The organism is Verrucosispora sp. FIM060022 (genome assembly GCF_003977705.1).
Classification (GTDB): Bacteria; Actinomycetota; Actinomycetes; order Mycobacteriales; family Micromonosporaceae; genus Micromonospora; species Micromonospora gifhornensis.
The window spans coordinates 1,206,269-1,262,750 of sequence record NZ_RQIV01000001.1; the positions used below are offsets into that span (position 1 = coordinate 1,206,269).

At 70.6% G+C, this 56,482-nt stretch carries 54 protein-coding genes (2 of these 54 cut by a window edge); 24 read left to right on the forward strand and 30 right to left on the reverse strand.

The annotated features are described in order from the left end of the window. Window positions 1-1,913, forward strand: the 3' portion of a protein-coding gene (locus EG812_RS05285) for a condensation domain-containing protein (protein WP_126710885.1). Its footprint begins 1,567 nt before the window's first position; only the last 1,913 of its 3,480 coding nucleotides appear in the window; the start codon falls outside the window, past its left edge; it ends in the stop codon at window positions 1,911-1,913. 58 nt (window positions 1,914-1,971) lie between these two features. Here EG812_RS05285 and pyrF read toward each other — a convergent pair whose 3' ends face one another. The 3 genes from pyrF to EG812_RS05300 are packed head-to-tail and all read right to left on the reverse strand — an operon-like array spanning window position 1,972 to window position 3,760. Then, window positions 1,972-2,829, reverse strand: a complete 858-nt coding sequence (pyrF, locus tag EG812_RS05290) for an orotidine-5'-phosphate decarboxylase (protein ID WP_126710886.1) — start codon at window positions 2,827-2,829, stop codon at window positions 1,972-1,974. Further along, entirely contained in the window at window positions 2,829-3,548 is a 720-nt protein-coding gene (locus EG812_RS05295) for an HAD family hydrolase (protein ID WP_126710887.1), read from the reverse strand. The genes pyrF and EG812_RS05295 overlap by 1 nt, the downstream gene beginning before the upstream one ends. Continuing rightward, window positions 3,545-3,760, reverse strand: a complete 216-nt coding sequence (locus EG812_RS05300) for an MbtH family protein (RefSeq protein ID WP_013734178.1) — start codon at window positions 3,758-3,760, stop codon at window positions 3,545-3,547. Before EG812_RS05300 ends, EG812_RS05295 begins: the two co-directional genes overlap by 4 nt. Before the next feature lie 174 nt (window positions 3,761-3,934). Between EG812_RS05300 and EG812_RS05305 the strand changes: the two genes are divergently transcribed. Then, window positions 3,935-6,226 (forward strand): AMP-binding protein, encoded by a 2,292-nt coding sequence (locus EG812_RS05305; RefSeq protein ID WP_126710888.1) that lies wholly within the window; start codon window positions 3,935-3,937, stop codon window positions 6,224-6,226. 3 nt (window positions 6,227-6,229) lie between these two features. Further along, a complete protein-coding gene (locus tag EG812_RS05310; protein ID WP_126710889.1) occupies window positions 6,230-7,255 on the forward strand; it encodes a 3-deoxy-7-phosphoheptulonate synthase in 1,026 nt (341 codons plus the stop codon). 42 nt (window positions 7,256-7,297) lie between these two features. On the opposite strand, the gene EG812_RS05315 is transcribed toward EG812_RS05310, so the two are convergent. From EG812_RS05315 to EG812_RS05335, 5 genes are all read right to left on the reverse strand, one after another. Next, window positions 7,298-9,085, reverse strand: coding sequence for a condensation domain-containing protein (locus EG812_RS05315; RefSeq protein WP_126710890.1), 1,788 nt, complete (start codon window positions 9,083-9,085; stop codon window positions 7,298-7,300). 8 nt (window positions 9,086-9,093) lie between these two features. Then, a complete protein-coding gene (locus EG812_RS05320; protein ID WP_013734174.1) occupies window positions 9,094-10,419 on the reverse strand; it encodes a helix-turn-helix domain-containing protein in 1,326 nt (441 codons plus the stop codon). Between the two features lie 241 nt (window positions 10,420-10,660). Further along, entirely contained in the window at window positions 10,661-11,827 is a 1,167-nt protein-coding gene (locus EG812_RS05325; protein WP_126710891.1) for a winged helix DNA-binding domain-containing protein, read from the reverse strand. Window positions 11,828-11,931: 104 nt separating this feature from the next. Continuing rightward, complete coding sequence (locus EG812_RS05330; RefSeq protein ID WP_126710892.1) at window positions 11,932-12,951, reverse strand: winged helix-turn-helix domain-containing protein; 1,020 nt, start codon at window positions 12,949-12,951, stop codon at window positions 11,932-11,934. Beyond that, entirely contained in the window at window positions 12,948-13,565 is a 618-nt protein-coding gene (locus EG812_RS05335; protein ID WP_158632486.1) for a TOMM precursor leader peptide-binding protein, read from the reverse strand. The genes EG812_RS05330 and EG812_RS05335 overlap by 4 nt, the downstream gene beginning before the upstream one ends. A 123-nt stretch (window positions 13,566-13,688) precedes the next feature. Here EG812_RS05335 and EG812_RS05340 point away from each other — a divergent pair, with 123 nt between their 5' ends. After that, window positions 13,689-16,514, forward strand: coding sequence for an AfsR/SARP family transcriptional regulator (locus EG812_RS05340; RefSeq protein ID WP_199743805.1), 2,826 nt, complete (start codon window positions 13,689-13,691; stop codon window positions 16,512-16,514). 1 nt (window position 16,515) lies between these two features. On the opposite strand, the gene EG812_RS05345 is transcribed toward EG812_RS05340, so the two are convergent. Then, window positions 16,516-17,472, reverse strand: coding sequence for a LysR family transcriptional regulator (locus EG812_RS05345; protein WP_126710894.1), 957 nt, complete (start codon window positions 17,470-17,472; stop codon window positions 16,516-16,518). Between the two features lie 70 nt (window positions 17,473-17,542). On the opposite strand from EG812_RS05345, the gene EG812_RS05350 reads away from it, so the two are divergent. Then, window positions 17,543-18,553: a YeiH family protein gene (locus EG812_RS05350; protein WP_126710895.1), complete on the forward strand. Its 1,011-nt coding sequence runs from the start codon at window positions 17,543-17,545 to the stop codon at window positions 18,551-18,553. Window positions 18,554-18,726: 173 nt separating this feature from the next. On the opposite strand, the gene EG812_RS05355 is transcribed toward EG812_RS05350, so the two are convergent. After that, window positions 18,727-19,359 (reverse strand): DUF998 domain-containing protein, encoded by a 633-nt coding sequence (locus EG812_RS05355; protein ID WP_126710896.1) that lies wholly within the window; start codon window positions 19,357-19,359, stop codon window positions 18,727-18,729. Between the two features lie 265 nt (window positions 19,360-19,624). On the opposite strand from EG812_RS05355, the gene EG812_RS05360 reads away from it, so the two are divergent. Next, on the forward strand, window positions 19,625-20,593 hold the full coding sequence (locus EG812_RS05360) for a hypothetical protein (protein ID WP_126710897.1): 969 nt from the start codon (window positions 19,625-19,627) through the stop codon (window positions 20,591-20,593). Window positions 20,594-20,680: 87 nt separating this feature from the next. On the opposite strand, the gene EG812_RS05365 is transcribed toward EG812_RS05360, so the two are convergent. Further along, on the reverse strand, window positions 20,681-21,232 hold the full coding sequence (locus EG812_RS05365) for a winged helix-turn-helix transcriptional regulator (RefSeq protein ID WP_013734165.1): 552 nt from the start codon (window positions 21,230-21,232) through the stop codon (window positions 20,681-20,683). Window positions 21,233-21,360: 128 nt separating this feature from the next. Between EG812_RS05365 and EG812_RS05370 the strand changes: the two genes are divergently transcribed. Next, on the forward strand, window positions 21,361-22,065 hold the full coding sequence (locus tag EG812_RS05370) for an SDR family oxidoreductase (protein WP_126710898.1): 705 nt from the start codon (window positions 21,361-21,363) through the stop codon (window positions 22,063-22,065). A 5-nt stretch (window positions 22,066-22,070) separates the two neighbouring features. Here the strand turns inward: EG812_RS05370 and EG812_RS05375 are convergent, their stop codons facing one another. The 3 genes from EG812_RS05375 to EG812_RS29500 form a co-directional block, all read right to left on the reverse strand. After that, window positions 22,071-22,490: a DUF4259 domain-containing protein gene (locus EG812_RS05375; RefSeq protein ID WP_126710899.1), complete on the reverse strand. Its 420-nt coding sequence runs from the start codon at window positions 22,488-22,490 to the stop codon at window positions 22,071-22,073. Between the two features lie 114 nt (window positions 22,491-22,604). After that, a complete protein-coding gene (locus EG812_RS05380) occupies window positions 22,605-24,557 on the reverse strand; it encodes an ABC transporter ATP-binding protein (RefSeq protein ID WP_126710900.1) in 1,953 nt (650 codons plus the stop codon). Window positions 24,558-24,820: 263 nt separating this feature from the next. Then, window positions 24,821-25,162 carry a barstar family protein gene (locus EG812_RS29500; protein ID WP_233579381.1) on the reverse strand — a complete coding sequence of 114 codons (342 nt, stop codon included), beginning with the start codon at window positions 25,160-25,162 and terminating at the stop codon, window positions 24,821-24,823. Here EG812_RS29500 and EG812_RS29505 point away from each other — a divergent pair. Then, window positions 25,148-25,336, forward strand: coding sequence for a DUF4241 domain-containing protein (locus EG812_RS29505; protein WP_233579382.1), 189 nt, complete (start codon window positions 25,148-25,150; stop codon window positions 25,334-25,336). The two genes, EG812_RS29500 and EG812_RS29505, sit on opposite strands and share 15 nt — an antisense overlap. Window positions 25,337-25,472: 136 nt before the next feature. Here the strand turns inward: EG812_RS29505 and EG812_RS05390 are convergent, their stop codons facing one another. Further along, window positions 25,473-26,246, reverse strand: a complete 774-nt coding sequence (locus tag EG812_RS05390) for an SDR family NAD(P)-dependent oxidoreductase (protein ID WP_199743806.1) — start codon at window positions 26,244-26,246, stop codon at window positions 25,473-25,475. Window positions 26,247-26,404: 158 nt separating this feature from the next. Between EG812_RS05390 and EG812_RS05395 the strand changes: the two genes are divergently transcribed. From EG812_RS05395 to EG812_RS05415, 5 genes are all read left to right on the forward strand, one after another. Next, a complete protein-coding gene (locus EG812_RS05395; RefSeq protein ID WP_043721100.1) occupies window positions 26,405-27,307 on the forward strand; it encodes an AraC family transcriptional regulator in 903 nt (300 codons plus the stop codon). Window positions 27,308-27,429: 122 nt separating this feature from the next. After that, window positions 27,430-29,007 (forward strand): phenylacetate--CoA ligase family protein, encoded by a 1,578-nt coding sequence (locus EG812_RS05400; RefSeq protein WP_126710903.1) that lies wholly within the window; start codon window positions 27,430-27,432, stop codon window positions 29,005-29,007. A 2-nt stretch (window positions 29,008-29,009) separates the two neighbouring features. Beyond that, entirely contained in the window at window positions 29,010-29,450 is a 441-nt protein-coding gene (locus EG812_RS05405; RefSeq protein ID WP_126710904.1) for a DUF4188 domain-containing protein, read from the forward strand. Further along, complete coding sequence (locus EG812_RS05410; RefSeq protein ID WP_126710905.1) at window positions 29,447-30,526, forward strand: GNAT family N-acetyltransferase; 1,080 nt, start codon at window positions 29,447-29,449, stop codon at window positions 30,524-30,526. The genes EG812_RS05405 and EG812_RS05410 overlap by 4 nt, the downstream gene beginning before the upstream one ends. Beyond that, window positions 30,527-31,501, forward strand: a complete 975-nt coding sequence (locus EG812_RS05415; protein WP_126710906.1) for a nitroreductase family protein — start codon at window positions 30,527-30,529, stop codon at window positions 31,499-31,501. 34 nt (window positions 31,502-31,535) lie between these two features. Here EG812_RS05415 and ybiA read toward each other — a convergent pair whose 3' ends face one another. Further along, window positions 31,536-32,108: a riboflavin biosynthesis intermediates N-glycosidase gene (gene ybiA / locus EG812_RS05420; protein WP_126710907.1), complete on the reverse strand. Its 573-nt coding sequence runs from the start codon at window positions 32,106-32,108 to the stop codon at window positions 31,536-31,538. Window positions 32,109-32,149: 41 nt separating this feature from the next. After that, entirely contained in the window at window positions 32,150-32,557 is a 408-nt protein-coding gene (locus EG812_RS05425; protein ID WP_193386259.1) for a MerR family transcriptional regulator, read from the reverse strand. A gap of 25 nt (window positions 32,558-32,582) precedes the next feature. On the opposite strand from EG812_RS05425, the gene EG812_RS05430 reads away from it, so the two are divergent. After that, the gene (locus EG812_RS05430) at window positions 32,583-33,386 is read left to right on the forward strand and encodes an aminotransferase class IV family protein (protein ID WP_126710908.1); all 804 of its coding nucleotides are present in this window, start codon (window positions 32,583-32,585) and stop codon (window positions 33,384-33,386) included. Between the two features lie 153 nt (window positions 33,387-33,539). Here the strand turns inward: EG812_RS05430 and EG812_RS05435 are convergent, their stop codons facing one another. After that, window positions 33,540-33,968, reverse strand: coding sequence for a hypothetical protein (locus tag EG812_RS05435; RefSeq protein ID WP_126710909.1), 429 nt, complete (start codon window positions 33,966-33,968; stop codon window positions 33,540-33,542). 352 nt (window positions 33,969-34,320) lie between these two features. Between EG812_RS05435 and EG812_RS05440 the strand changes: the two genes are divergently transcribed. The 4 genes from EG812_RS05440 to EG812_RS05455 all read left to right on the forward strand — a co-directional run bounded on the left by EG812_RS05440 (window position 34,321) and on the right by EG812_RS05455 (window position 37,010). After that, window positions 34,321-34,665, forward strand: a complete 345-nt coding sequence (locus EG812_RS05440; protein WP_233579383.1) for a hypothetical protein — start codon at window positions 34,321-34,323, stop codon at window positions 34,663-34,665. Between the two features lie 91 nt (window positions 34,666-34,756). Further along, on the forward strand, window positions 34,757-35,152 hold the full coding sequence (locus EG812_RS05445) for a GntR family transcriptional regulator (RefSeq protein ID WP_013734147.1): 396 nt from the start codon (window positions 34,757-34,759) through the stop codon (window positions 35,150-35,152). Next, on the forward strand, window positions 35,149-36,048 hold the full coding sequence (locus EG812_RS05450) for an ABC transporter ATP-binding protein (protein ID WP_126710910.1): 900 nt from the start codon (window positions 35,149-35,151) through the stop codon (window positions 36,046-36,048). The genes EG812_RS05445 and EG812_RS05450 overlap by 4 nt, the downstream gene beginning before the upstream one ends. After that, the gene (locus EG812_RS05455; RefSeq protein WP_126710911.1) at window positions 36,045-37,010 is read left to right on the forward strand and encodes an ABC-2 membrane transporter-related protein; all 966 of its coding nucleotides are present in this window, start codon (window positions 36,045-36,047) and stop codon (window positions 37,008-37,010) included. The genes EG812_RS05450 and EG812_RS05455 overlap by 4 nt, the downstream gene beginning before the upstream one ends. 21 nt (window positions 37,011-37,031) lie before the next feature. On the opposite strand, the gene EG812_RS05460 is transcribed toward EG812_RS05455, so the two are convergent. Further along, window positions 37,032-37,916, reverse strand: a complete 885-nt coding sequence (locus EG812_RS05460; RefSeq protein ID WP_126710912.1) for an alpha/beta hydrolase family protein — start codon at window positions 37,914-37,916, stop codon at window positions 37,032-37,034. Between the two features lie 69 nt (window positions 37,917-37,985). Here EG812_RS05460 and EG812_RS05465 point away from each other — a divergent pair, with 69 nt between their 5' ends. Continuing rightward, the gene (locus EG812_RS05465) at window positions 37,986-38,558 is read left to right on the forward strand and encodes a metallophosphoesterase (RefSeq protein ID WP_126710913.1); all 573 of its coding nucleotides are present in this window, start codon (window positions 37,986-37,988) and stop codon (window positions 38,556-38,558) included. 325 nt (window positions 38,559-38,883) lie between these two features. Then, window positions 38,884-39,303, forward strand: a complete 420-nt coding sequence (locus tag EG812_RS05470) for a helix-turn-helix domain-containing protein (RefSeq protein WP_126710914.1) — start codon at window positions 38,884-38,886, stop codon at window positions 39,301-39,303. 9 nt (window positions 39,304-39,312) lie between these two features. Here the strand turns inward: EG812_RS05470 and EG812_RS05475 are convergent, their stop codons facing one another. Further along, the gene (locus EG812_RS05475; RefSeq protein ID WP_126711121.1) at window positions 39,313-39,879 is read right to left on the reverse strand and encodes a phosphatase PAP2 family protein; all 567 of its coding nucleotides are present in this window, start codon (window positions 39,877-39,879) and stop codon (window positions 39,313-39,315) included. A gap of 263 nt (window positions 39,880-40,142) precedes the next feature. On the opposite strand from EG812_RS05475, the gene EG812_RS05480 reads away from it, so the two are divergent. Next, a complete protein-coding gene (locus tag EG812_RS05480) occupies window positions 40,143-40,658 on the forward strand; it encodes a hypothetical protein (RefSeq protein ID WP_013734140.1) in 516 nt (171 codons plus the stop codon). A gap of 15 nt (window positions 40,659-40,673) precedes the next feature. After that, on the forward strand, window positions 40,674-41,912 hold the full coding sequence (locus tag EG812_RS05485; protein ID WP_126710915.1) for an MAB_1171c family putative transporter: 1,239 nt from the start codon (window positions 40,674-40,676) through the stop codon (window positions 41,910-41,912). 216 nt (window positions 41,913-42,128) lie between these two features. On the opposite strand, the gene EG812_RS05490 is transcribed toward EG812_RS05485, so the two are convergent. Next, entirely contained in the window at window positions 42,129-42,935 is an 807-nt protein-coding gene (locus tag EG812_RS05490) for a MerR family transcriptional regulator (RefSeq protein WP_126710916.1), read from the reverse strand. A gap of 42 nt (window positions 42,936-42,977) precedes the next feature. Between EG812_RS05490 and EG812_RS05495 the strand changes: the two genes are divergently transcribed. After that, the gene (locus EG812_RS05495; RefSeq protein WP_013734137.1) at window positions 42,978-43,643 is read left to right on the forward strand and encodes a hypothetical protein; all 666 of its coding nucleotides are present in this window, start codon (window positions 42,978-42,980) and stop codon (window positions 43,641-43,643) included. A gap of 74 nt (window positions 43,644-43,717) precedes the next feature. Here the strand turns inward: EG812_RS05495 and EG812_RS05500 are convergent, their stop codons facing one another. Continuing rightward, the gene (locus EG812_RS05500; RefSeq protein WP_233579384.1) at window positions 43,718-46,342 is read right to left on the reverse strand and encodes a S8 family serine peptidase; all 2,625 of its coding nucleotides are present in this window, start codon (window positions 46,340-46,342) and stop codon (window positions 43,718-43,720) included. A gap of 287 nt (window positions 46,343-46,629) precedes the next feature. After that, window positions 46,630-47,646, reverse strand: coding sequence for a helix-turn-helix transcriptional regulator (locus EG812_RS05505; protein ID WP_126710918.1), 1,017 nt, complete (start codon window positions 47,644-47,646; stop codon window positions 46,630-46,632). Between the two features lie 108 nt (window positions 47,647-47,754). Here EG812_RS05505 and EG812_RS05510 point away from each other — a divergent pair, with 108 nt between their 5' ends. Beyond that, window positions 47,755-48,222, forward strand: a complete 468-nt coding sequence (locus EG812_RS05510; protein WP_013734134.1) for a VOC family protein — start codon at window positions 47,755-47,757, stop codon at window positions 48,220-48,222. 39 nt (window positions 48,223-48,261) lie between these two features. Here EG812_RS05510 and EG812_RS05515 read toward each other — a convergent pair whose 3' ends face one another. The 7 genes from EG812_RS05515 to EG812_RS29235 all read right to left on the reverse strand — a co-directional run. Further along, window positions 48,262-48,951 (reverse strand): response regulator, encoded by a 690-nt coding sequence (locus EG812_RS05515; RefSeq protein WP_126710919.1) that lies wholly within the window; start codon window positions 48,949-48,951, stop codon window positions 48,262-48,264. Next, window positions 48,948-51,500 carry a sensor histidine kinase gene (locus EG812_RS05520; protein ID WP_126710920.1) on the reverse strand — a complete coding sequence of 851 codons (2,553 nt, stop codon included), beginning with the start codon at window positions 51,498-51,500 and terminating at the stop codon, window positions 48,948-48,950. Before EG812_RS05520 ends, EG812_RS05515 begins: the two co-directional genes overlap by 4 nt. Before the next feature lie 78 nt (window positions 51,501-51,578). Next, complete coding sequence (locus EG812_RS05525; RefSeq protein WP_126710921.1) at window positions 51,579-52,460, reverse strand: potassium-transporting ATPase subunit C; 882 nt, start codon at window positions 52,458-52,460, stop codon at window positions 51,579-51,581. After that, complete coding sequence (gene kdpB / locus EG812_RS05530; RefSeq protein ID WP_126711122.1) at window positions 52,460-54,631, reverse strand: potassium-transporting ATPase subunit KdpB; 2,172 nt, start codon at window positions 54,629-54,631, stop codon at window positions 52,460-52,462. The genes EG812_RS05525 and kdpB overlap by 1 nt, the downstream gene beginning before the upstream one ends. A 20-nt stretch (window positions 54,632-54,651) precedes the next feature. Further along, window positions 54,652-56,307: a potassium-transporting ATPase subunit KdpA gene (gene kdpA, locus EG812_RS05535; RefSeq protein WP_126710922.1), complete on the reverse strand. Its 1,656-nt coding sequence runs from the start codon at window positions 56,305-56,307 to the stop codon at window positions 54,652-54,654. Next, window positions 56,307-56,396 carry a K(+)-transporting ATPase subunit F gene (kdpF, locus tag EG812_RS05540; protein ID WP_050814620.1) on the reverse strand — a complete coding sequence of 30 codons (90 nt, stop codon included), beginning with the start codon at window positions 56,394-56,396 and terminating at the stop codon, window positions 56,307-56,309. Before kdpF ends, kdpA begins: the two co-directional genes overlap by 1 nt. Further along, window positions 56,393-56,482 carry the 3' portion of a hypothetical protein gene (locus tag EG812_RS29235; protein WP_199743807.1) on the reverse strand. It continues 48 nt past the right edge of the window, so 90 of the gene's 138 nt are visible here — the last part of the coding sequence; its start codon lies off the right edge, out of view — the gene reads right to left on this strand; its stop codon occupies window positions 56,393-56,395. Before EG812_RS29235 ends, kdpF begins: the two co-directional genes overlap by 4 nt.

Genomic DNA, 56,482 nt, shown 5'->3' on the forward strand with positions numbered 1-56,482 from the left:
GCGAGATCGTGCGCCTCGGCCCCCGGGACCAGCATCCGGTGATCAACGGGTTGACCGTGCCGTTGGACGAGGTGGCCGCCACGCTCTCGGTGCATCCCGGCGTCCGTGCCGCCGAGGTCGGCTACGACGGCACTCCGCCGGTGCTGCGTGCCCGGGTGACGTGCGCCGGCGACCCGGTCCCGACCGCTCGGCAGCTGGCCGAGTTCCTCGCCACCCGGCTGCCCCGGTACGCGATTCCCGACGTGATCGACGTGGACCGCCCGGCGGCCGAGAGCACCGGCGACAGCGCGATCCTCGGCCAGGTACGCCAGAGCTGGCGGCAGGTGATGGGCCGCGACGACCTCGACGACGACGATGACTTCTTCGCCCTCGGCGGACACTCGATCCTGGCGGCGGAACTGGTGTCGCGGCTGCGTACCGAGCTCGGCCGACAGGTGCCGATCCGGTGGATCTTCGAGGCCCCGACGGTGCGCTCCCTGGCCCGCCGGATCGAACGGGAGGACACGGCCGGCCCTGCGCGGGCGCACGTCGCCGCCCCGACCGGCACCCCGACCCTCGGATCGGGCAGCCGGGCAGCGCCCGGGCCGGGGGCCGAGCCGGCCGGTGCCGCGCCGCTGACGGCGGCGCAGACCCAGATCTGGGTGCTGGACCGACTCGCTCCCGGTCGGGCCACCTATCACAGCCCGCTGCGGGTCGACATCGACGGCACACTCGACGTGGCCGCGCTACGGCAGGCGTTCGCGCAGGTGGTCGAGCGGCACGAGATGCTGCGCAGCGTGATCCGGTTCGTCGTCGACCGGCCGGTGCAGGTGCCGCAGCCGCAGGGTCCGCAACTGGCGGTCACCGACCTGAGCGCGCTGCCACCGCAGGCGCAGGCGGCCGAGGTCGACCGGCTCGCGCAGGCGCAGGCGCTGCGACCGTTCGACCTCGCCCGGGAGCCCGGCATCCGGGCAACCCTGGTCGTGGGTGCCGACGCGCGGCACGTGCTGCTGCTCACCGTGCATCACATCGCCATGGACGGGGTGGGCTTCCAGGTGTTCTGTCGGGACCTGAGCGCCTGCTACAACGCCCTCGTCGGCGGAGAGAACCCGCCGGCGACGGCAGGCGGGCTGACCTGGCAGCAGTACGCCCGCTGGGAGGACGAGTGGCTGGGCGGCCCCGAGCCGGCCAGGCTGTGGGCGTACTGGGAGCAGACCCTGGCGGGGTTGCCCGTGCTGGCGTTGCCGACGCCGCTGCCCCGGCCGCCCCTGCCCACCTTCGACGGTGACCAGCTCACGATCCTGCTCGACCCGGAGCAGACCGCAGAGGTGCTGCGGTTGGCCACCACCCGGCGGGTCAGCCCGTTCATCCTGGTCACCGCCGCGCAGGCGGCCTTGCTGCACCACCTTTCCGGCAGCGACGACGTGCCGATCGGCACGGTGGGGGAGAACCGCCGCCTGCCGGGCGCCCAGGAACTGCTCGGCTGCACCATCGCGACGCTGGTGCTGCGGGTGGACTGCGCCGGTGATCCGTCCTTCGCGCAGCTGCTGACCCGGGTACGGGACACGGTGCTGGGCGCGTACGACCATCAGGGCCTGCCGTTTCCTCAGCTGGTGCGGGCCGCCGCGATGCCGCGGCACCTGGACCGGCTGCCCCTGTTCCAGGTGGCGGTGGAGTGGCAGGAGCCCGACCGTAGTGGGTGGAACCTGGCGGGCTGCACGGTCGACTGGCACTTCACCCGGCTCGACACGGCCCGCAACGACCTGTACTTCACCGCCGCCCTCCGGGCCGACCGGTTGGAACTCAGTGTCGAGTTCAACACCAACCTGTGGGACGCGCCGACCGCGCGCGGACTGCTGACCCGCTGGCGCGACCTCCTGGTGGCGGCGACGCGTCGACCCGACCAGCGGTTGTCCGAGCTGGCCGGGTCGTGAGCAGGCAGCCGGGATGTCGGTGCCCTCGATACGGCGGGGCATCGACATCCCGACCTGTCTAGCGGTGTCGCGCGATCTCCTCGTGCCACCACCGGATCCCGGCGCGCAGCGCCGTCGGCGCGGGACCGTGCCGCAGCACCCCGGTCGTCACCGTGAGCATCGCCCGGTCGGTCGCGTCCCGGACCGGGGCGAGGACCTCCTCGGTACGGCGGTCGGCCCGACCCAGCCCGGGGATCTCCAGGACACTGTGCGGCAGGCGGTCGACCAGCTGCGCCGACTCGGGTGGCCGGGCACCCACCACCGCCGCCGCTGGTCCGGGCTGGGCGGTGCCGCAATGCTCGGTGTGCCATCCGGTGAGCGCGTCCGCGATCGCCTCGGCCGTGCTGGTGCCGCCGGCGGTACGGCTGCCCTGGACCTCTCCGGCGCCGTGGTTCGACGTACGGACCAACGTGAAGACCGCGGTGCCGCTGTCCTGCGCGATCCGCAACAAGGGGTGCAGTGTCGCCGTACCCATGAATGCGCAGGTGGTGACCGCGTCCCCGCCGAGTTGGCTGTCCGGCCCGAGGTAGAGATCCGCGTAGGCGGCCATCGTGTCGTCGGCGTCGCCGACCTTGGCGTCGAGGAGCACCAGCGCGTCCCGCTCGTGCGCGCCGTCGACGAAACGGCGCAACGCCGCCAGCCCGGCGGTGCCGTGACGCAGATAGAACGGAACCTGGACCTTGTAGCCGGCCACCCCGTCGCCGGCCGCCTCCAGGATGATGTCGCCGTAGCGGTCCAGCGACTCGCTGGTGTCGTCCAACTCCCACCGACGCAGCCAGGACGCCGACGGGGCTACCCCGAGGCAGAGGCTGCCCCGTTGGGCGCTCAGCCTCGACCATGTCCCGGCAAAGCTGGTCCCTTCTCGGGTCAGCGGCATCAGGATCCCTTCCGCACCGTCCGGGCAGGCAGCAGCCGGACGAGCTGATCGAGTGTGGTGATGGTGGGTACGTCGGCCTGCCCGTCACCGGTACGGTCCAGCCATACCCCGGTCAGCCCGGCTGCGATGGCGGCGCGGGCGTCGGAGTCGAGTCGGTCTCCCACGTAGACCGTCTCGGCGGGTGCGAGTCCGAGCCGGTCGCAGACGGCGTGGAAGATTCGTGGGTCCGGTTTGGCCACCCCGTCGACGTCGTCACAGCAGACCAGCGCCTCCAGCCGGTCCCGGATGCCCAGTGCGGTCAGCTTGCGGTGCTGGTACGCCCGGTCGCTGTTGCTCATCGCGGCGAGGCGTACCTGCGCGTGCCGCAGGGTGTCGAGCGCGGGCAGCACGTCGGGGAAGAGCGTGAACGCCTTGTCGCAGTGTTCCAGGTACCGGGCCACCCAGGCGTCGGTCTCGCTCTCCTCGGGGCCCAGCGGGAACCCGGCCGTCGCACAGAACTCCCGTGCCCGGCGTCGACGTTGTTCGGTGAAGGTGCACTCACCGCGCAGATACGCGGTGAAGTGGATCTGCTCCAGGTGCCGCCAGAGGGCGAGGTACTGCTCGGCATCGGTGGGGCTCACCGCCCTCGTCGTGGCCAGGTGGGCCAGCAGACCGCGGCCGGTCGCCCCGGAGAAGTCGACAAGGGTGTCGTCGATGTCGAAGACGACGGCGCGGATCACCGCGTCGACGACCGGGCCGCGAACTCGCGCAGGCTGCGCGGTCGCATGTCGGTCCAGACCTGTTCGATGTAGGCGAGGCACTCCTCGCGGCTGCCCCGCTTGCCGGCCTCGCGCCAGCCGTTGGGCAGGTTACGTCCGGTCAACCAGAGAGAGAACTGCTCCTCGTCGTTGGAGACCACCACGTATTCGGCGTCGTCGTCCGCCACGCTCATAAGTCCTCCTCGGTCGTGCGCTTCCGGAAGCATAACTGGAGACAACTACAGTCTCAAATCTACCGACAAGGCGCTGACTCTAGTTATGCTTGGCGATCCGAGGGTTGTCGTGACGTGCGCGAGGAGGCAGCTGTGACGGCATCTGCGCCGCAGTCCAGATTGACGATATCCGCAATGGACCGGGTATCGACAGAGCTCACCGCGCCGACGACAGCGCGAGACGCCGTCGCGCCGCACTGGTCGACCTACGCCGCCGCCCTGCTCGTGCTGCTGCGTCACTGCGGCCCACACGCACCACGCCGGGTCGCCCTGCGTGTCGAAGGGGCATCGGCGACGGTGTCCGTACCGTCCGATCCGACGACGATGGCGCGACTCGTCGACACCATCGCCGGTACCCCCCTGAGCAGCGGCGAGGTCTCGGCGCCGGCGGCGTTCCACTGGCGCCATCCGCACCCCGACACCGACGCCCAACTCGTCCTCACCGGCGACGAGACGGGGATCTCGTGGCGACTCGCCCAGGGCTGGTCCGCCCCGATGCTCGCCACCGAACTGGACCGCAACCTCGCCGCCCTGCTGGCCCAGGTGGCCGACGACCCGCACCGGCCGATCGGGACGCTCGCCGTACCGGACCGGACGGCCCAGGACTGGTTGGCGCGCCACGGACGGCCCGCCGACACCGCGCTCGTCGGCGGACTCGTACCCGACCTGGTGGCCCACCAGGCGCAGCAGCACCCCAGGCGTCTCGCCTTCGGATCCGGTCCCGCGAGCCTCACCTACGGCGAGCTCGACTCCCGGGCCAATCAGTTGGCCCGGGTGCTGCGGGAACTCGGCGCCCAACGGGACGGTTGCGTGGGGCTGATGATGGATCGTGGCAGCGAGATGCTCGTCTCCTTCCTCGCCATCCTCAGAAGTGGTGCGGCGGCGATCCTGCTGGACCCGGCCCATCCGGCGCAGCGGATCGCCGAGGTGCTCGACGTGGCCCGCCCACGCGCGGTGCTCACCCTGGCGCGCCTCGGTGCCGTCCTGCCGCCCGGCGCGGGCACCGTGGTGGCCGTCGACACCGAGTGGCCGCGCATCCACCGGCTCCCCACCGACGACCCGGGCATCGCCGTACATCCCGAGGACGTCGCCTACGTGGTGCACACGTCCGGCTCGACAGGCACGCCCAAACGGGTCGCGGTCCTGCACCGGTCGGTGGCCCACTCGGTCGCCACCCATCAGGAGGGTCACCGCATCACCGCGCAGGACCGGGCCGCCTGGCTGGCACCACCCGGTTCCTCGGTGTCGGTCGGCGAACTGTGGCCCTACCTCTGCGCCGGGGCCAGTGTGCACACCGCACCACCGGAGATCGTCGGCGCCGCGCCCCTGCTGCGCGACTGGCTGGTGGCCGAGAAGATCACCAAGGCGTACGTCAGCATGCCCCTCGCCGAGCAGCTCTACCAACTGCCCTGGCCCGCGCAGACGGCCCTGCAACTGTTGACCGTCGGCAGCGACAAGGTGCGGCGGTGGGCGGCACCGGATCTGCCCTTCGAGGTCGCCGTCGCCTGTGGCTCGTCCGAGGCCAACGGCATCAGCAGTTGTCTGGTGCCGTGGGAGGACCGCCTCACCAGTGCGACCGCCACCAGCAGCGACCGGGCCGCGCCACCGCCGATCGGCAGGCCGTGGCCGGGCGTACGGGTCGAACTCCTCGACACCGCGATGCGCCGCCTGTTGCCCGGCGCGGTCGGCGAGATGTACCTCGGCGGGCCCGAACTCGCCCGGGGATACCTCGGCGACCCGGCGCAGACCGCGGACCGGTTCCGACCGGACCCGTACGGGCCACCCGGTGCCCGCCTCTACCGCACCGGCGACCTCGCCTGCTTCGACGAACGGGGACGGTTGCACCACCGGGGTCGCGTCGACCGGGAAGTCAAGATTCGGGGCTTTCGGGTCGACCCCGCGGAGGTGGAGCGGGCGCTGCTCGCCCAGCCCGGTGTGCAGGACGCGGTCGTGGTGGCCCTCGCCGACGAGGACGGCGAGAGCCAGCTCTGCGCCTATCTGGTGGCCCCGGAGGCCGAACCGCACCGGGTCCGGGCCGCGCTCGTCGACCTGCTGCCCGGGCATGCCGTGCCGGCCTCGTTCACCCTGTTGGACCGGCTGCCGGTGACCGCCAACGGCAAGGTGGACCGCAATGCGCTGCCCGCACCCGACTGGACCACCCTCCGCAAGCCCTACCGGGCACCCCGCGACGAGGTGGAGCGTGACCTGGCGCAGCTCTGGGCGGATCTGCTGCCGGTGGCGCAGATCGGCCTGGACGATCACTTCTTCCACCTGGGCGGCGACTCGATGTCGGCCAACCGGCTCGCCGCACGCCTGAGTCGCCGGCTGCGGGTACGGATCACCGTGCGCGCGGTGCTGGAGCACCCCACCCTGGTCGAGCTCGCGGAGTTCGTCAGGTCCCAGGTGCGTATCGCCACGCGGAGCTGACCCGTGCTCGTCGAGCTCGCCCCGCACAGCAGCGACGCCGAGCTGGCCTCGTTGGCCACCCGGATCGCACGACACGAGGACGTCACCGCCTGGCCGCTGCGCCTGGCCGGCAGGTGCTTCCTCGTCGTCGCGGGAGACGAACGGTTGGTGCACCGGGTGTCCTCCGCCGCGATCCGCGCCTGGCACAGCACCGCCGAGCGGGGCTACTGGCTGGTGGATCGGGCGAACGCGGTGCTGCCGCGACGGGTGCCGCTCGGGAGCGGCCACGTCGGCGGCGGTGACCTGTGGTGCGGGGCCGGACCGTGCGCGCTGGAGTCGGTGTCGGACACGGTGCAGACCGCCGCGATGGTGCGCCGCGCCGGGGCCGACGCGGTGCGGGCCAGCCTGTTCAAGGTCAGGAGCGGTCCCTACCATTTCCCCGGCAAGGGACGCGGTGGCCTGTCGGCGTTGGCCGAGGTCCGCGCGGGGGGCGGGCTGCCGGTCATCACCGAGGTGGCCGACCCGCGGGACGTCGGAGCGGTCGCGCAGGTCGCCGACTGCCTACAGGTCGATCCGCGCAACATGACCAACCGGGCGCTGCTGGCCGAGCTCGGCGGCAGTGGTCGGCCGGTGCTGCTGATGCGGGGCGTACGCGCCACCGTCGCGGAGTGGCTCAAGGCCGCGGAGTACGTCGTCAGCCACGGCAACCCGCACGTCATCATGTGCGCCCGGGGCGTCGTGTCGTTCGACCGGTCGCTGGCGTACCAACTGGACTACGGCGCTGTCGCGGCGGTACGGCGACACACCGACCTGCCCGTCATCTTCGACCCGAGCCACAGCACCGGCAGCGCCGCGGCGGTCGCACCGGCTGCGTTGGCGGCCGCCGTCTTCGGCGTGGACGGGCTGCTCATCGAGACGCATCCCGCGCCGGAGCGGATGTACCGGCCCGGCGACGCGGCACAGATGTATCCGGTGGATCGACTCGCCGCGCTGCTGGCCGCCTGCCGGCAGGTCCGGGACCTCGCCGCGGGCCTCGACGCCTTCGCGTGAGGCCCGCGGCCTGAGCGTGCTGCCCGCAGCCGGCGGTGCCGATCAGGGCTGCCCGTCGAGCAGCTGCTCCCGTTCGTCCGGCGACAACTGTGCCGCCCGCTCCAGCAGCAGGCGCTCGACGTACTCGGCCTGGGCGGCCACCGTCTGATACTCGAACAGCTCGGCGACCCCGACGTGGGCGCGGAACGTGTCACTCAACCGGAACGAGAGCTGTGCGACGGTGAGCGAGTGCCCGCCCAGGTCGAACAGGGCGTCGTGGGCGCCGGGGGAGACGCCGAGCAGCGACTGCCAGGCGGCGGCGATGGTCTCCTGGAGATAGCCCTGCGGCTCGACCCGGTCCGCGGTGCCGGCCCACGCGAGGACCTCGACGGTGGCCTGGTCGTCCTGGCTCGGGTCCGGTGGCACGTCGCCGAGTCCCGGGATGTCGCATACCCGGCGGTCGGGGTCGCTGGTGACCGCGTCGACGAGCGCCCAGAACTGGCGCGCCCACTCGGTGATCCGGGTCGCGTCGATGATCGCGTCGTCGAAGTCCCACCGGGCGGTCAGTTCCACGTCGCGGACCACCTTCACCATCAGGTCGTACTGTGCCCGGCCGCCGGTCAGCACGATCTCCTCGCAGCTCGCCCCGAGGTAACTGCCGCTCATGCCGGGCTGTCCCTCGACGGAGAAGACAGTCTGCACCAGTGGGGTGGAGCCCATCTCCCGTGGCGGGCGCAGCTGCGTGACCAGCTGTTCGAACGGCAGGTCCTGGTGCGCGTACGCGGACATCGCCGAGGCGTGTTCGGTGGCGATGAGGTCACGCAGCGACGCGTCGGGGTCAGCCGTGCCGCGCAGCACCACCATGTTCAGGAAGTAGCCGACCATGTTCTCGGTCTCCGCCAGTGGCCGGGCGCTGACCGGCGTACCGACCAACGTGTCGCGCTGCGCGGTGAGGCGCCACAGGAGCAGCCGGAACGCGGTCAGCAGCACGACGAAGGGGGTCGTGGCGTGCTGGCGGGCCGCGGTAGCCACCCGGTCGGCCAGCCCGGTGGGGGCGGTGAAGTCCAGGTAGGCGCCGCCGCGTCGGGCCGAGCGGGGATTGTCCAGCGGCAGGAGCAGCCGACCGGACGTCTGGGCCAGCCGATCCGTCCAGTACCGGGTCAGCGCGGTCAGCCGCTCACCGGCCAGGAAGCCGCGCTGCCACTGGGCGAAGTCGCCGTACTGGACCCGCAGCGGTGCGAGCGCGGCGGGCCGGCCTTCGCGTCGGGCCTGGTAGAGCGTCTCCAGATCGACCAGGAGTACGCCCTGAGAGACCCCGTCGGTCACCATGTGGTGGGAGGCGAGCACCAGGACGTGGTCGTCGGGTGCGAGGCGGTACAGCCGCAGCCGCGCCAGCGAACCCTGTTCCAGATCGAACGGCACCGCGAGGTCGCTTGTGGCGGCCGCGGTCGCTGCGGCGATTCCCTGCCCGGTCAGGTCGGTGACGCTCACGTCCACCGGGGCGGATCCGGATACGAGCATCGGGATCTCGCCCTGACGGATCAGTCGGCTGCGGAGCGGCTCGTGCCGTGCGACGAGGTCTTCGAACGCGGTGTGCAGCGCGGCGAGATCGAGGGGGCCGTGGAGGCGGAACGCGACGTGGTCGACGAGACTTCCCGGTTCCCCGGTCATCAGGTCGGTCAGCCAGACCTGTTCCTGTCCGCTGGACAGACGTACCGGCGCGCTCGGATCGACGCGCGGCCGCAACGTGCCGGCCTCGGTGTCGCGTCCCAGCAGCCGAAGCGCCGCCTCCCGCCGGTTCGCCGGCAGGCTCGCCAGCCGTTCTAGCAGATCTGTCGTCTCGTCGGCCATCGCGTCTCCTATGGTTGGTCGTCGGCCAGCACCGTGTCGCGTTCCCGGGTCAGTTCGTCGATCTGTCGCCACACCTGGGCGGCGAGTTGGTACGAGCCGCCCTTCTCGCACAGTTCGACCGCGGAGCGCAGCATCGCTATCGCCTTGTCGAGCTCGCGGGTCTGGTGCAGCGCGTTGGCGTGGCTGAGGTAGCTGTAGATCAGATCCAGCCCGGCCAGCGGGGTGTCCGGGCCGGTCAGCGGCTCGTACAGGCGCAGCGCCTCCTGGGGGTTGCCGGTGCTGAGCTCGTAGCGGGCCCGCAGTGCGGAGACGATGGCCTGCTCCTGGGCGAGGCCGAGCATCCGCGACGTGGTCTCCGCGTCCCGGATCCACTGCCGTGCGCTGTCCAGGTCGTCGCCGATGTCGAGCAGCACCGACGCCGCCGACCGGCAGAACCGCAGCCAGTCGATGAGCGACATGCTGGGAAAGGCCAGCGCGTCCCGGGCCAGCCCGAAGTGCTCCCGCGCCTCCTCGGGGCGGCCCAACTGCGCGTACGCCATGCTTGCCACCCAGTGGGCCCGCCCGACGAAGCCCGGCCAGTCCAGCTTGCCCGCGACCTCCAGCATCTCGGTGATCAGCGGTTCCACCTGGTCCAGCTCACCGGCCTCGCAGAGCACCGAGATGAGCACGCCCAGCAGCCGTACGTGCACGCTCGTGCCGCCGATCCCGGGCTGACGCAGGTGGGTCAGTGCGCCGTACGCCGTACGCCGGGCCTCGCGCAGTTGCCCGAGGTCGCGGAGCACGGACGCGAGGTGGGTCTTGACGACCAACAGCAGTTCCGGGGCGGACTGGACGAGGGGAACCTCGGCCAGCTCCTCCAGCAGCCGGAGCCGGGCCTGGTGCTCGCTGAGCATCCGCAGGGTGTCCTGGAGTTCCAGGCTGACGTCGACCACGCGCTCGGGCAGTCCGTCGGACCTCGCGCTGGCCAGCGCGTTCTCCAGGAACCGGCGGGCCTGGGCGTGGTCACCGACCTCGCTCGCGCTGCGCGCCAGGACCTGTTCGAAGACGATCGGGCGACGGCTGGCTTCGCTCGGCAGCAGGGGAGCCACGTCGACGTCGAGCAGTTCCTCCAGGCTGCAGTCGAGCATGCGGCCCAGGTACACCACCACGTCCAGAGTCGGGACCCGGCTGCCCGCTTCCAGCAGGGAGATGTAGCTCGGGGTGACGAAGTCACCGGCGAGTTCGCGCTGCGACATGCGCAGCGCCGTGCGCCGCGCCTTCAATCGCTGACCGAACTCCGGCTGGGTCACGGCGATCTCGCCCTGCGGAAGCCAACCCAGTTGCCCTTTCGCCATCTTCCCACGACTCCTGTTATTGTCTCTGATATGACTCTAGTTGAATAGCGCCGCAGAGCCTACCCCATCAACACGGTCGTGTTTAAGCACCCGGGGTACGAAAAGTCCGTGTCTCTGGCCGAGAGCGCACGTTGGAAGTCGGATCAAGCCACTGCCGGAATGGCCAGCACATGCCCCTCTGCCTGCTCGTTCACGCCCGGCAGCGGCACTGACTGAAGTTAGCCACCCGGGTTTGCGAGAGCTAGGCGTGTCCGCCGACGGTGACGGGGCCAATTCGCACCGAGACTTTCGCCCCGAAGAACGCGGCCAGCCGATCCGCCTCTTCATCGAGGGCGCGGCGCTGCGCGGCGGACAACTCGTCAAGCGGTTCCACCGTCACGTCGATCCGGCGTCCGGATTTGCGTTGATGCCATACGCCGGCGACCCGCCCGTCGACGAGAAGCACGGGGAACGTGCCCGCCTGACCGTTGGCGAGGGCGCGCTGGGCCGCTCGACCGGCGAACAGCCGGTCCCGGGGATGGCACCCGATGACGTACGCGTCGAAGTAGGGCAGCAGACGTAGCCCGGACGGCGGCTCCTGGTCGAACACGCGGTCGTCCGCGATCACCCAGGCCCGCTCACCTTCCAGATCGACCGGCTCCAACCGGTCCGCCGCCATCTCGAACATGTCGGTCGCGAATGGACGCGGAATCGACAACCACTGCGCCACGTGTGCGGGCGTCGCGGGTCCGTACGCCCAGAGATAGTGCACGAGCAGGTCGGTCAGCGCGACGTCACTCGCGGCCGGCGTGAAACCCGGCAGCAGCCGCGCCGGACTCGTATAGGTCACCTTCCGGCCGCGTAACGGACCGAAACACATCACACCTCGGTTGGTCACCTGATGTTCGATCTGCCGCCACCGTGGCCATCGATCACCGAACGCCTCCATCACCCGGTCGGCCGACCAGTCCCCGACCCGTGCGGCGATGGCCACGGTCAGCTCGTCAACCGTCAGATCGGCGTCCCGCAGCGCATCGTCGATCGCCTCGATCACTGCTTCGACCTGGAGCTTCGTCATCCGTACCGCAGCGGGCTGGTGGTCCTGACCGGTGGGGAGCGCGCCCAGCGCACCCGCCCACATCGGCAGGTCGTCGGCGGCGAGCAGATGCACCGTGCCACGTGGCCCACGGGTCTTCACCAGACGGTGATCCCGCCAGAGCGCATCCTGCACCGACTGCCGGGACACCCCGTCGAGCCGCGCGCCGAGCGACCACTCGGCGGCCGACATCACCTGCGCGTGTACGCCGCACTGCGCCCTCGCGACCCGGGCGACAGCCGCCTCACCGCCGTTGCGGGGCCCGGTCAGACCGGCGCGCTCCAGACGTCGCGCGTTGGCCTGATCCCATGTGCACCGAGCCGCGACCGTCATGCAGGAGAGTGTGCCGCAGCCGGCCCTGATGTGCAGCCGCGCCGGCGCCCTGAACCGGACCGTCGGTCATCCCGTTACCGACGGTCCGGTCCAGGACGCCGGGGTCACCCGCCGACGTGCGGCACCGGGTCGCCGGGCAGGTGGACCGCCGGCGATGGCACCGGGGCGGGCGGGGACGGCAGATGCCGCAGCGGCCCGGAGGAGGCCGGGCTCGCCTGCGCGTACCGGCCGTCGGGGGTGCCGTTCGGGCCGCAGTCGGGGCAGTCGCGGCGCCGGGGGAGAGGCCGGACGGTGGCGGTCGGCACCCCGTCGGGACAGGAGATCTCCAGGCAGGTGTCCGCAGTGGTGGGATCCACGCCGCGGATCAGGGTGTCGGCGACCTTTCCGGCCGTCAGTGCCGCGATCACGTCGACGATCGTCGCGGTCGGGCCGGCCGGGTCCGGGCGGGTCAGCGGCAGCTGGCACCCGCAGGAGCCGGGCCGCAGCAGCGGCCCCACCCACCCGCCGCTCGCGTCGACCCGCGCGCCGAGCCACCACTGACCCGCCCGCAGGGTCGTGGCCAGGGCGGTGGGTGGGCCGTCGGCGAGCACCTCCACCACCACGACCGAGTTCCGTCCGTCGGCGGTGACCGGCGGCAGCCCGACCAGCAGGTCAGGGTCGTACGGCCACATGGCGACCCCGCTGCGGTCCAGCTCGGCGGTGATCGTCGCGGCCAGCCACCCGCGCCCTGTCACCAGTGCCCGGCCGTGGCGCAGGTTGGCCAGCATCTGGGCAGTGTCGGTCGGGTGATCGAGTTGGCCGGCGGTACGGGACAGGAAGTCGGCCGCCGGTGTCGGCGGATCGGTTCCCGACCAGACTGCGTCGTCCGCGGTGACGGCGTGTGCGAGCCCGTGTCGCACGAGCAGGGCTATCCGGTCGGTGACCTCCGACATCGGTACGCCCAGCAACCGCGCGATCTGCGATACACAGTGATTGCCGTCGAGCAGTTCGCAGAGCTGCGGCAGGACATCCGTCGCGCCGGGTCCGGCCACGACGGCACGTGCCGGCCCGCCCTCCAGGACGTACGAGTCGCCGAAGGCGAAGCGGACCAGCCCGGTGCTGAGGCGATACACCGGCCCGGTCACGCCACAACCCCCGTTCTGTCGGGCTGGCCCGCTCGGTCTCCGGACCCGCCGGGTAGCTGCTGCGCCACCGCCGCGCGCTTCCCCCGGGGACAACCGTCCACCGGCACGAATGCGTCGGTGCGTACGGTGCCGTCGAGCAGGTCGTAGCGGAGAATGCGCTGGCTGGCCGGACCCTGCTGCCTGATCAGCATCGTGGCGAGGGACGCCGCGACGCTGACGTGATGCTCCAGGTAGCCGAGCGGGCCCGACCACCTGTCCTGGTCGTACAGGTCCCACAGCGCCCTGGTGACGTGCGGCTGCTCATCAGTGGCGAGCACCTGCCCCAGCAGACAGTCGTAGCAGCCGGGCAGTTGCCCGCCGAGAACGGGGCCCACACGAATCTGCGGATGTGTCAGGATGACTGGCAGCCACCACGGCACCGCCTCGTTGGCGTCGATGCTCCGGGCGATGGCGCGGGCCTCCCGCCAGGACGCCAGGACGATCGGTCGCAGGGGAGAGGTCGCCGCCGGGACGCTCTCCGTCACCTGCGTTCCGGCGATTCTGGACACCAGGCGGCCGGCCACCGCGCGACCGAAGTCGCCGACAGCAACGACGGTGATCGGGGGCTGCTGCATGGCGGACCTCCAGGACAGCCACAGCTGAAAAGATGATCGCTTCGGTGGCCGATGGTACGGTGGCCGGCGTACAACCTGCGCACAATCGAGGTACATCTGGTCAGCCTCAGGCTGAGGTGAACGATGCCGATCCACTTCGACCTGCTCGGCCCGTTGTCGGTGGTCCGGGACGGCCGGCCGGTCGATCTCGGCTCGGTGAAGCAACGGCTGGTGCTGGCCTGTCTGCTGTTCCGGCCCAATGAGGCGGTCTCCAAGGAGCGACTGGTCACCGCCCTCTGGGACGACCAGCCACCGGCGTCCGCCAACGCCAACATCCGCACCTACGTCCGCGGGCTGCGGCAAGCCCTCCACGACGAGGCCGACGACCAGCCGCGGATCGTGACCACCCACGGTGGATACCTGCTGCGGGTCGAGCCGGACGAACGCGACCTCGATCGCTTCGACGCCGCGACCGCGCGGGGACGGGAAGCCCTGACCAGCGGTGACGCCGAGCGGGCCGAGGCCGAGCTGGTCGCAGCACTGGGCCTGTGGCGCGGCCGGGCGCTGGCCGAGCTGCCGCTTCCCCCGCAGCTGTCCCGCTGGGTCGAGCAGTTGATGGAACGGCGGCTGCTGGCCGAGGAGGACCACGCCGAGGCGAAGCTCGCCCTCGGTGCGCCGGCCGAGGTGATCCCCCGGCTGCGCGCCCTGCTCGACCGGCACCCGTTACGGCAGCGTGCCTGGGTGCACCTCATGTCGGCGCTCTACGCCAGCGGCGACGTGGCCGGCGCGTTGGCGGCCTTCCGACAGGTCCGACGGGTGCTGGCCGAGGAGACCGGGATGGATCCCGGGCCCGAGCTGACCCGCCTGCACGACGACATTCTGCACCACCGGCGGCACCCGGACGGTTCGTCGGCGACAGTCGAACGGGTGGCTGTGAGCTCGGTCCGGGTGCGCCCGGAGCAGCTACCGCTCGTCCCACCCGGGTTCGTCGGTCGGGAGCTGCACCTGAGTCGCCTCGACGCGGCGGTCGGCGACCGGGCCAGTGGGCCGACCACTGTGGTCATCTCCGCTGTCTGCGGCATGGCCGGCATCGGCAAGACCGCGCTGGCGCTGCACTGGGCGCACCGGGTGGCCGACCGCTTTCCCGACGGACAACTCCACGTCAATCTCCGCGGGTACGACGACGGGGAGCGGGTCGCGCCCGCCGACGCGCTGCTCGGCTTCCTCGAGGCGCTCGGTGTACCACTGGCCCGCATACCGAGCAGTCTGGATGCTCGGATCGGTCTGTACCGTAGCCTGCTCGCCTCCCGCGAGATGCTCATCGTGCTCGACAACGCCCGCGACGCCGAGCAGGTACGGCCCCTGCTGCCCGGCGCGGGCCGGTGCGTCGTCGTGGTGACCAGTCGGGACCAGCTGCACAGCCTGGTCGCCGCGGAGGGCGCCCGCCTGCTGGCCCTCGACCTGCTGACCGCCACGGAGTCGAGGAACCTGCTGCGCAGCCGGATCGGTGGCGACCGGCTCGACGACGAACCGGACGCGGTGGCCGACATGATCGAGGCATCCGGGCGCCTGCCGCTCGCCCTGTCGATCGTGGCGGCGCGGGTGGCGACCCGGCCCACCTTTCCGCTGGAGGCGATCGCCGCGGAACTGCGCCCACCCGAGGCACGGTTGGAAGTTCTGGCGGACGGCGACGTACGTCGGGTGTTCTCCTGGTCGTACCGGGCCCTGAGCCCCGTCGCGGCCCGCCTGTTCCGCCTGATCGGGCTGCATCCGGGACCGGAACTGACAAGTGCCGCCGCCGCCGCGCTGCTGGGCTGTCCCGCCGCTGCGGTCGGCCCGGTGCTCAAGGAACTGACCCGACTGCACCTGTTGACCGAGCACCGGCCGGACCGGTACGCCTGCCACGACCTGCTGCGCTCGTACGCCGCCGAGTTGACGCAGGGCGCCGAGCAGGGCGCCGAGCGGCACGACGCCCGGCACCGGCTGTACGACCACTACCTGCACAGCGCCTATCCGGCGGCCCGGCTGGTCCAGCCGCAGTGGACACCCATCACCCCCGTGCCGGCACTGGGCGACGTCATCCACGTGCCGATGGCAGACCAGGATGCCGCCCTGGCCTGGTTCTCGACGGAACGCCGGGTGCTCCTGCGGGTGATCCGGCAGGCCGCCACCACCGGGTTCGAGGCGTACGCCTGGCAGCTCGCCTGGGCGTTGACCACCTTTCTCGCGCCCCGTGGGCTCTGGCACGACCAGCTCGCCGCCCAGCAGGTCGCGCTCCAGGCGGCGGAGTGCCTTGGCGACCTGAATGCGCAGGCCACGGCCAGCCGGCTGCTGGGCCGGGCCGCCGCGCGACTCGGCCAGCACGACACCGCCGGTGACCGCCTGGAATGGGCGATCAAGCTGTACGAGCAGCTCGACGACGAGGATGGTCTGGCGCAGACCCTGCACAACTACACCGAGCACTGTTTCGTGCTCGGCCGCCTGGACGAGGCGCTGACGCACGGTCACGAGGCCCTGCGCCTGTACCGGCGGACCGGCAACCGGGCCGGCGAGGGGCGGGCCCTCAATGCGGTCGGGTACATGCACGCTGTTCGCGGTGACTACCGGCAGGCGATCGTCGACTGTACGGCGGCGCTGACCCAGCAGCGTCTGATCGACGACCACAACGGTCAGGCGGCGACGCTGGACAGCCTGGGGTTCGCCTACCACGCACTCGGCGATCATGCCCGTGCGGTGTCCTGCTACGAGCGGTCCGTCGAGCTCTTCCGTGCCTCCGCCGACCGTTATCACCAGGCGGAGACGCTCGTTCGTCTCGGCGAGACCCACGCTGCGATGGGCAACGCCGAGGCAGCCGCGCAAGCCTGGCGTCTGGCGTCTGCCATCTACGACGACCTGGGTGATCCCACCGTCGATGACGCGCGCCGCCGACTCGCCGGGCTCGGCCAGGCCGTTGGCGGCCGGCAATGCTGACCTAGTTTCGACCCGGTGGGTTCCGGTCCTTGGTGATCGTCGTGGGCCGGGCCGGCGGCGTCGTGGGGGAGGTGTCGATCGCCTGCAGCAGTGCGGTGGCCGACCCGGTGAGCCGTCGACCGCGTGGCCACACCGCGCGCAGGTCCCGCCGGAGCGGCAGGTTGTCCACCGGCACGGTGACCAGGTGGCCGGTGGCGAGTTCCGTCTCGACGGCGTGCCTGCTGAGCACCGCGGGCGCGGTGCCGGTCATCGCCGCGCCCTTGACGGCGGCGTTCGAGCCGAGGGACAGGTGCGGCGGCGCGGGGTCGAGGTCGCGCAGGGCCAGTTCCAGGGTCTCCCGGGTGCCTGATCCCTGCTCTCGCACCACGAGCCGGGTGGCCGCCAGCTCCGCCGGACGCAGCGGGCGACGACGACGGGCCCAGTCATGCTGTGGCGCCACGACGACGACCAGGTGATCGTGCCCGACGATCATGTGGTCGAGTCCGTCGGGCACATTCGGCCCTTCGATGAACCCGATGTCGACGCTGTCGTCGGTCACCAGCATCCGCGCGACTTCGGTGGAGTTGACGACGGTCAGGCCGACCTGCACATCGGGTTCGCGCTGCGCGAGGCGGTGCAACCACCGGGGGAGCAGGGCCTCGGCGACGGTCATGCTCGCCGCCACGCGCAGGCGTGCCGCCCGTGCGTGGCGCATGGCGGTGAGGCTGTTGTCGAACTCGTCGGCGACGGTGAGCAGCCGCAGCGCCCACGTCACCACGACCTGCCCGTCGTCGGTGAGCATCGAACCGCGTGGGGTCCGGGTCAGCAGCGGGAGTCGTACCTGCCGTTCCAGCGCGGCGAGGCGCTTGCTGGCCGACGGCTGGGACATCCCCATCGCGCGTGCGGCCCGGCCGACACTGCCCAGCTCCGCCACCCCGACCAGCAGGCGCAGCGACACCAGGTCGGGAAGCACACTCATAACCCCACGCTATGACCTGTACCCCGGTGGACGGCTACTGGAGGGGGCCAGATCACGTGAAGCTGTCCCTATGACGATCAAGGAGGCGACCAGTGTCGTTCCCGCCGCCGGTCGGGGCGGCCCCCGCCTGCTGCCGGGACTGCTCGTCGCCGCCGGTGCCGCCGCCGTCGGATATCTGGTGAATCTCCGGTTCGGCGCCGCCAGCCCGCTGGTGGTGGCGATCGTGCTGGGCATAATGCTGACCGCCTGCGGCGGCAACCGCCCGTGGTTGCAGTCGGGCCTGCGGTTCGCCGCCACCACCCTGCTGCGGATCGGCATCGTGCTGCTCGGCCTGCAACTGGTGCTGGCCGATGTCGTCGGGTTGGGTGTCGGGCCGATACTCGTCGTGACGCTGGGGGTGGCCGCCAGCTTCGTCGCCACCCGCCGGGTGGGCCGACGCCTCGGCCTCACCGCCGACCGCTCGTTGCTCGTCGCTACCGGAGTGGCCATCTGCGGCGCGTCGGCCGTGGCCGCGATGAACCAGGTCGGTGACGGCGAGGAGGAGGACGTCGTCACCGCGGTCGCGGTCGTCACCGTGCTCGGTACGGTGTCCATGATCGCCCTGCCCGCCCTCGGTGTGCTGTTCGGCCTGGACGAGGTGCTGCTCGGCCTGTGGGTGGGGGCGAGCGTGCACGAGGTGGGCCAGGTCGTCGCGGTCGGCGGCGCGGTCGGCGCCACGGCCCTGTCGGCGGCCGTCGTCGTCAAGCTGTTCCGGGTGCTGCTGCTCGCCCCACTCGTCGCCCTGGTGGCCCTGCAACGCCGGACCTCCGGTCACGTACGCAAGCCTCCGATGCTGCCGTGGTTCGTCGTCGGCTTCGTCGCGGCGGCGATGCTACGCGCGACCGGCTTGCTGCCGACAGTCGTCCTCGACATCGGGTCGGTGGCGGGCACGATCCTGCTGGCGGCTGCCATGTTCGCCCTCGGTGCCGCGGTCGACCTGCGCTCCGTCGCCCACGGCGGCCGCACCGCGTTGACTGCCGGGACGGTCGGCACCGTCGTCCTGTCGACCGTCACGCTGGCCGGCCTGGCCCTGACCACCTGAGACCGGATGGGCGATTTCTACGCATGGTTCGTCTTCAATCCGGCTGCGCGGTTGCGCCTTCGGGTGTTCACCGAAACGGAGGGTGACGATCGATGAAGGTCAGCCGTCTTCCGGCGCCAACGCTGCCGAGTGGGGCCAACTGATCTGTGTTCTCGATGGCGAGTAGTTCCCTGTCACGCGGTGGGCGGGCGGGCAGCGGTGCCGCGTTGCCGCCGTCGGCCGGAGCCGGTGCGCAGCCCGGCGACCACCAGCAGGGGTGCGAGCGCCTCCGCGCCGGCCGCGACCCGTTCGGCCAGGCCGATCCGCTCACCACCGGTAGCCAACTCGGCCACGAACCAGGCCACCGGCAGCGCCAAGGCGACCGTCAGTGCCGCCCAGGGTGCGCGCCGTCGGGCGGGTCCCCTCGTGGTCGTGGTGCGCGGCGCGGCGAGGGCGGGCCAGAGCGCCAGCGCGCCGAAGGCCACGGTGGCGGCGAGTGTGTGTGGCACCGAGTTCCCGCCGCCGGCCGGCAGCGGGAACGCCGCCACCGCCAGGGTTCCCACCCCGCCGAGGGCGAGCAGCGCCCGTCCGGCAGGTGCGAGAGGACGTAGCCCGGCGGCGGTCACGCAGTGACACAATCCGAGTCCGGCCAGGCCGAGCGTCATGATCCACCGGTCGGTCGCGTCGACTGCGGCGAGCGCGCTGATCGTGTCGGTGACCTGGTCGAATCCGCCGGGCTGGCGGGCCGCACCGAGGGTCCAGCCACCGATCAGGAGGATGGGCGCTGCCACGGCGGAGGCCAGCGCCCATCGGGGTACGACTCGCATTCCCGCACCGTACGTGTTGACCGGCCGAGCTGTCGATGATCAACGGGGCAGGCGGGCTGCCCGATCAGACCGGGCGCGCGTTCGATCTGGTGACGAGTACGGCGGCGGTATGGTCCCGTGTGCGCCGAGCAACGGCATCGGCGGGGAGTATCCGCCGACGCGTGTCGCGGATGGGCCTACGTCGACGGGGAGCTTGAGCATGCCGATGCTGCGGCGTGGCGAATGTGGTGTCCCGCGACGAGGTCGGGGTTGGCGTCGAACTGTCGTGGCGATCGCCGTTGCCTCTGTCGTCATGCTCAGCGGCTGCGGGACCGACGCCGAGATCGCCCCAGAGCGGCTGGCGACGGCGCAGGATGGCCACATCGTGAGTGTCGCGTGGCTACCGAGCGGCCAGCTCTACGTTCTCCGCTATGTCGACTCTGCCAGTCCCACGAGACTTGCCATGATCACAAGTAGCGGTCGAGGCGAAATGGTGGCCGTTTCGTCCACGGGGTTCTGCGGTGCTCCCGAAATCGTCACCATCTCCACCTTGCCGGACGGCAGGCTGGGCGCTGTCGTCGACTGCGAAGCCACTACAACTCATGTCAGTTCACGAATTGCCGCCGCCCTTGACGACGGGAAGTTGGTCAAGCTGGCGACGTTGGGTGCTCAGTGGCTGGTGTCGTGGGATGGCGACCTGTCGAACGGGTGGGTGGAGTACGCCGCCGGCGACTGTCGGAGTATCGCCCGGTACGTGAGGGGTCACGTCGTTCCCTTTCCGAAGTACGGACCGGCTCAACTCGTACCCTTCGGCCTGGATCAGGATTTCTTCGACCCATCCGGTTGTTCGACACCGGGGCGAGCGGGATTTCTCGCCGTGGCACGGTCCGGTGAGGTCTTCTTCCTTGTCTCCGACGAGGCCGAGAGCCTTTTCGGCGAGCGCGCACGGTGGCGTGCGATGACCTTCGATCCCGCGTCAGGTCTCATCCGGCAGACAGGGCCGGAACTCACTGATCCCTCCGACGTGGCGGTGTCGCCGGACGGAGCTGCCCTGTTGGTGTCCGGTCGTCACGACAACAGGTCAGGTGTCTGGCGAATCGATACCACCAGCGGAGAGTTCTCGCGGGTGTTGTCCGGGCGATTCGGCGCGATAGGCGTAAGCGCCGACAGTCGACGGGCCGCCATCGCCCGTCGGACGGAGACGGGAGACGACCTGGTGCCGCTGGACCTTGTCCAGACGACACCCGGACCTTAGCCGATCATGAGCTGATCAGTTGCCCGGCTCGTGCCAACCCCACCGTCAGCGCCGCCGGACCGACCGTTTGATCATCGAACCGCAGCGTCAGTCGGAGCCGTGCGGCTGCCGGCGCGCCGCAGCCGCGTAGGCCTCGTCCTTCAGCCGCGCGGCAGCCTCTCCGAGTGGCACGTCGTGCCCCTTGGCGCATCTGACGTGGGCGGAGAGTGGGGCCTCGCAGCCACGGTGAACGAGTTCGACGCCGGTGCGGTGGTCGTCGCCGAGCAGTTCACCCCACTGCACGAGGGCAACGATGATCGGGAAGAGTGCGCGCCCGCGATCGGTGAGCAGGTACTCGTCGCGGGTGCGCTTGCCGGGCTCCTGGTAGGGGCGCCTGTCGACGATGCCGTCGGCGTACAGCTGCTTGAGTCGTCCGGCGACGACGGCCTCGCTCAAACCCGTACGTCGAGCCAACTCGTCGAACCTGGTGCCCCCGTAGAAGAGTTCACGGACTATCAGCATCGCCGAGCGCGTGCCGATCAGACCGAGTGAGCGTTCGATGCGGCACCAACCCGTCGCCGTCCAGTCGTCGCGCGCGGCGAACGCGCCCAGACGCTCGAGGGCGTCGGTGGGCTCGACAGGTCCCTCGTCGTGATTCATGACACCCATCCTACGCTGACTTTGCTCCCCCAAAGCCAGGCAGGCTAGATTACTGGCTATGGCAGACACTAGTCAGCCGGATCGCGAAGGCGGCAGCCACGCCGTCACCCACCACGGAGGGATCTGACATGCCCAGCCTCAACGGAGCCGTCGTGCTCGTCACCGGAGCCAACGGTGGCCTCGGCACCCACTTCGTTCACCAGGCCCTCGACCGGGGAGCGGTCAAGGTGTACGCCGCCGCCCGCAACCTACGGGACTGGAACGACGACCGCATCGTCCCCCTCGTCCTGGACGTGACGTCGCCGGAGTCCATCGCGGCCGCAGCCGACATCGCCGACGACGTGACCATTCTGATCAACAACGCCGGGGCGTTGAACGGCGCCAGCGTGCTCGGCGACCTGGCGGCGGCACGGGAGCTGTTCGAGACCAACTTCTGGGGCGCCCTCGCGGTGACCAACGCGTTCACTCCGGCGCTGAAGACGTCGCGGGGCACGGTGCTCAACGTGCTGTCCGTCCTGAGTTGGCTCGGCATCGGCGATGCCTACAGCGCCACCAAGGCGGCACTCTGGCAGGCGACGAACACGCAGCGCATCACGCTCGCCCCCGAGGGCGTGCACGTCGCTTCGTTGCACCTCGGCTACGCCGACACCCCGATGACCAAGGACGTCGAGGCCCCCAAGCTCGACCCGGCCGACGTCGTCCGCTCGGCGTACGACGGGATCGAAGCCGGCAGCTACGAGATCCTCGCCGATGAGCTCAGCGGCCGGGTGAAGGCTGGACTCGCGGGGCCGGTCGAAGGGCTCTACCCGCAGCTCGCCGCAGCCCGCGCCTGACCCGACTACCGGGCTGTCAGGACTTTCCGCAGGTCGTGGACGAGGTTGAAGGCCGGATTGGTGGGTCCCGCGGCGTCCTGCCACAGAAAATGCCACTCCGAGTCGGCGGCCATGATCCGGTCGAGGGCCCGCGCCGCGAGCGGGACCAGGTCGTCGGGCAGATCGAGCCGACCACCGTCGAGCAGGAAATCCGGTGCGTACGAGGAGGTGATCGCCGGCCCGCCGGGCCGCTGCGCGGCGACGATCGCGGCTGCGGCGACCGCCTCGCAGGCGACATCGGCGTCGAGGTAGCCGGCCTCGCCGGCGGCCCGGCTCAGCGCCTCACGGACGAGCATCGGGCGCTTGGCCACGTCGGCGTCGTTGAAATCACCACACCAGTCGGCGGCGGTGTCGTTGTCGAACGGCCCGCTGTCCCACGTCCCCATGCCATCTCCCAGAATCGGTTGTCCGGCATTCTCACATCGACCACCGACAAGATTCCCCGAACAGGGCGGCGGCCGTCGTGCAGCGCGGAGGTGCAGCCGGCCGGATGCCGTGCGTCAGCCGGAGGCAGTGGGCTGGCGGGGCAGCGGTGACGTGGCCGGGGTGGTGCGGTAGCCGGCGGCCTGGAGGGTGAACAGGTCGGCGTACCGGCCGCCTGCGGCCATGAGTTGGTCGTGGGTGCCGGTTTCGACGAGCCGGCCGTGGTGCAGGACGTAGATGCGGTCGGCGTGCCGGACGTTGGCGAGCCGGTGGGTGATCAGGATGGTGATGCCACGTCCCTGCCGGTCGCGGATGGCCTGGAACAGGGCGTCCTCGGCGCGCGGATCGAGGGCGGAGGAGGGCTCGTCCATGATGAGCAGGTCGGCGTCGCGCAGGAAGCCGCGGGCGGCGGTGATGCGTTGCCACTGCCCGCCGGAGAGGTCCTGACCACCGGCGAAGGTACGGTCGAGCAGCGTTTCGTAGCCGTACGGCAGATCGGTGATCATGTCGTGGGCGACGGCGCGGGCGGCGGCGGTCTCGATGCGGGCCTGTTCGGGGACGGTGGTGATGTCGCCGATGGCGATGTTCGTGGCGGCCGTGAACGGCCAGTTGTGGTACTCCTGCGTGACGACGGCGATCCGGGCGCGCAGCGTGTCGTTGTCCCAGTCGGCCGCCGGGCGGCCGTTGAAGCGGATGGTGCCGCCCGTCGGGGTGCGCAGGAGGGCGATCATCGTGGCGAGGGTCGACTTGCCGGAGCCGTTCTCGCCGACGAAGGCCACCGTCTGCCCGGCCTGGATGCGCAGGCTCACCCCGTCGACGGCGGCGGTCTCGCGGTCGGGATAGCGCAGCCGGACGTCGTCCACCACGATCTCCCGCAGCTGGTCAGGTGCGTCCGCCGCGGGGGCGGCGGGCGGGGGCAGATAGTCGGCGGCGCGGGTCATGAAGCCCGTGTAGTCGCGAAAGTGCTGCCCCTCGGTGTAGATCCGGTCGGTCTGGAAGGTGACCACGGCCAGCGACCGCTGCGCGGACTGGACGGCGATGACGCAGGTCGCGGCGGCCGCGAGGGGGATCTGCCCGTCGATGAGCAGCAGACCGAGCAGGACGTACACCACCGCGGTCGCGATGCCGCCGATCATCGCCCCGACGGTGGTGGTCGTGGTCACCCGGCGGGCCAGAGCGAGTTGGATGTCGGTCTCGACGCCCATGACCCGGTCGTACTGGTCGAGCAGGAAACCACGCAGGCCGTAGGAGCGTAGTTCGGGGGCGGAGTCACGTTCGGCCATCAGGCGGTGCAGCAGCCACATCCGTCGTCGCCGCACCGACCCGGCGGCGTAGGTCCGGTAGCGCAGATGTCCGGCCCGCAGCGACGCCCACCCGTTCGGCACGGTGGCCACCAGCAGGGCGAGCAGCAGCAGCGGGTGGATCACCACGACGGCGATCGCGACGGCGAGCACCCCGGCCAGGCCGGCGAGCAGATTCATCGACGCCTGCACCAGGTCGGTGGTGGAGGTCGAGCCGCGGGTGGCCCGTTCCATGTCGTCGGCGAACGCGTCGGCGTCGAACGCCTCCAGCCGTACCGCGGTGGTCATCTCGAACAGCCGTCGCTCGACCTCCCGGTCGACCTTCGGGGTGAGGCCGTTCTGCGCGTACCCCATTGCGGCTGTCATGCTCGCTCGCAGCGCGGTCACCGCCGCCAGCGCGATCAGGGCGGGTAGCGCCGCGATCACCTTGTCGGCGGTCGGCCCGCCGGCGAACAGTTCCACGAGCACCCGCTGTGCCGCGAGCAGCCCGAACGCCGACATCACCCCGGCGCCGACGGTGGTTACCGCCACGACCGAGGTACGCAGCCGGTCGGCCCGCCAGCTGACGACGATGGCGGCCCAGACCAGGCGGGGCAACTCGGAGAAGACCGCGAACAGGCTGGCCTCGGCCCGCGCCCGTACCCCGGTCTCCCACCACAGCTCCCGCAACTCCGGCAGTACGGAATCCTGCCGTGACGACGTACGGGTGCCGTGCTCTGTCGTGGACATGGAAGTACCTCCCGGAAACGAGCAGGATCGGCGGCGGTGGCGGCGCGGACTGGCGTTGGCGGAGGTGCCCCGACGGTGACGTCGGCGGACGTTGTGGACTGCACTCATCAGCTCGCGCGTGCCACGCCGAGATCCGGGACGACGTCAGATCGCAGCGTGTAGCAGTCCACTCCCGCAGAGTAGTGGCGTGTGGTGTCGGGAGGATGCCACCCAGCGCAGTTCCGACACACGCTTGCCCGGGTGGCCCCGATCGGGTGGCGTGGTCAGCGGAGGTCGACCTCGACCTGGTGCGCCGCGAGGATGTCCAGCAGATCGTCCAGAATGGTCGCCGGTGCCAGCCGACGTCCGTCACAGCCGGCGACGAGGTGCGCGCGGGCGACTGCCGAGTCGTGCCACACCAGGCGGAACGGTGTCCGTGCGCCGAAGCCTCCGCGCAGACAGTCGTGGAGCGCGTCGAGGTTCCAGCCGAAGTACCCGCCGGGCCCGTTGACCGCCTCGCCGATCGCGCAGTAGAACCCTTCGATGTCGGTGACGTACCGCCCGTCGAGGTCATAGGTGGTGCCGGGGGGCCGGTCGGCGGCATCGATCCGGTGGGCGAGTGCCACTCCGGCCCAGTGGTGGCGCAACTCGCGGTGGTGGTGGAGGAGCGGACCGGGGCCAACGTGTACGTGGTCGGTTCGGGTTGGGGCGACGGCGTGTACGCGACCTACATCGGCCGCACCGCCGAAGGGGACATGGCCAGCTTCGTCACCGATTTCCGCGTCGTGCCGCTCGATTAGCCAGCCGGCGGCTCATTTCTGCGGCAGGTCGAGGCGTCGACGCCAGTTCGAGGTGCCGAAGGTCCGACGTTCATGCTGGCCGCGCCGCGTCCGCCCGCACGCCCGTTGCCGGGCGGCGGGCGGACACCGTGGGCGCTCAGAGGTCGTAGCCGCCGGAGACCTCGATGTTCTGCGCGGTGATCCAGGCACCCGTGTCGTCGAGCAGGGCGGCGATGACCTTGCCGATGTCGTCGGGTTCCCCGAGGCGGCCGAGCGCGGTCTGGGCGGCGAGCATCGGGATCACCTCCGGGTACGCCTCGAAGCCCACGACGCCCGAGGCGTCGGAGAGCCGGGTCCGGGTCGGCCCCGGTGAGACGGCGTTGACCCGGATGCCACGAGCGGCGAACTCCTTGGCCATGTAGCGGGTCAGCACGTTCAGGCCACCCTTCATGGTGGCGTACGCGGAGTAGCCGGCGTCGACGAGGCCGGTGGGCAACGCCGAGTTGCTGCTGACGTTGACGATGGCGCCACCGTCGGCGAGCAGTGGCAGCAGCGCCTGGGTGAGGAAGTAGGGGCCCTTGAGCAGCACCCGCATGAACCGGTCGAACAGTTCCTCGGTGGTGTCCTCGAACATCGCCATTCCACCGAAGCCGGCGTTGTTGACCAGGTGGTCGAAGGTGTCCCGCTGCCAGGTGTTGCGCAGCGCGGTGACGACGTCGTCGCGGAAGGCCGGGAAGGTGTCGCTGCGGCCGATGTCGAGCCGGAGCGCGACGGCGGTGCCGCCCTCCTTCTCCACGGCCGTCACCGTGTCCTGCGCGCCGGCCGGGTTGCCGCTGTAGGTCAGGATGACGCCCGTGTCGCGCTTGGCGAGTTGGATTGCCGTGCTCTGGCCGATGCCGGAACTGGCACCGATGACGATTGCGACCCGCATGCTGTCCACCTGTTCATTCATGGAGCTTCTGTCAGCTCCCGGCGATTCAGATGAGTCCATCTGATCAGCCTGAACAGGTGATCTGTTAGAAGGATGTTCCCGACCTCTTGCCTGATCCTCTCATACGGTGGAGGCAGCGTCCGTGCTTGAATTGTCCGGTGTCGCTTGACGAATTGAGGGGGTTGCTGGCCCGTCACGCCCGCCCCGACGGCAGCACCGCCATCGACGGGGTGCTGATCGGCCGGGCCGATCAGGCGCACCTGCCCTCGGCGTCGATGTCCGGCACGGTGCTGGCGCTCATCGCCCAGGGCGCGAAGACCCTCGCCCTCGGCGACCGGGTGTACGAGTACCGCGCCGGCCAGTACCTGATCGCCTCGGTCGACCTGCCGGTCACCGGCCACTACACCGAGGCCAGCCGCGAGCGCCCGGCCCTCGGGTTCGGCCTCGTCCTGGAGCCGGCGGCGATCGCCGAACTGCTGCTCGACACGCCACCGGGAAGCCTGCCCCGGACCCACGGCGCACCGTCCGCGCTCGCCGTCAGCGACGCCCCGGTCGAGCTGGTCGACGCCGCGGTACGGATGCTGCGGTTGCTGGAGACGCCCCGCGACATCCCGGTGCTCGCCCCCATGATCAAGCGGGAGATCCTGTGGCGTCTCGTCACGGGGGAGCAGGGCGAGACGGTCCGCCAGGTCGGCCTGGCCGACAGCAACATCGCGCACGTCAGCCGCGCGGTGCGCTGGATCCGCGACAACTACCGGGAAGCGTTCCGGGTGGAGGAGGTCGCCCAACTGTCGGGCATGAGCCTGTCCGCGTTCTACCGCAACTTCCAGGCCGTCACCGCGATGAGCCCCATCCAGTTCCAGAAGCAGATCCGTCTCCAGCAGGCCCGGCTGCTGCTGGCCACCCACCCCGACGACGTCACAGGTGTCGGGCACGCGGTGGGGTACGACAGCCCGTCACAGTTCAGCCGCGAGTACCGCCGCCACTTCGGCGCCCCACCCAGCCAGGACGCCACCCGTCTCCGCCGCACCGCGCTCACCCCCGTGCCCGCCATGCCGTAGCGGTCGATCCGGTCGGCACTGCCGGCCCCTGGAAGCGGCACCGTCGACTGAGTAGGGATGCTCAGCCCGGACACCGTTCGCGGTCTCAGGTGCTGGCCCGTCGGCATCGCGAGGATCATGGCATGGCCGATCTGCCGCACCGACACCTCGCTCTGCGTACCACTTCTTCACCGCTGCCGGCCCTGGCCGCGCGTGGCCGGCAGGCCGTGCTGGCCCCCCTCGGGCGCGCGGTCGCCGCGTTGAGCCGGCTCGTCGGCCGCCACCCCGCCGGATGGCGGTGGATGGCGCGGCGACACCACCCGGCCCTGGACGCGCTGGCCGCGGCGCACGCGCGGGCCGTCTGCGTACGGGCCGCCCGGCAGGTGCCCGCCTACCGGGCCTTCCTGCGCGCCCGTCCGGGCGGTGTGCGTCGTCGGCTGACGGATTTCCCGGAGACCGACAAGCTCGGCTACGTGGTGGCCCACGACGCCGCCGCCCGCTGCTGGCACGGGCGGTTTCCCACCCGAGGGGTGGTGGTCGACGAGTCGGCCGGCTCGTCGGGGCGGCCGTTCAACTGGCCGCGAGGGGACCGGGAACTGCGGGCGGTGCACCGGGACATCGTCGGCTACACCGGGCTGGTCTTTCCGATGCGTCGACCGTTCGTGATCAACGCGTACTCGATGGGGGCCTGGGCGACCGGGACGACGACAGGTGCCGCGATGGCCCGGATCGCCGTGGTGAAGAACACCGGGCCGGACCTAGGGAAGATCGTCGACACGCTGCGCGAGTTCGGTCCCGACTTCGACTACCTGGTGACCGCGTACCCGCCGTTTCTCAAGCATCTGCGCGACCGGCTCGACGCCGAGGAGTTCCCCTGGTCGCGGTACCGCATCTACGCCAGTTGCGGCGGTGAGGGGATGACCGAGGCGCTGCGCGACTACCTGGAGCAGCGGTTCGCGCTGGTCCGCTCGGCGTACGGGGCGTCGGACCTGACCATCGGCATCGGCGCGGAGACCCGGTTCACGGTGTGGCTGCGGCGGCGGCTGCAGAACGACCGGGCGCTGCGGGCCGAGTTGCTCGGCACCGACGAGCAGCGGCTGCCGATGGTGTTCCAGTACAACCCGTTCGCCACCTACCTGGAGACCAATGAGCACCGGGAGTTGATCTGCACGGTCACCGGTGACGTGCTCCAGCCCCGGCTGCGCTACAACATCGGCGACGAGGCGCTGCTCGTGCCGTACCGGCGGATCGTCGAGCTGGCGCACGCCGACCCGGTACGCCGGGCCGAGTTCCGCACCGCCGTCTCCGCGGAACGGATGACCCTGCCGGTGTTGCTGCTGTTCGGCCGGCGCGACTCCACGGTCTCCTACCTGGGGGCCAACCTCTACCCCCAGGACGTCGAGTACGGCCTCTACACCGGCAACGCGTACGCCGCCGAGATCAGCCGCTTCTGCCTGGCGCTGGTCGAGGACGCGGCGCTGGAGACCCGGCCGGTGATCCACATTGAACTGCGCCGTCCGCTGCCCGCGTCGCAACGCGAGGCCCTCGCCGCCGCCTGCCGCAGCGGGGTACGCCGGCACCTCACCTCGGTCTCCCGGGACTTCGCCCAGTCGCTGTTGGAGGACCCGACCGCCGGTGACCTGCGGGTGGAACTGCACGATCCCGGCAGCGGCCCGTTCGTCGGCGATCAGAAGATCAAGAACGTCTATCTGGTGAGGTGACCATGCGTACCCGTGACTTCTCCCGCGCTCCCGCGCAGGCCCGCGCCGGGGCCATGTTCATCGGCGCGACCCGCTACACCAACCCGCTGGTCCTGCTGCGGCTGGCACCGGCCTGGTTCCGGATGGTCCGCGACATGCGACGGATGTCCGGCTACTGCTGGCACACCGTCTACTGGCAGTTCCCGCTGACCCTCGGCACGATCGCCTTCTTCACCGACCGCGACGCGATGCTGCGCTTCGCCCGGACCCGCGAGCACCGCCGGTTGATGGTCTGGTTGACCGACGGCACCCGCAACGCGACCGCCGGCTTCATCCGGCTCTACACCGCCGCCCCCGACGGATACTCCAACGGCACGTGGCGCGCCGAAGGCCCGGAGATGGGACACATCGCCACCTTCACCCCCATCGGCGCGGAGCGCACCGGGCCGGAGGTCGTGCGGTGAGAACCCGGTTCGAACGGGTCACCGGCCGCCGGGACCTGCGGGACTTCTGCACCCTCACCGACCGGCTGTACGCCGGCGAACCGCGTCACGTGCCCACCCCACGGCAGCAGATTCGGCGGTGGTGGCGCGACGGCGTGCCGATGTACCTGCTGCGCGACGCCACCGGCACGGTGATCGGACGTACCACTCTGCACACCGACGCGGCCTTCGACGCCAAACTCGGCCGCCGCTGCCAGCTCTTCGGGCTCACCGAGTTCACCGAGCCGGCCGCCGGGCCGCTGTTCGACGCGATCACCGCCCACGCCGCCGCCGACCGGGAGCTGCTCTTCGGCCCGGTGGCGCTGCTACCCAACCAGGCCGGTGGGGTGATCACCTCCGGGTACGCCGACCGGGGTTTCGTCGACAGCGCCTGGAACCCGCCGCACTACCCGATCGCCTACGAGGCGTACGGGTTCCACCGCCGCTTCGAAGCCGACACCTGGATCTGCCCCGTGCCCGCCCCGCCGCAGCCGAAGCCGTCGACATACATAAAATCCGATGGCGTACGCCTCGAAGTGCACCGAGGTGAGCTGCGCCGCCTCGACGAGCAGCTCGACCTGCTGCGCGGGATGCTCAACGACTCCTTCGCCCAGCTCGGCTACTACACCCCGATCTCTGCCGAGCAGCTGCGGCGGCAGACCGACGGGCTGGCGTACCTGCTGGACGAGTCGCTGCTGCTCTACCTGACCCGCGACGGCGCGGCGGTGGCGTTCGTGCTCTGCGTACCGGACATCAGCGAGTTCCTGGCCGGGGTGCGCGGCAACCTGCACCCGGTCAACCAGCTGCGGTTGCTGGTCTCCCGCCGCCGCTACCGGCGGGAGGCGGTGCTGATCATCAAGGGTGTCGTGCCGCAGTACCAGGGACACGGTTACCAGCGGCTGCTCTCCGCCCACCTGCACCACAACCTGTACGCCGCCGGCTACACCACCCTGCGCAGCACCTATGTCGAGCGGGACAACCCGGCCTCGGCCGCCCAGTACCGACGCCTCGGCGGTCGCCCGCTGCACGGGTACACCTTCTACGCGAAGGAGCGGTAGGTGGACTTCGCCGCGTTCCGTGCGCTCGCACCGCTGTGCTGGCGGGCCCCGAGCGCTCACAACACCCAACCGTGGCGGCTGCGGTACGAGTCCGCAGCGATCCGCGTCGGATGGGACGCCGCCCACACGCTGCCGGCGGCCGACCCCAACGGCCGCGACCTGCGGCTGTCCCTCGGCGCGTTCGTCGAGACCTGTCTGATCGTCGCGGCCGACGCCGACCTGCCCCTAAAGTACGTCGCCGACCACGACGACCGGTGGGTGGGTCGGCTGCGGCCCACCACACACCGCTACTCGACCCCCTTCCGCGCCATCGACGTGTGGGAACGCCGTACCGACCGGGGTCACTTCGCCGCCGGTCCGGGACCGGACGTGCTCGCGGCGGTGGACCGGATCGCCCGACGAGCCGGCGGCAGCGTACGGGTCGTGCCGCACGCCGGCCGGCTCGGTGCCCTCCTGCGCACCGCCGACCGGCACCTGTACGCGGACCCGGCGATCACCGCCGAACTGCGCCGCTGGCTACGGCTCGACCCGGCGCACCCGAAGTACCACACCGACGGGCTCACCGACCGCTGCCTCGCCCTGTCCCGGCCCGCCGCGGTGGGCCTACGCGCGGCGCTGGCCGCGTACCCGGTGCTGCGCCCACTTGGCCTGCCCCGGCTGCTCGCCGCCGCCGACAACCCGCTCGCCCGAGGCGGCACCGTGCTGGCCCTGGTCGCCCCCGACAGCCTCGACCCGGCCGGGCAGGTCGAGTTCGGACGGGTGCTGATGCGGTGCTGGTTGACGCTGCACACAGCCGGGCTGGCAGCCCACCCGCTCAGCCAACTGATCGACGTCGCCGCCACCCGTACCGCCCTCGCCGCGCTGCTGGACGTGGCACCCGAGCGGCTGTTGCACGTCGTACGGGTGGGCCTCCCCACCCGGGCCGCGCCTCGCTCGGCCCGCCGGGTCGGCGGCGGCCCTCCCACCACCTCCTGATCACGACAGCCCGGTCCCCACGTCACGGTCTCGATCAGCGGGCGGCTTCCTGTCCGGTCAGGATGTCGCGGGCCTGCATGAGTGCGAAGCCGAGCAGGTTCAGCCCGCGCCAGCGTGCCGGGTCGGTGGCGTGCGGATGGTCGGCGGCCAGGCCGATGCCCCAGATCCGGTCGAGCGGGCTGGCCTCCACGAGGACCCGCTTACCGGTGCCGGTCAGGTACGTGCGCAGCGCAGGATGCTTGTCGAACTTCGCGACGGTGCCGGTCAGCACGATGTCGTAGCGGTGCTGCTCCCACACGTGTTGGTCGAAGCCGGTGACCTGCCGGCCCAGCGTCTTCGCCGCGTGCGGGTGCGCCGCCGCCAGGACCCGGGCGGCGGTGGCGTCATCGTCGAAGAGGGTGGCCTTGCGCCACATCATGTAGTGCTCGGCGGTGGCGAAACGCAGCCCGTCGATGGTGAACGGCGCCGGCCACCACTGACTGAGGCAGCCCGCCCCGGCGCTGCCGTCGCGCTGCGGCTGGTGGCCCCAGAAGAACAGGAACTTCACCCGGGCACCCGAGCGCATCGCCGCGGTCAGGTCGGCGACGCTGTGTACTGACGTGACCATGTGAGCGAGTCTCCGGCAGCAGGCGTTGCGCCGCACCGCCATTATCGCGGCGCGCCCGCCCCGAGCTGTCCCTGCGTCGGGCTCGACGAGTCGATGAGCCCTTGCAGGGCGGTGCGGGTGCTCAGTAGAGCGGCGATGCGTTCGTCGTACGCCTGCAGGTGTTCGACGAGGGTGGGCACCGCGCAGGGTTCGAGTCGGCCGGGTTCGTGGATGCACCCCAACAGTTCGGCGATCACACGAGTCGGCAGGCCGGCGTCGAGCAGGAGGCGGATGGAGCGGACCTGCTCCACCGCCGAGACGTCGAAGAGCCGCTGCCCGGTCGTGGACCGCTCGGCGGGCAGCAGGCCCTGGTTGTCGTAGTAGCGCAGCATCCGCGGGCTGACCCCGGTGCGCAGGGCCAACTCACCGATGCGCAGCAACTGCCTTCGCTGGCCGTTTGCCTGTGACACTGATGTCAGCTCCTACCGTCCTGGCATGGCTGTCTCGCTCACTCATCTCAACGGTAAGCCCGCCACCGCCGCCGACCTCGCGCCGTTGGCGTTCGCCGGCTACGCCCACTTCACCGCGATGCAGGTCCGCGACCGGGCCGTCCGGGGCCTGGATCTGCACCTGGAGCGGCTGCGTCGGGCCAGCGAGGTGCTGTTCGGCCAGCACCTGTCCACCAGCCGGGTCCGCGAGTACCTGCGCCTGGCCGTCGACGAGGGCGGGCCGGACGCGTCGGTGGCCTGCTTCGTCACCTCCCGGCCGGGGGAGTTCATGGTCGACGACACCGACCCGGCCCTGGACGTGCTGATCAAGCTCACCGACCCGGCCCAGCCGCCGACCGGGCCGATGGCCCTGGACGTCGTGAGCCACCAGCGGCACCTGGCGGGCATCAAGCACGTCGGCGAGGTCGCCAAGACCTGGTACCTCCGGCAGGCCCGAGCCCGCGGCGTCGACGACGCCGTCTTCGAGGGCGGTACGGGCCGGCTCAGCGAAGCGACCATCTGGAATCTGGCCTTCTGGGACGGCGAGACGGTGATCTGGCCGCAGGCCGACCTTCTGCCCGGAGTCACCATGCAGATCCTCACCCGTCAGCTTGCCCACCTCGGCGTCGCTCAGCAGACCCGCGACATCCGCCGGGCCGACCTGACCGAGAACCTGGCATGCGTCCTCATGAACTCGTGGACCCCCGCCATTGCCGTCTCCCACCTGGGCGACCGGCAACTCGCCGACGGCACCACCTTCGCGCACCTCCTGCACGAGGCGTACCGGAACGAACCCCCGACCCGGCCCTGACACCTCAGCGCCTGCGGCAAGGTCACGCTCGATCGTGGATCGAGTGGTCCCCTCGCGGCTCCGATGCCACTCAATCCCTGATCGAGCGCGATCTCGCAAGAGCGTGTCACCGCCACCTGACGCACATCACCCGCCCGGACACGGGTGCCCCTGTCACGGATTGCGGCGAGCCGTTCCGCCGTAGAGGTGCACGCGGTGGTCGACATCGCGGTCCGGCTGTCGGTGTACGAAGTGTCCAGGAGTCACCTGGCCGTAGCTGACGTGCACCAGCCAATCCTCGTAGTACCAGCTCGGGCTGCAGGCGCAGCCGGTGAACCGGAAGTTCGCCCGGTAACGGCCGACCTGACCTGTGGTCAGCGTGAACAGGCGAGTGGAGGCGTACGGTCGCGGATAGGCTGCCGCACCGGGCAGCCGGTCGACGGTGAGGGTCTGTCCGGTGCGGCCCAGCCAGAGGCCGATGTCGCGGGCCTGCTTCACGCCGCCGTGCAGCACCTTTTCCTGGCGTTCGTAGTCGACCGCCTGGTCAGCCAGGACCTCGTGGACGACCACATCGCCGTCCGGCAGCGACCGGGGCAAGGCCACGGCCCGGTCGAGGCCACGGCGTGCGTTCGCGGCTGTCGCGCCGCGTGCATCAGCCGTCCACCGCACGCGAACCCGCTGAACAACGATCACACCTGAGCTTCGCTCAGCCCGCGCCCCACCCGCCAGCCGGTATCTTCGAACACCGTCGCGGGGCGTACGTCGATCGCCATGACGCCTACCCTGCCATCGTCCACCGACACCGCACGGCGATCCCGGCAGGACCATCGGCTGGGATACCCGGGCCGAAGCGATGGCATCGGCCCGCACGCCGAGCAGGAGCGCCGGCCGCTCGGCAGAGCCGGAGCCGGGTACGAGTCGACAGGCTGTTCGCTGCAGTCGCTAGTCTCGCCGCGTGCGTGATGATCAATGCGACGTGTGGACGCTGCACCGGCGGGACGATGGCGGCCTGCTTGCTGATCTCGTGGTGACCGGTGGTGACTTCCCGTGGCTCAACGCTCATGTCCGTCCGACGGAAGGCTTCCCGGAGGTCCGGCCGCTCTTCGCCGAGGAACTGCGGTTGCTCGACCACATCGACCAGAACGGTGAGTCCTGGGAGCGCGCGTACGACGCGGTCCGCAATGCCGTGACGCTGCGGTACCCGCAGGGCCGGGAGGTGCCCGAGTTCCTGCTGCACATCGAGGGCGATGAGGCCTGGTGGCGGTGGAGCGACGAACCGTTCGACAAGGAGGACAGCTAGTCCCCTGAGCGCAGACGAGCGGGCACGTCGGCTCTCTTGACCAGTGATTCACTGCTTTACTATGGTCCTAGTAAAGCAGTGAGGAGTCATCGTGTTCGTCTTCCGGCTCGACACCCGCTCCGGGGTGCCGCCGTACCTGCAACTCGTCCAGCAGGTCCGCCAGGCGGTGCTGCTGGGTTTTCTCCAACCCGGTGACCGCCTCCCGCTCATTCGCGAGGTGGTCGAGGACCTGGCGATCAATCCGAACACCGTCGCCAAGGCGTACCGCCAGATGGAGCAGGAGAACCTGGTCACCGGTCGGCCCGGCCAGGGCACGTTCGTCAACGCACAGCAGTCGGCCGCGATGTCGGCATCGACGTACACCTCGCTGCGCCGCGGCCTGGCGACCTGGCTGCGCCGCGCCTACGCGGCCGGCCTCGACGAACAGGCGGTCAACGCGCTCTTCACTTCCGTCCACCAGCAGACGAGGAACGAGGACGTGGCGTGACAGGGACCGAGTTCGCGCTGCGCACCGACGGTGTGGGCAAGCGGTACCGGAAGGGTTGGGCGCTGCGTGACTGCACCCTGGCCCTGCCGGCGGGCGGCGTGATCGCCCTGGTCGGGCCGAACGGCGCGGGCAAGACCACGCTGCTGCGCCTGGTCGTCGGGTTGCTGGCCCCGAGCACCGGCACGGTGGAGGTCCTCGGCCACGACGTCACCGCCAGCACCCCGCAAACCTTGTCCCGCGTCGGGTTCCTGGCCCAGGACCACCCGCTGTACAAGCGCTTCACCGTCGCCGAGATGCTCCACTTCGGCCGGGCCTGCAACCTGCGGTTCGACCAGGGGCTGGCCGAGCGCCGGCTGGCGAAGCTGGGCATCCCGCTCGACCGCCGGGCCGGCACGCTCTCCGGCGGGCAGCAGGCCCAGGTCGCGCTGGCTCTGGCGCTGGCGAAGCGGCCGGACCTGCTCGTCCTCGATGAGCCGGTGGCCAGCCTCGATCCGCTGGCTCGGCACGAGTTTCTCCAGGTCCTCATGGGTGCGGTGGCCGAAGGCGGGGTGACCGTCCTGTTCTCCTCGCACGTCGTGCACGAGCTGGAGCGTGTCTGCGACCACCTGGTCGTGCTCAACCAGGGTCGGGTCACGCTCACCGGTGACATCGACACCCTCCTCGCCGAGCACCGGCTGCTTGTCGGCCCGCGTACGGCCACCGACCTCGACCGGGCCGGCGCCGTCGTGCAGGCCGTCCACAGCGACCGGCACACGACCCTGCTGGTACGCGACGGTGGGCTCCCGGCCGCGCCCGGCTGGCAGGCCCAGCCGGTCGCGCTGGAGGAGCTGGTGCTGGCGTATCTGCGCCGGTCGTCCGAGCCGAGCGGCACGGTCTGGTCGGAGGTGGCGGTATGAGGTGGTTGATCTGGCGTCAGCACCGCACCGAGGTCTGCGTCCTGGGTCTGCTCGTCGGCCTGTTCGGCGTCGCCCTGCTCGTGCTCGGGACACAGGCCCACGACCTGTTCCCCGGTGGTCCCGCCCGCTGTGCGGGCGAGGCGGGTGTCGACGAGGCCTGCACGGCCGCGTTCCGCCGGCTCGACGAGGAGTACGGGTACCTGGAGAACCTCCTGGCGGCCTTCTACCTGGTCCCCGTCGTCATCGGTGCGTTCCTCGGTGCGCCGCTGCTCGCGCGCGAACTGGAGGACGGCACCTGGCAGCTCGCCTGGACGCAGGCCGTGCCGCGGATGCGCTGGCTGGCGGCCAAGCTCGTGGCACTGGCCGGCGTCACCGTCGCGCTCACCGGGATGTTCACCGTGGTGCTCACCTGGTTCCGTCAGCCGTTCGACGCGTGGGAAGGGCGGTTCCAGTACGACGCCTTCGACCTGGAGGGACTCGTTCCGATGGCGTACGCGCTGTTCGCGTTCGGCGTCGCCACCGCCGCAGGGGCGATCCTGCGACGCAGCCTGCCCGCGTTCGGCGTCGCGTTCGGGGCGTTCGTCGCCGCCCGGATGTCGGTGGCGCTGCTGGCCCGTCCCGTGTACGCCACGCCGCTCACCACAATGGCCCCGGTTCCCGTCGGCGGCGCGAAGGACCAGGCGGGGCACAGCGTCGCCGACTGGACGATCGAACGTGGCTACGCGGACGCCACCGGGCGCAGGCTGAGCGCGACCGAGTACTACGAGCTGGAGGAGGCCGCCAACCAGGCCGGCACCAACCTCAACCAGTTCCTGCACGCCCGAGGCGTCCAGCAGTTCGGGGTCCACCACCCGGCCGACCGGTTCTGGACGTTCCAGCTCATCGAGGCGGCCCTGTTCATCGCCGTCGCGGCGATCCTGATCGGCATGGTGGTGTGGCGGGTACGACGTCGTCTGATCTAGGCCTGTGCTGACGCTGACGGGTCAACGGCGCATTCGTTGCTGGACCCAGGTGAGCATCGTGCTGCGGTAGTCGGAGCTGATCGATCCGAGCGCTTCGGCCCCGCCGACGGTCGGCAGGTGGGTGCAGCCGGCGAGCCGGTGCACGGTCAGGTCGCCGGTGGCGGCGGCGCGCCGCCACACGGCGATGCTGTCGTCGGCGGGAGTCCACTCGTCGGCCTCGCCGTAGAACAGCAGTGTCGGGCAGCGCACCTGCGCGATGACCGGCTCCGGGTCGTGGTCCATGTCCGCCCAGGTGCCGGGATGGTCGTCCAGATCGCGTGGGATGTGGGCGAGGGGAAACCACGGCCGGTCGGCGTACCCGTCGATGACCGCCTGCGCGGTCGTACGGTCGATGTGCCCGCGTACGACGTTCTCCAGGGTTTCCCGCAGGCGGGTCAGGTCGGCGAGTTCAGCGCTTGCGTAGCCATTCAGGAGCAACTGCTGCGCGGTCCCGTACCGCATCTGGGCAGCCGGGCTCACCCCGCTACCGGCGACCAGCACGAGGAACGAGATCAGCTCGGGCCGACGGGCCGCGACCGCGGACGCGGGCCAGGCGCCCTGGCTCCACGCCCACAACCCCACGGGGACGTCGCCGACGTGACGACGCACCTGGGCGACGGCCGCCAGGGCGTCGTCGGCCTGGACGGCGTACGGCACGTCGCCCCGTTCACGCGGACGACGGTCGAAGCGCAGCACCGCCACGCCGGTCGCCGGGAACACCCGCGCCAGGTGTTCGTAGAGGAAGTACGAGCGTCGCGGCTCGCCGGAGCCGTGCAGGACGACGATCGCGCCGCGCGTCGGCCCGTCCACCGGCACGTCCAGCGTGGCCGGCAGGGACACGTCGCCGGCATCGACAACCAGCTCCATGGGGTGAGTCAATCAGGAACCGGCGGCACCGCTGACAGCCGGGGTATCGGGCGTACGGAGGGCGGGGGCATGGCGAAGGTCATGATCATTGGTGATGTCGGCGGATGTGCCGACCAGCTGTCTCAGGCGGTGGCGTCCGCGCAGCCGACCCGGGATGCCGTGATGATCCAGGTCGGCGACCTGATCGACCGTGGACCGGACAGTCCCGGCGTGCTGACCTTCGTTCGGCAACGCCTGGAGGATCCGCGGCGGTGGATCCAGCTCGTCGGCAACCACGAATCGCAGTACCTGGGCGCGGAGATGTTCTGGCCGCAGCGGCTGCCCGACGAGGACGCCGCACTGCTGAAGAGCTGGTGGCTGCGGGATCGCCTGCGGGTGGCCGCCGCAGTGCGCACCGTCGACGGAGAAGAACTCCTGGTCACGCACGCCGGTCTGACCGTCGACGCGTGGCGGAGGCTGGGTGAGCCGGTGACCGCTGCCACCACAGTGGTCATGGTGCCAGATGGCGCTCGGCATGCGCCGCGCCGCCGTGCGATCCGGTTTCGCAGGCGGATTCCCGAAAGCCGACCGGTTGTGGTGGCCCCGGGCCGTCAAGCCCGGGGCCACGGTTGCCGATTCGCGTCGGGTCACGATCCCCCCTGATGCGCTGCGGCCGTACCGGCTCTCAACCCCTCGCGCCGGTGCCAGAGTGCTGTGGTGCGGACTCTGGGCGGGCTTGCGCATCCCCCGTTTCGTCCCCTCCGCGATCGGCGTTCACCGCCCCGACTGTGCGGTATGTGACGTCGACACACCTGATGTCGGGTTCACCTGTTGCTTCACTTTGGTTGTCCGCTACGGTGTCACTGCCACAACAGTGGTCGGGTGCGGCCAAGTCAAACACGTGAGCAGCGCCTATCGCAACTATTGTGGATAAAGCGCACGCACTTGACCACAATGGTGGTGTGCGGGGTTTGACCAGGAGGGGGCCATGGCCGACTGTGCCAACGGGTCGTTCGCCGCCCGGCTACGGCACCTGTTCGACACCCGTCGCAAGCCCGGCACAGGCAAGCCGTACACACCGGACGAGGTGGCGAAGGGGACAGGGCTGTCGACCAGTTATGTCAACTACCTCCTCAATGGGGAGAGAGACAATCCCACGCGGTCGGCTATTCAGCAGTTGGCGAACTTCTTCCGAGTACAGCCGAACTATTTCTTCGAGTCGGTCGCACCGGACGTTGTCAGCGCGAACGTCGAGGTGGAAGCCGATCCTGACCTTGAGACCATCACGGTGCTCGCCCGACGGATGCCTGCCGGGCCGTCTCGGGCGAGCCTGCGCGCGATAGTCGAACAGGTCGCCGCACTGGAGGCGCAGAGCAAGGCACCGGGTCGGCGAAACCAGCCAGAATAGGCCGCCGGCCTAGCGCAGCAGACCGAACGTCGGCACTGCGACGAGCAGACCGACGATGGTGCCGGCGAGGACCTGACCGGTGGTGTGCTCGCCCAACCGGACCCGTGACCAGCCGACGAGCGCCACTACGGGCACCGACACGAGGAGCGTCGGACCGAACTCGATCACAAGTACTGCGGCGGAGCCCGCGGCTACCGCCGCGTGAATGCTGAGCTTCCAGAAAAGGTTGACGACGGTGACTGCCACGCCGATGGCGAGCATCACGACAACCATGGCGAGGAGTCGTCGGGGAGCGTCGAAGCTGACCATCATGGCGATGCCGGCGATGACCGACAACAATCCGTAGACCAGCGGGGTTCGCCGCTGCTCGCGGACCCGAATGTGATGGTCCGTCAGCCGACCACGACGTACGCCCCACCAGATCAAGCTGTTCGGGATGACGGCGCAGAAAAGTGCTCCGGTCAGTGCCCATGGCAGGCCTTCGCGGATCGACGGAGCGCTGGCGGTTCCGACCACAATAGGCATGACGGCGGCCAGGAGGGCAGGCGCGAACACTTCGGTCGCGATGCGAGCCACACGGTGGGCCGGTCGTCGAGCCTGACTGCTGATGGCTACGGTCACATCTGCATTCTGCTCCCAGCGGTGGAACCTCCACGACCCATCGCTCGACGGAACTCCCCGGAACCGGCTCCGTCTAGCTAAGCTGCCAGCTTGCGTCTGCCACTGTTGTGGTTGTGCGCTCGGCTGAACAGTCGAGCGCCCTACCAGGACATCCTGAACAAACGGCAAGACGGTGTTCCGGTGCGGGGCTCTCTACGCGGGGGGAGTGGCAGTAGGCGATGTGGCACCAACAACGTCGGACACATCGCCTCCTGCGCCAGCTTGAGTTCGACCTGCCGATGCCGCTGACGGTACAGGCACTGGTGGCGGCCCTGGAGGCGGTACGGCATCGTCGCATTCAGTTCGTCGCCATGAGCGTTGAGCAGACGGGACCGTGTGGACTGTGGGTGGCCACGGGCGAAACCGACTACGTCCTCTACGGCCGCGACTCGCCGCCGATTCTCCGGCTTCAGACGATCCTGCACGAGCTGATGCACATCGCACTGCGGCACGCCGGTCATGCAGCACTCTCGTGGGGGACGGGCCAGGTCGCCGGCTTGGATGACACGCCGACGGAAGTCGTGCTCGCGCGTTCGACGTCGGCCTTCGGCGAGCAGCAGGAACACGACGCGGAGCTGTTGGCAACCTACCTGGGTGCCCGGCTCGACGGCGGGGATCAGGTAGGCGCCTTCGAGGACCTCGCGGATGCAACGGCAGCGGTGATGTACCGCATTGCTGCCGTCCTGGCGGAGTAGACGGGGAGAAGGCTCGTGGTGGTAGCAGCCGGACATGTAGTGGCGGCCGTGGTCGCCGCGGTTGCTCTGATCGTGAAGCTCTGGGCGTTGCATCGAGATCCAGGTAACCGGACGATCCTGGCGAAGGCGGGTATCTGTCTGGGATGCGGGATCGCGGTGACGGCCGGCTGGGCTCCCGTCCACAGCCTGATCGACAGGGTCTCGGGTGTGGCGAACCTGGCGAAGCCGATCGAGCACGGGTCAGCGCTGATAGCGGCCACCGCGATCCAGTTCCTGTTCCTCCATCTGGGTGACCCGGAGAAGGCGCGCAGGTTGATGCCACGGCGGCTGGTGTTCCTGGGCGCCGTGCTGGCTGTCATGATCGCGATGTTCCACGCCGCAGACTTCCCTGAGTCGGAGCCGCTGCACTTCGCCGAACGCTACGGGGACATGCCGCAGGTCTCGATCTACATGCTCGCGTTCCTGATCTACCTCGGGGTGACCGTTGTGGACATCCTGCGGATGTCGCTCGGATACGCGCGCTATGCCGGTACCCGGTTGAAGATCATTATGGGGCTGCTCAGCGCTGGTGCGGCGTTCGGCGCGGCCTTCGTTGCGCACAAGGCGCTGTTCCTCGGACTGAAGTTGGCCGACCTCGCACCTCCGTGGCCAGAGCCGGTGGTGACTCAGACGCTTGTCACGTTCTCGGTGGTGTTGATCTGTTCGAGCTTCGTTCTGGCGACGTTGTGGAAGGCGGTGGACGGCGTTCGAGCCTGGCCTCGTCGAAGCGCAATGTACCGGGACCTGCATGCGCTGTGGTATCTGCTGTACCAGGCGGTTCCGGACATCGTGCTGGTGACGCCGCGGCGGCCCAAGCGTGATCCATGGTGGGTGTTCGGCGTGGAGCAGCGGCTGTACCGGCGATGTGTGGAGATCGGTGATGGCATCCAGGCCCTGGGGCCGCAGGACGCCCAGGTGAGGACCGTCGCTTCAGGTCGGGCGGCTGAACTCGGCTGGGACCAGGCCCGGGCGGCAGCGGCTGGTGAGGCGGCGGCGATTCTGGTTGCCGTACGGCGCCTTGAACAAGGTCGTGTCGTGCGGCGTGAGGTTGAACCTGACCTTGAGCCGCAGCCGGCGAAGGTTGCACATGTCGACGTCGAGGCCGACGCCCGTAGGCTGGCGTTGATATCGATCTCGTTGTCTGAGCCATTGGTACGTGAAACCGTCGCCCGGTTTGCCAGTGAGCCCGCCTCCGGAGAGAGGGCGAGGCCCTGACGTTGCCGGAACGGGTGAGTTCCCCCGGGGCTTCGACCAGCGGTCGGGTGGAGGTTTCCCATTGCTGGCGGTACCGGCTGCCGTCCCGAGCCCGAGCTGACGCCCTGGGTTATCATTGCCGCTCAGGCGCTGCCCGTTCCCCCGTGCGGGCAGCGCCTGCTACTGGTTCTGCTTGCCGCGGCACTCTTCTCCGTCATAGCCGCTGCCGTCACCGGCTCATGAGTGTTCCATCCGCTCCTGCAGGGTTGGTTCCCGAGCTTTGTCGGGTGTGCTGAGCGGGTCCTTCGGGCGTCCAGTGGGGGTGGCGGCTGGTCGGGTGGTGTCAATGGGCACCTCCAGCACTGTGACGTGGTCGCCGTCGGCGTCGCTGAGGTGGTCTTCGACGGTGGGGCCTGCGATGGCCAGGTGATGACGGTGTAGCCAGGCGAAGAGGTGCTGCCCGGCGTCGATGATGCCGGTGGCGGGCGGGATGACGGCGCGTGCCACCGTGCGGGCCGGCAGCGTGAGCCGCTCACCGGTGCCTCCGGTGTCGACAGCGGCGCTGAAGCCGCCGTGGGGGAGTGCCCGTAGCCAGGTCAACAGCGTGCTGGTGGGGTACGCGGCGCAGACGGCCGCGAGCTCGCCGGGGTGGGTGACTTCGAGGTGACGGACGCGCAGATGGCGGGTGCCGACGGTGGCCTGTTGGGGTAGGAGCGGCGCGGGTGTGTCGAGGTAGTCCTCGGCGCGGTCCGCTGTCTGGTCCAGGGCCGTGATGCGTCGGCGGATGTCTGCCACTGTTTCGCGTACTGCTTGCCGCACCTGTACCTCGGGTGCGTCGATCAGGTCGGCTATGTCGCGCAGGGACAGGCCGAGGCGTTGAAGTCCGCGGATTCGTTCCAGTCGGGACAGTGCCGCGACGCCGTACCAGCGGTAGCCGGACGTGCGGTCGATGGCCGTCGGCACCAGGAGCCCGATCTTGTCGTAATGGCGCAGGGCTCGTTCGGTTGCGCCGGTCATCCGGGCGAGTTCCCCGATTCGCCACATGCTTGACCTTCTCCCTGGGGCAGAGTTCTAGCGTCGCCCACCATGACACTGGCTGACAATGACCCGGGTGCCCGGCTTGCCGGCATGCTCCTGCTGATCTCGTTGGTGGCGATCCTGACCGCAGCGGCGATTGTGGTGCCATCGGGGCTGACCCTGAATCCGGCCGATCCGGCCACCACACTGACTGCCGTACACGATCACGTCGGGCTGCATCTGACCGAACTCGCGTTCGACGTACTCGGCTGGCTGGCGTTGACCGCGGCGGGACTGGTGCTGGCCGGCAAGCCCGACGTGATGGTCAGGCCGCACCTTGCCGTACTCGCGGGTGGGTTGCTGGCTGCCGCGGGGCTGGCGGGCCTGCTCCACGACGCCGGCAACCTCGCGGTGACCCAGCTCGCCGCGACGCCGGCGGACACCGTCGCCGATGTGGCCGGCGCGGTGTTGCTCACCGCGAAGTGGACGGTCAACCTCGCCGGGCTGCTCTGGGCGGCCGCCGCAGCGGTCACCGCGATCGGCGTCGATCTACCGGACCGGCTCCGCCGCGCCGGAGGGCTCGCCGCGCTGGCCGGCCTCGCCGCCGTCGCCGTTCCGTGGACCACCGGGACCAACGGCATGTCACCAACCCTGGAACAACTCGGCTACGCCCTCCAGCTACCCGTCATGATCTGGTACGGGTTGCTGGGCTGGCGGCTCGTACGGCGCCGGTGACCAGCCATCCTCGTCCTGCGTCCGGGTGAACCCGTCGGTGCGCGGGACGAGGATGGCTCGGCAGTTGTGGTATTTCAGCTTCCGGTGCAGGTGGCGGTGGTTCCGTTGCCGTTACCGGCGCCCTGGAATCCGAAACTGGTGGTCTGGCCCGCGGTCAGTCCTCCGTTGTACTGCTCGTTCGTGACGGTGACGGTGCCGCTCGTACCGCTGCGGACGCCGTTCCAGACGTTGACCACCGACGCACCGCTCGGCAGGGTGAGGGTGACTCGCCAGCCGTTGAGGGCGGTGGTTCCCGCGGTGACGGTCACGGTGGCGACGAATCCGCCGTTCCACTGGTCCTGGACTGTGTAGACCGCGGTGCAGGACGCACCCGGCGGTGGGGTGGTGGGCGGTGGGGTGGTCGGCGGCGGGGTGGTCGGCGGTGGGGTGGTGGGCGGTGGGGTGGTGGGCGGCGGCGTGGTCGGGGGAGGTGTGGTGGGCGGTGGGGTGGTGGCCGGCGGACCGCCGTCGAGCGTCAGCTTCCAACCGTCAAGCATCCCTGCGTACGAGGCCACATTCTCGACCCGTAGCTTCCAGGTGCCGGGCGTCGGCTTGCTCGACAGATCGAGGATGAAGGCTTCGCGGGAGTTTGCCCGATACGACCCGACGAGGCTCTCCTTGAGCAGGAAGGCCTGTCCGTCCGGTGCGACGAGGGACAGTCGCAGGTCTCGGTTGTACTGGTGAGCGATGTTGGTTTCGACGTAGCTGGTGGTGGACGGTGCCCGGCCGCAGTCGGCCACGTTGATCGGCGATTCGATCGTGCCGTTCTCCGGGATCCGTACGTCGGCGGTGGCGATACCGCCGCAGGCCGGCGGCGGGAGGTCGACGCCCGCCAGGTTGAGCGTCCACGAGTCGAGGAACCCGGTGCCCTGGTACATGTTGTCACTGACGTAGAGCTGCCAGGTGCCGTTCGCTGTCTCCGACGACAGGTCGTAGGTGAGCGTGTAGTCGACGCGCTTGGCGCCTGCGCCGGTGTGATCCAGCAGGTAGTACCAGGTGCCGGCGGGCGAGATCAGCCGTACGTCGAGTTCGCTGATGTTGGCATGGCCGATGTGCAGCTCGATCGTGCTGTTGCGGGCGGCGCGACCGGCGCAGTCGGTGATGGTGATGGGGGCGTACAGGTTCTGGCCCTCGCTGATCACCCGGTCGGTGCCGTCCGAGGCGACGCAGCCGGGCGGGTTGTCGATGCGCAGCTGGTACGCCACCGGCCGGATCGCGTCGGTTCCGGTGCCGATCACCGAGATGGTGTAGCTGCCGGCCAGCATCGTCGCCGCGGTGCTGATCGTGAGTGTGGTGCTTGCGTTCGAGGAGATGCTGGCCGGCTGGAAGGTAGCCGTCACCCCCTCGGGCAGGCCGCTGACCGCGAGGGAGACCGGCTGGGCGACACCCCGGGTGACGGTGCCGGTGATCGTGGTCGAGACGGTGCCACCGGGCGTGACGGTGCCGCTGGCCGGGGTGGCGGTCAGGGTGAAGTCGTTGGCCGGCACGGTGGAGTTGACGTGGAGCAGTCGGTTCGGTGAGCCGATGCCCGGGTCGGTCACCACGCCGGGGGTGGCGTTGTCCAGGAGTGCCTGGGTCACCTGCGCCGGGGTGTAGGTGGGGTTGTTGGCCAGGACGAGCGCGGCGGCCCCGGCGACGTGCGGGGCGGCCATCGACGTTCCGGAGGCGGTCCGGGTGGAGGTGTTGCCGTCGATGTAGGCCGAGGTGATGTCGACGCCCGGCGCGAACAGATCCACACACGTACCGATGTTGGAGAAGGCTGCGCGTGCATCGTTGGGACCGGTGGCGGCCACCGTGATCGCCTCGGGGACGGAGGCCGGGGTGGTCGTGCACGCGTCGGCGCCGTCCTCGTTGCCCGCCGACACCACGTAGGTGACGCCGTCGGCGATCGAGCGCTGCACGGCGTCGACCATGGGTTGGTACGCCGGGCCGCCGAGGCTCATGTTCGCCACCGCCAGCTCTCCGGGATCGTGGTCGCCGGTCACCCAGTCGACCCCGGCGATCACCTGCGCGGTGGTGCCCCGGCCGTTGCAGTTGAACACGCGTACGCCCACCAGTTGCACGTCCTTGGCCACCCCGTAGGTGGTGCCGCCGAGCGTGCCGGCCACGTGGGTGCCGTGGCCGTGGCAGTCGTTGGCGTCGGCGTCCCCCTCCATGAAGTCCCAGCCGGACACGGCCCGCCCGCCGAAGTCGGTGTGCGCCACGTTGATGCCGGAGTCGATGACGTACGCCCGCACCGCCGGTGTGACCCGGGGGTAGGTGAACGAGTTGTCCAGCGGCAACGCGCGCTGGTCGATGCGGTCCAGACCCCAGGACGGGGTGGGGCTCTGCACGTCCGACACGGAGACCGTGTGGTTCTGCGTCACCGAGGCCACCGCCGGGTTGGCGGCGAGCCGGCGGGCACCGCGTTCGGTGAGCCGGGCCTCGAAGCCCCGCAGGGCGTGCCGGTAGACCTGGCCGACGTTGCCGCCCTGCCGTTCGGCGAGGGTACGGGCGGTCGTGTCCACGGACTTGGTCCCGACGGCGGCATCCCGCAACACGACGATGTAGGAGCCGGTCACGGCGCTCGGGCCGCCCGCGGCGAGGATCTGCCCCTCGGCCGGGGTTGTCACCGCGGGCGCGGCGGCCGCGGTGAGGGCCAGCACGATCGCTGCGGCCACGATGCCTGAGCGGAGCAGGGAGCGCCTGCGTTGTCTAGCCGGTGTCATGTCTACCTTCCCTGGCGAGGGCCACGCGCCCAGAACCGACCGCGTGGGGATCGCCCGGCGATCGTCGGCGAACGACCACCGGAGACGTTGGTCGGTGGGCCCCGGTGTGAGAGGGGGGTGCCCCTTCGGCCGACTGTGGCTCAGCACGGTCGCGAAGTGACCTGCGTCGATATCACAATCCTTCATGATTGTTTTGCTGTCAACGAAAGATTCTGTGGGTGAGACCAACGACGAAGCGGTCAGCGGCTACGAGCGCGAACCTGATCGACAGGCCCCACCGGGGGCGGGCCGGCGGCCGTCCTGGCGAAGCGGCGGGCCAGGTGGTCGAAGGCATCGGTGAGCTCGGCGGGGCCGACGACCTCGATCTCGGTGTCGAAGCGGGCGAGGGCGGCGGCGAGGCTGGGCCAGGACCAGGAGCCGAGCGTGAGCCGGCAGCGGCCCGGGCCGACCTCCTCGACGATCCCCTCTCGGGTGTAGCGGGCCACCGTGGCGGCGGGCAGGTCGAGGATCGCGGTGCCCTGGCAGGGCCAACCGGTGACGCCGTCGGCTGCGCCGCGGAACCTGCCGGTGACGAAGGTGCCCACATCACCGCCGGGTAGCTGCCTGGGCGTGAAGCGGGGCCCGTTGGGGGTGCGCAGGCTGATCCCGTCGACGCGAAAGGTGCGCCAGTCCGACCGGTCGAGGTCCCACGCGACGAGGTACCACCGCCCGTCCCAGGTGACGACGTGGTGTGGCTCGACGCGGCGCGGCGGCTGCTCGGCGGTTTCGGGGCCGTAGTCGAAGCGGAGGATCTCGCGCGCGTGCACGGCGGAGCTGATCGCCAGGAGCACGCCGGTGTCGATCGGGGCGGCTGGTCGGGTGACAGGCCGGTCGACGGCGGTGATCTGGAGAGCCTTGACGCGGTGCCGGAGCCGGGACGGCATGACCTGCCGGACGGTGGTCAACGCCCGGGCTGCCGCTTCCCCGGTGCGGTCGCCCAGCGTGGTGGCGGCGATCTGCAACGCGACGGTGAGGGCGACGGCCTGCTCGTCGTCGAAGAGCAGCGGCGGGAGTTCGCTGCCTGCGCTGAGCCGGTAGCCGCCATCGGGGCCCTTGACGGCGGCGATGGGGTAGCCGAGCTCGCGTAGCCGGTCGACGTCGCGGCGCACCGTCCGCAGGCTGATGTCGAGCCGCTCGGCCAGCAGCGCGCCCGGCCAGTCGCGGCGCGTCTGCAGCAGCGACAACAGCGCCAGCAGTCGCGCGGAGGTCTTCGGCATGGGTGCGAACCCTAACCGCAGTAGGTGACACAACCTGTCACCACAGTCGTCGAATCTTGGGGACGACGCCGGTCGGACGCTCCGATCGGGATACTCACCAGGAGTCTCATGAGCATCACCACGACCGCCCACCTCAACTTCCGGGGCAACGCTCGGGAGGCGTTGGAGTTCTACCACTCGGTGTTCGGCGGCGACATCGCGATCATCACGTACGGCGATTTCGGGATGCCGAAGGAACTGCCCGACGCCGGCAAGGTCGTCTGGGGCCAGGTCGCGGCCGCCGACGGCTTCCGCGTCATGGCGTACGACGTGCCCGGCCAGACTGTCGCCGGCGGCGCGCCGCAGCCCTCGACCCGGCGTGAGAACGGCATGACGCTGACGGGCGAGCCGTTCTTCCTGTCCGTCCGCGGCGAGACCGTCGAGGAGGTCGGCGCGCTGTGGGAGAGACTGGCGGATGGCGCCACTGTGATCGAGGCGTACGGCCCGGCGCAGTGGGCGCCGGCATTCGGGATGTTGACCGACCGCTTCGGCATTACCTGGATCCTCGACGTAGCCGCTCCGTACGCCCACGCCTGATCATCGTCGAGCAGATGCTGCTACCGCTATCGCCGCACGTCAGGGGCGGTAGCGGTAGCCCATGCCGGGTTCGGTGAGGAGGTGCCGTGGCCGGGCGGGGTCGGTTTCCAGCTTGCGGCGAAGCTGGGCCATGTACTGGCGCAGGTAGCCGGTCTCGTTCTGGTACTCCGGTCCCCACACGTCCTGCAGCAGTTGACGTTGGGTGATCAGCTTGCCGGGGTGGCGCAGCAGTCGTTCGAGGACACCCCACTGGGTGGGGGTGAGTCGGACCTCGGTGCCGTCGTCGCGGGTCACGATCCGTTCGGCGAGGTCGACCGTGTGCCGCCCCACGCGTGCCTGGCTGCCCGCCCGGCCGTCGGCGGTGTCGGCGGTGTGGCGGCGGGTGACGGCGCGGATGCGGGCGAGCAGTTCGTCGACGCCGAACGGCTTGGTCACGTAGTCGTCGGCACCGGCGTCGAGGGCGGTGACCTTGTCGTCGCTGCCGGCCCGGCCGGAGAGCACGATGATCGGTACGCCGGTCCAGCCGCGCAGCCCTCGGATGACCTCGACGCCGTCGAGGTCGGGCAGGCCGAGGTCGAGGACGACCAGGTCGGGCGGATGGCGGGCGGCGGCCTTGAGGGCGTCGGTGCCGGTGGCGGCGACCTGCACGTCGTAGCCACGGGCGCGCAGGTTGATGCCGAGGGCGCGCAGGATCTGCGGTTCGTCGTCGACGACGAGAATCCGGTTCATGCCGGCGGTTCCTCCATGGCGGTCACCGATGCGGCGGCGGGCAGCCGCAGCACCATGGTCAGTCCACCACCCGGGGTGGTCTCGGGGGTGATGCTGCCGCCCATGGCTTCGGCAAGCCCGCGGGACAGGGCGAGGCCGAGGCCGACTCCTGCGGTGTTGTCCCGGTCGCCGAGGCGCTGGAACGGTTGGAAGACGTGTTCCCACTGGTCGGCGGGAATGCCGGGCCCGTGATCGATGATCCGCAGCTCGACCTGGCCGGCGTGGGCGCTGGCGGTGACCAGTGGCGGCCGGTGCGGTGGACTGTGTCGCAGGGCGTTGGCGACGATGTTGACCAGGACCCGTTCCAGCAGGCCGGGATCGGCGGTCGCGGCCGGCAGGTCGGCGGGGATGTCGGTGCGGACACCGGCGGCGGGTGGCCCGAGTTCGTCCAACGCCCGGGGTACGACGTCCTCCACACCGATGGCGACGGCGTGTACGCCGAGGGCCCCGGCCTGTAGGCGGCTCATGTCGAGCAGGTTGGCGACGAGGCGGCCGAGCCGATCGAGGGATTCGTCTGCGGTGGCGAGCAACTCGTCCCGGTCGGCGGCGTCGAACTCGACGTCGTGACTGCGCAGGCTGGACACGGCCGCCTTGGCCGAGGCGAGCGGCGTACGCAGGTCGTGGCTGACCGCGGCGAGCAGCGCGGTGCGCATCCGGTCCGCCGCTGCCAGCGGCCGGGCGGCGGCGGCCTGCGCGGCCAGGCGTTGTTGACGCAGCGCGACGGCGGCCTGGGCGGCGAAGGCCTCGACGACGCGCCGATCGGAGGCCGCCAGCCGGCGGCCGCAGAGCACGACGGTGAGTCGGTCGTCCACCGGCACGGCGGTCTCGCCCGCACCGGGGCTGGTCGCCGGCGCGTCGCCGACGCTGGCGACCAACCGCCAGGCCGCCTCCTCGCGAGCCCGGTCGGGTCGGCCGTCGGCCGCGTCCACCAACTCCAGCACGCTGACCGCACGTAGCGCGAACGTCTCGCGGAGCCGGTCCAGCAGGGCGGTCAGCGGGCGCTGGCCGCGCAGCACGCTCCCGGCCACGGTGGCCAGGGTCTGCGCCTCGGCGGAGGCCCGGGCCGCGTCCCGGGTGCGGCGGGCGGCCATGTCGACGACCCCGCTGACGGCGACGGCGACGCCGACGAAGACCGCCAACGCGAGCAGGTTGTCGGCCCCGGCGATGGTCAACGTGGCGAAGGGTGGCGTGAAGAACCAGTTCAGCAGCAGGGAACCACCGAGCGCGGCGAGCAGCGCCGGCCACAGTCCGCCGACGAGCGCGACACCGACGACGGCGGCGAGGAAGAGCAGGATGTCGCTGGTGAGGGTGAGATCCGGCAGCGCTTTGAGCGACGCGGTCAGCACCGGCATGCCGAGCACGGCGAGTGTGAAGCCGAGCAGCCGGCGGCGTCGGGACAACGCCGGGACCCCGGCGGTACGCCGGCCCCGCCCGGCCTCGGGGTGGGTGACCAGGTGGACGTCGATGGGCCCGGACAGTGCGGTGGTGGTGACCCCGACCCCACGGGAGAGCACCTGGGCGAAGCGGCCCCGCCGGCTGGCGCCGAGGACGAGTTGGGTGGCGTTGACGCCGCGGGCGAAATCGAGCAGCGCGGCCGGGATGTCACTGCCGAGGACCTGGTGGTAGGTGCCGCCGAGGCTCTCGACCAGCACCCGTTGCCGGGCCAGGTGGGCGGGGTCGGCTCCGGCGAGGCCGTCGTTGCGGGCCACGTGTACGGCGAGCAGATCGGTGCCCTTGCTGCGGGCGGCGATGCGCGCGGCCCGGCGGATCAACGTGGCGCCCTCCGGGCCGCCGGTGAGCGCGACGACGACCCGTTCGCGGGCTTCCCAGGTGGCCGAGATGCCCTGCTGGGCGCGGTACGCGTCGAGTTGCTCGTCGACGGTGCCGGCGAGCCAGAGCAGGGCCAGCTCCCGTAGCGCGGTGAGGTTGCCGACCCGGAAGTAGTTCCCGAGCGCCGCGTCGATCTTGTCCGGCGGGTAGATGTTGCCGTGCGCCATCCGCCGCCGCAGCGCCTCGGGGGTCATGTCGACCAGTTCGACCTGCGCGGCGGCCCGCACGATCTGGTCGGGCACGGTCTCGCGTTGGGTGGTGCCGGTGATCTGGGCGACGACGTCGTTGAGCGACTCCAGGTGCTGGATGTTGACCGTGGACAGCACGCTGATCCCGGCGTCGAGCAGTTCCTGGATGTCCTGCCACCGCTTCGCGTGGCGCGACCCGGGCACGTTGGTGTGGGCCAATTCGTCGACGACGGCGACCGCGGGGTGACGGGCGAGGACCGCGTCGAGATCCATCTCCTGGAAGGTGCCGCCCCGGTAGGTGGCGGTGCGGCGAGCGATCACCTCCAGGTCACCGATCATGGCGGCGGTGTGCGGGCGGCCGTGGGTCTCGACCAGGGCGATCACCACGTCGGTGCCACGTTCGACGCGTCGCTGGGCCTCTTCGAGCATGGCGTACGTCTTCCCGACGCCGGGTGCGGCACCGAGGTAGATGCGTAGTTCCCCTCGCGGCACAGCAGTGGTCCTCTCCACGCGGTCGGCGGCCGGGGTGCGGGTGCCGGGCCGGGACACTGCGGTCCCGGCTCGCTGGCGTCAGCGTGGCGGGAACGTCTCGTCGAGGGCGAGGTTGAGTTCCAGCACGTTCACCCCGGGCGCGCCCATGAAGCCGAGCGTACGGCCGGTGGTGTGCTCGTCGACGAGACGTTCGACCGCGGCCGGGTCCGCGCCGCGCTCGCGGGCCACCCGCGGGACCTGGAGTCGCGCGTATGCCGGACTGATGTGCGGGTCGAGGCCGCTGCCGCTGGCGGTGACCGCGTCGGCCGGTACGGCGGGCACGGCGGGCGCGTCACCTCGGACGGGGACGATGGTCGCCCCCGCCGCCCGGTAGTCCTGCCCCGGCTGGGCCAACTCCACCGGCACGCCCGCGTAGCCGGGGAGGAACGGGGTGGCCGGCGCGGTCTGGTTGACGCTGACCACCCGGAGGACCGGGCCGGTCAGCCCGTCGGCACGGAAGACGGCCAGCACCGCCCCCACTCCGTCGGTGGTGCAGTACGGCCGGCGACCGTCGACGCCGTCGAGTTCGCCGACTGCCCTGCTGCGGGCGCAGACCTGGGTGAGCAGACTCTGCCTGCTCTCGTCGGGGTCGGTGGCGATGACGTCGACGACGTCCTCCGGGCCGAGGTTTGTGGCGCCGGTGGAGGTGGGGTCGTAGCCGTCGCCGGCCGCCGACGGACGGGACTGGAAGTAGCGCGGTACGGCCTTGCCGTCCGCGTCGGTGAAGGACTGCCCGATCAGGGCGCTGCCGGCGGCGTGGCCGTCGACCTCGATGATCGAGCCGTCGGCGCGGTCGGCGAGGCCGGGGAGGCGGCCGACGGCGACCATGGTGAGGGGGTAGGCGATTCCGGCGAGCGCGGTGAAGACCAGCAGCGCGCGCAGGGCGGCGAGATGGTGGGCGAGCCAGGTGGGTAGGCGCATCAGGAGATCCCCGGGACGAACTGGATGAGCAGGTCGATGAGCTTGATGCCGAGGAACGGCACGATGATGCCGCCGAGGCCGTAGATCAGCAGGTTGCGGCGCAGCAGACTCGACGCGGCGGCGGGCCGGTACCGCACGCCGCGCAGCGCGAGCGGGATCAGCGCGACAATGACGATCGCGTTGAAGATGACCGCCGACAGGATCGCCGACTCCGGACCCGACAGGCGCATGATGTTGAGTACGTCCAGACTCGGGTAGAGCCCGGCGAACATCGCCGGGATGATCGCGAAGTACTTCGCGATGTCGTTGGCGATGGAGAAGGTGGTCAACGCTCCTCTGGTGATCAACAGTTGTTTGCCGATCTCCACGATCTCGATCAGCTTGGTCGGGTCGGAATCGAGGTCGATCATGTTGCCGGCCTCCTTCGCGGCGGAGGTGCCGGTGTTCATGGCGACGCCCACGTCGGCCTGGGCGAGCGCGGGGGCGTCGTTGGTGCCGTCGCCGGTCATCGCGACCAGTCGGCCGCCCGCCTGTTCCGTGCGGATCAGGGCGAGCTTGTCCTCCGGCGTGGCCTCGGCGAGGAAGTCGTCCACCCCGGCCTCGTCGGCGATCGCCTGCGCGGTACGCGGATTGTCGCCGGTGATCATGACGGTGCGGATGCCCATCCGGCGCATCTCGTCGAAGCGCTCCCGCATGCCGGCCTTGACCACGTCCTTGAGGTGGATGATGCCCAGGGCGCGGGCCGGCTGACCGTCGACGTGCTCGGCCACCACGAGGGGCGTGCCGCCCATGCCGCTGATCTCGTCCACCACCTGGCCGACCTGTTCGGTGGGGTGGCCGCCGTGCTGGCGTACCCATTGCATCACCGCGGCGGCGGCGCCCTTGCGGATGCGTCGGGCCGGCCCACCGTCGCCGGGTGTCAGGTCCACACCGCTCATCCGCGTCTGCGCGGTGAACGGCACGAACGTGGCGTGCGGCATGAGGCCCGGTTCGCGCTGCCGCAGCCCGAATGCGTTCTTCGCGAGCACCACGACCGACCGGCCCTCCGGGGTCTCGTCGGCGAGGCTGGACAACTGGGCCGCGTCGGCCACCTGGCCGGCGGTGACGCCCTCGACCGGCAGGAACTCGGCGGCCTGCCGGTTGCCGAGCGTGATCGTGCCGGTCTTGTCCAACAGCAGTGTGTTGACGTCGCCGGCGGCCTCCACGGCCCGCCCGCTCATGGCGAGCACGTTGCGCTGCACGAGGCGGTCCATGCCGGCGATGCCGATCGCCGACAGCAGCGCGCCGATGGTGGTCGGGATGAGGCAGACCAGCAGCGCGACCAGCACGATGCCGGTCACGCCATCGTCGGTGATCGCCGGGCTGTCCGCGGCGGCGGCCTGGAAGTCCTTCGAGAAGATGGCGAGGGGTTGGAGGGTGACGACCGCCAGCAGGAAGATGATCGTGAGCGCGGCGAGCAGGATGTTCAGTGCGATCTCGTTCGGGGTCTTCTGCCGGTTGGCGCCCTCCACCAGGGCGATCATGCGATCGATGAAGCTTTCGCCCGGCTTCTGGGTGATCCTGACGATGATCCGGTCGGAGAGCACCTTCGTGCCGCCGGTGACGGCGCTGCGGTCGCCGCCGGACTCCCGGATCACCGGCGCGGACTCACCGGTGATCGCGGACTCGTCGACGCTGGCGATGCCGTCGACCACGTCCCCGTCACCGGGGATGGTCTCGCCGGCCTCGACCACCACGATGTCACCCTGCCTCAGGTGCGGGGCCGGGACGCTCTCGGTGCGGTAGGAGCCGGGGGTAGTGCCCGCGGTCCAGTCGAGCAGGCGGGTGGCGACGGTGTCGGCCCGCGCCGTACGCAGCGCGGCGGCCTGCGCCCTGCCCCGGCCCTCGGCGACGGCCTCGGCGAGGTTGGCGAAGACGACGGTCAGCCACAGCCACGCCGTGATCGCCCAGGCGAACACCGACGGTTGCGCCACCGCGAGGACGGTGGTGGAGGCCGCGCCGATCTCGACGATCAGCATGACCGGGTTGCGCCACAGCGAACGAGGGTCGAGTTTGCCCAGCGCGTCGGGCAGCGAACGGAGGAGTTGCCTCGGGTCGAGCAGGCCGCCGCCCCGGTTGCCGTGGGTGGCCGGTGGGCCGGGGGTGCAGGCGTGGGGCGTGGCGACGGTCATGTCCTTCTCTCTCATGCTGATCACAGCCCCTCGGCCAGGGGGCCGAGCGCCAGCGCGGGCAGGAACGTCAGCGCGACCAGGACCACCGTGACGCCGACGACCATCCCGACGAACAACGGGCGATGGGTGGGGAGGGTGCCGGGGGAGGCGGGGGTGGGTTGCTGCCGCGCGAGGGCACCGGCCAACGCCAGCACCAGGATGATCGGCGCGAATCGACCGACCAGCATGCACAGCCCGAGTGCCGTGTTCCACCACGGCGTGTTCACCGTCAGACCGGCGAACGCCGAACCGTTGTTGTTGCTCGCCGAGGTGAACGCGTAGAGCACCTCGGACAGCCCGTGCGGGCCGGCGTTCAGCGCGGTGAGGTGGTTGCCGGTGGCGAACGCCGCCGCGGTGCCGATCAACACCAGCGCCGGGGGGATCAGGAAGTACAGCGAGGCCAGTTTGATCTCACGTGGTCCGATCTTCTTACCCACGTACTCCGGCGTTCGGCCGACCATCAGCCCGGCGACGAAGACCGTGATCACGGCGAGGATGAGCAGCCCGTACAGGCCCGCGCCGACACCGCCGGGCGCTACCTCGCCGAGCATCATGTTGACCAGCAGCACCCCACCCCCGAGCGCGGTGTACGAGTCGTGGAACGAGTTCACCGAACCGGTGGAGGTCAGCGTGGTCGCGGCGGCGAAGGTTGCCGAGTTCGACACGTCGAACCGCACCTCCTTGCCCTCCAGGGCCGCCCCGATCGCCTGCGGCACCGTGCCGTGACCGGACACCTCGAACGCGGTGGTCAGCGCGACGCTGGCCAGCGCCAGGGTCGCCATCACCGCGACGATCGCGTAGCCCTGCCGAACCTGACCGACCATCCGGCCGAACACCCGCGGCAGACTGAACGGGATCACCAACAGCAGGAAGGTCTCCCACCAGTTCGTCCAGGCGGTCGGGTTCTCGAACGGGTGGGCGCTGTTGACGTTGTAGAAGCCACCACCGTTGGTGCCGAGATTCTTGATCGCCTCCTGGCTGGCCACCGGCCCACCCGTGATGCTCTGGCCGCCCCCGGTCAACGTGGTGATCTCCGTACCGGCGGAGAGGTTCTGCACCGCGCCACCGATCATCAGGACCAGCGCCGCGAGCACGGAGAGCGGCAGCAGCACCCGCAGCGTGATCCGGGTCAGGTCGACCCAGAAGTTGCCCAACTGCCCGGCGCGGCTGCGGGCGAAGCCGCGTACCAGTGCGACCGCGACCGCGATGCCCACCGCGGCGGAGACGAAGTTCTGCACCGCCAGTCCGGCCATCTGCACCAGATGGCCCATCGTCGACTCGCCCGAATACCACTGCCAGTTCGTGTTCGTCACGAACGACACCGCCGTGTTCCAGGCCCCGTGCGCGACCACCGGGTCGAAGCCGAGCGACAGCCACAGGTGGTTCTGCAGCCGCAGGAAGGCGTAGAGGAACAGCACCGAAACGGCGGAGAACGCCAGGACGGCGCGGGCGTACACACCCCAGGACTGTTCGGCGGCCGGGTTCACCCCGATCAGCCGGTAGATCCCGCGCTCGACCCGGGAATGCCGCTCGGCGCACACCACGCGGTACAGATAGTCGCCCAACGGCCGGTGTACGACGGCCAGGGCCACCACCAACGAAAGAACGAACAACACACCGGTGCTCGTGCCGGTCATCAGAACCGTTCCGGAAACAGCAGGGCGATCACCAGGAAAACCGCCAGGCCGACCGCCAGCACCACACCGGCGACGTTCACGACGCTCACAGCTTCTCCACACCCCTCACCATCAGGGCGAGCAGCGCGAACAGCGCCACCGTCAACACGACGAACACCACGTCAGACACGACCGG

Coding starts and splice junctions, on each gene's coding strand:
- pyrF (WP_126710886.1), bottom strand. CDS start 2,829: ATGCCGCTGACCCGAGAAGGGACCAGCTTTGCCGGGACATGGTCGAGG.
- EG812_RS05300 (WP_013734178.1), bottom strand. CDS start 3,760: ATGAGCGTGGCGGACGACGACGCCGAATACGTGGTGGTCTCCAACGAC.
- EG812_RS05305 (WP_126710888.1), top strand. CDS start 3,935: ATGGACCGGGTATCGACAGAGCTCACCGCGCCGACGACAGCGCGAGAC.
- EG812_RS05315 (WP_126710890.1), bottom strand. CDS start 9,085: ATGGCCGACGAGACGACAGATCTGCTAGAACGGCTGGCGAGCCTGCCG.
- EG812_RS05320 (WP_013734174.1), bottom strand. CDS start 10,419: ATGGCGAAAGGGCAACTGGGTTGGCTTCCGCAGGGCGAGATCGCCGTG.
- EG812_RS05325 (WP_126710891.1), bottom strand. CDS start 11,827: ATGACGGTCGCGGCTCGGTGCACATGGGATCAGGCCAACGCGCGACGT.
- EG812_RS05335 (WP_158632486.1), bottom strand. CDS start 13,565: ATGCAGCAGCCCCCGATCACCGTCGTTGCTGTCGGCGACTTCGGTCGC.
- EG812_RS05340 (WP_199743805.1), top strand. CDS start 13,689: ATGCCGATCCACTTCGACCTGCTCGGCCCGTTGTCGGTGGTCCGGGAC.
- EG812_RS05345 (WP_126710894.1), bottom strand. CDS start 17,472: ATGAGTGTGCTTCCCGACCTGGTGTCGCTGCGCCTGCTGGTCGGGGTG.
- EG812_RS05350 (WP_126710895.1), top strand. CDS start 17,543: ATGACGATCAAGGAGGCGACCAGTGTCGTTCCCGCCGCCGGTCGGGGC.
- EG812_RS05355 (WP_126710896.1), bottom strand. CDS start 19,359: ATGCGAGTCGTACCCCGATGGGCGCTGGCCTCCGCCGTGGCAGCGCCC.
- EG812_RS05365 (WP_013734165.1), bottom strand. CDS start 21,232: ATGAATCACGACGAGGGACCTGTCGAGCCCACCGACGCCCTCGAGCGT.
- EG812_RS05370 (WP_126710898.1), top strand. CDS start 21,361: ATGCCCAGCCTCAACGGAGCCGTCGTGCTCGTCACCGGAGCCAACGGT.
- EG812_RS05375 (WP_126710899.1), bottom strand. CDS start 22,490: ATGGGGACGTGGGACAGCGGGCCGTTCGACAACGACACCGCCGCCGAC.
- EG812_RS05380 (WP_126710900.1), bottom strand. CDS start 24,557: ATGTCCACGACAGAGCACGGCACCCGTACGTCGTCACGGCAGGATTCC.
- EG812_RS05390 (WP_199743806.1), bottom strand. CDS start 26,246: ATGCGGGTCGCAATCGTCATCGGTGCCAGTTCCGGCATCGGCCAGAGC.
- EG812_RS05400 (WP_126710903.1), top strand. CDS start 27,430: ATGGCCGATCTGCCGCACCGACACCTCGCTCTGCGTACCACTTCTTCA.
- EG812_RS05405 (WP_126710904.1), top strand. CDS start 29,010: ATGCGTACCCGTGACTTCTCCCGCGCTCCCGCGCAGGCCCGCGCCGGG.
- ybiA (WP_126710907.1), bottom strand. CDS start 32,108: ATGGTCACGTCAGTACACAGCGTCGCCGACCTGACCGCGGCGATGCGC.
- EG812_RS05430 (WP_126710908.1), top strand. CDS start 32,583: ATGGCTGTCTCGCTCACTCATCTCAACGGTAAGCCCGCCACCGCCGCC.
- EG812_RS05455 (WP_126710911.1), top strand. CDS start 36,045: ATGAGGTGGTTGATCTGGCGTCAGCACCGCACCGAGGTCTGCGTCCTG.
- EG812_RS05460 (WP_126710912.1), bottom strand. CDS start 37,916: ATGGAGCTGGTTGTCGATGCCGGCGACGTGTCCCTGCCGGCCACGCTG.
- EG812_RS05465 (WP_126710913.1), top strand. CDS start 37,986: ATGGCGAAGGTCATGATCATTGGTGATGTCGGCGGATGTGCCGACCAG.
- EG812_RS05470 (WP_126710914.1), top strand. CDS start 38,884: ATGGCCGACTGTGCCAACGGGTCGTTCGCCGCCCGGCTACGGCACCTG.
- EG812_RS05480 (WP_013734140.1), top strand. CDS start 40,143: ATGTGGCACCAACAACGTCGGACACATCGCCTCCTGCGCCAGCTTGAG.
- EG812_RS05490 (WP_126710916.1), bottom strand. CDS start 42,935: ATGTGGCGAATCGGGGAACTCGCCCGGATGACCGGCGCAACCGAACGA.
- EG812_RS05495 (WP_013734137.1), top strand. CDS start 42,978: ATGACACTGGCTGACAATGACCCGGGTGCCCGGCTTGCCGGCATGCTC.
- EG812_RS05505 (WP_126710918.1), bottom strand. CDS start 47,646: ATGCCGAAGACCTCCGCGCGACTGCTGGCGCTGTTGTCGCTGCTGCAG.
- EG812_RS05510 (WP_013734134.1), top strand. CDS start 47,755: ATGAGCATCACCACGACCGCCCACCTCAACTTCCGGGGCAACGCTCGG.
- EG812_RS05515 (WP_126710919.1), bottom strand. CDS start 48,951: ATGAACCGGATTCTCGTCGTCGACGACGAACCGCAGATCCTGCGCGCC.
- EG812_RS05525 (WP_126710921.1), bottom strand. CDS start 52,460: ATGCGCCTACCCACCTGGCTCGCCCACCATCTCGCCGCCCTGCGCGCG.
- kdpB (WP_126711122.1), bottom strand. CDS start 54,631: ATGACCGTCGCCACGCCCCACGCCTGCACCCCCGGCCCACCGGCCACC.
- kdpA (WP_126710922.1), bottom strand. CDS start 56,307: ATGACCGGCACGAGCACCGGTGTGTTGTTCGTTCTTTCGTTGGTGGTG.